At 29.5% G+C, this 46,667-nt stretch carries 45 protein-coding genes and 1 tRNA gene (1 of these 46 running past the window's edge); 34 read left to right on the top strand and 12 right to left on the bottom strand.

The window, feature by feature from the left end:
* Positions 1-356: 356 nt before the first annotated feature.
* From DIS07_RS07205 to DIS07_RS07195, 3 genes are all read left to right on the top strand, one after another.
* Entirely contained in the window at positions 357-1,031 is a 675-nt protein-coding gene (locus DIS07_RS07205; RefSeq protein WP_109404537.1) for a hypothetical protein, read from the top strand.
* Positions 1,032-1,193: 162 nt separating this feature from the next.
* Entirely contained in the window at positions 1,194-1,997 is an 804-nt protein-coding gene (locus DIS07_RS07200) for a DUF6896 domain-containing protein (protein WP_181374557.1), read from the top strand.
* Positions 1,998-2,155: 158 nt separating this feature from the next.
* Entirely contained in the window at positions 2,156-2,992 is an 837-nt protein-coding gene (locus DIS07_RS07195) for a toxin-antitoxin system YwqK family antitoxin (RefSeq protein ID WP_109404536.1), read from the top strand.
* Between the two features lie 425 nt (positions 2,993-3,417).
* Here DIS07_RS07195 and DIS07_RS07190 read toward each other — a convergent pair.
* Positions 3,418-3,490, bottom strand: a tRNA-Met gene (locus tag DIS07_RS07190).
* A gap of 110 nt (positions 3,491-3,600) precedes the next feature.
* On the opposite strand from DIS07_RS07190, the gene era reads away from it, so the two are divergent.
* Positions 3,601-4,485 (top strand): GTPase Era, encoded by an 885-nt coding sequence (gene era, locus DIS07_RS07185; RefSeq protein ID WP_109404535.1) that lies wholly within the window; start codon positions 3,601-3,603, stop codon positions 4,483-4,485.
* On the opposite strand, the gene DIS07_RS07180 is transcribed toward era, so the two are convergent.
* The gene (locus DIS07_RS07180) at positions 4,482-5,006 is read right to left on the bottom strand and encodes a GTP-binding protein (RefSeq protein WP_146190717.1); all 525 of its coding nucleotides are present in this window, start codon (positions 5,004-5,006) and stop codon (positions 4,482-4,484) included. The genes era and DIS07_RS07180 overlap by 4 nt on opposite strands.
* A gap of 79 nt (positions 5,007-5,085) precedes the next feature.
* On the opposite strand from DIS07_RS07180, the gene der reads away from it, so the two are divergent.
* Together der and DIS07_RS07170 are read left to right on the top strand one after the other, a co-directional pair.
* Positions 5,086-6,396, top strand: a complete 1,311-nt coding sequence (gene der, locus DIS07_RS07175; RefSeq protein WP_109404533.1) for a ribosome biogenesis GTPase Der — start codon at positions 5,086-5,088, stop codon at positions 6,394-6,396.
* 83 nt (positions 6,397-6,479) lie between these two features.
* Entirely contained in the window at positions 6,480-8,867 is a 2,388-nt protein-coding gene (locus DIS07_RS07170; RefSeq protein WP_109404532.1) for a GAF domain-containing protein, read from the top strand.
* A gap of 10 nt (positions 8,868-8,877) precedes the next feature.
* On the opposite strand, the gene DIS07_RS07165 is transcribed toward DIS07_RS07170, so the two are convergent.
* Positions 8,878-10,077, bottom strand: coding sequence for a Pycsar system effector family protein (locus DIS07_RS07165; RefSeq protein WP_109404531.1), 1,200 nt, complete (start codon positions 10,075-10,077; stop codon positions 8,878-8,880).
* A gap of 191 nt (positions 10,078-10,268) precedes the next feature.
* Between DIS07_RS07165 and msrB the strand changes: the two genes are divergently transcribed.
* Genes msrB through DIS07_RS07115 form a run of 10 tightly spaced genes read left to right on the top strand, consistent with a single transcriptional unit; the run spans position 10,269 to position 20,281 of the window.
* Entirely contained in the window at positions 10,269-10,727 is a 459-nt protein-coding gene (msrB, locus tag DIS07_RS07160) for a peptide-methionine (R)-S-oxide reductase MsrB (protein WP_109404530.1), read from the top strand.
* Positions 10,720-11,256 carry a peptide-methionine (S)-S-oxide reductase MsrA gene (gene msrA, locus DIS07_RS07155; RefSeq protein WP_109404529.1) on the top strand — a complete coding sequence of 179 codons (537 nt, stop codon included), beginning with the start codon at positions 10,720-10,722 and terminating at the stop codon, positions 11,254-11,256. Before msrB ends, msrA begins: the two co-directional genes overlap by 8 nt.
* A 1-nt stretch (position 11,257) precedes the next feature.
* Positions 11,258-11,497 carry a glutaredoxin family protein gene (locus DIS07_RS07150; protein ID WP_109404528.1) on the top strand — a complete coding sequence of 80 codons (240 nt, stop codon included), beginning with the start codon at positions 11,258-11,260 and terminating at the stop codon, positions 11,495-11,497.
* Positions 11,494-13,050, top strand: coding sequence for a protein adenylyltransferase SelO (locus DIS07_RS07145; protein ID WP_109404527.1), 1,557 nt, complete (start codon positions 11,494-11,496; stop codon positions 13,048-13,050). The genes DIS07_RS07150 and DIS07_RS07145 overlap by 4 nt, the downstream gene beginning before the upstream one ends.
* A gap of 45 nt (positions 13,051-13,095) precedes the next feature.
* Positions 13,096-14,040 carry an aldo/keto reductase gene (locus DIS07_RS07140; RefSeq protein WP_109404526.1) on the top strand — a complete coding sequence of 315 codons (945 nt, stop codon included), beginning with the start codon at positions 13,096-13,098 and terminating at the stop codon, positions 14,038-14,040.
* Positions 14,031-14,519, top strand: coding sequence for a peptide-methionine (S)-S-oxide reductase (locus DIS07_RS07135; RefSeq protein WP_109404525.1), 489 nt, complete (start codon positions 14,031-14,033; stop codon positions 14,517-14,519). The genes DIS07_RS07140 and DIS07_RS07135 overlap by 10 nt, the downstream gene beginning before the upstream one ends.
* A 44-nt stretch (positions 14,520-14,563) precedes the next feature.
* Positions 14,564-15,586 (top strand): XdhC family protein, encoded by a 1,023-nt coding sequence (locus DIS07_RS07130; RefSeq protein ID WP_109404524.1) that lies wholly within the window; start codon positions 14,564-14,566, stop codon positions 15,584-15,586.
* Positions 15,587-16,177 (top strand): nucleotidyltransferase family protein, encoded by a 591-nt coding sequence (locus tag DIS07_RS07125; protein ID WP_109404523.1) that lies wholly within the window; start codon positions 15,587-15,589, stop codon positions 16,175-16,177.
* A gap of 10 nt (positions 16,178-16,187) precedes the next feature.
* The gene (locus DIS07_RS07120; RefSeq protein WP_109404581.1) at positions 16,188-19,880 is read left to right on the top strand and encodes a metallophosphoesterase; all 3,693 of its coding nucleotides are present in this window, start codon (positions 16,188-16,190) and stop codon (positions 19,878-19,880) included.
* Between the two features lie 2 nt (positions 19,881-19,882).
* Positions 19,883-20,281: a DUF423 domain-containing protein gene (locus DIS07_RS07115; protein WP_109404522.1), complete on the top strand. Its 399-nt coding sequence runs from the start codon at positions 19,883-19,885 to the stop codon at positions 20,279-20,281.
* On the opposite strand, the gene DIS07_RS07110 is transcribed toward DIS07_RS07115, so the two are convergent.
* From DIS07_RS07110 to DIS07_RS07085, 6 genes are all read right to left on the bottom strand, one after another.
* Positions 20,267-21,112 (bottom strand): hypothetical protein, encoded by an 846-nt coding sequence (locus DIS07_RS07110; protein WP_235869104.1) that lies wholly within the window; start codon positions 21,110-21,112, stop codon positions 20,267-20,269. The genes DIS07_RS07115 and DIS07_RS07110 overlap by 15 nt on opposite strands.
* 6 nt (positions 21,113-21,118) lie before the next feature.
* Complete coding sequence (locus DIS07_RS07105; protein ID WP_109404521.1) at positions 21,119-21,967, bottom strand: TPM domain-containing protein; 849 nt, start codon at positions 21,965-21,967, stop codon at positions 21,119-21,121.
* Positions 21,964-22,401 carry a TPM domain-containing protein gene (locus DIS07_RS07100; protein WP_109404520.1) on the bottom strand — a complete coding sequence of 146 codons (438 nt, stop codon included), beginning with the start codon at positions 22,399-22,401 and terminating at the stop codon, positions 21,964-21,966. Before DIS07_RS07100 ends, DIS07_RS07105 begins: the two co-directional genes overlap by 4 nt.
* Positions 22,402-22,405: 4 nt before the next feature.
* Complete coding sequence (locus DIS07_RS07095) at positions 22,406-23,014, bottom strand: LemA family protein (protein ID WP_109404519.1); 609 nt, start codon at positions 23,012-23,014, stop codon at positions 22,406-22,408.
* Between the two features lie 116 nt (positions 23,015-23,130).
* Positions 23,131-23,460: a MerR family transcriptional regulator gene (locus DIS07_RS07090; protein WP_109404518.1), complete on the bottom strand. Its 330-nt coding sequence runs from the start codon at positions 23,458-23,460 to the stop codon at positions 23,131-23,133.
* Between the two features lie 10 nt (positions 23,461-23,470).
* Complete coding sequence (locus DIS07_RS07085) at positions 23,471-24,439, bottom strand: M23 family metallopeptidase (RefSeq protein WP_109404517.1); 969 nt, start codon at positions 24,437-24,439, stop codon at positions 23,471-23,473.
* A 160-nt stretch (positions 24,440-24,599) separates the two neighbouring features.
* Here DIS07_RS07085 and alaS point away from each other — a divergent pair, with 160 nt between their 5' ends.
* From alaS to DIS07_RS07025, 11 genes are all read left to right on the top strand, one after another.
* Positions 24,600-27,218 (top strand): alanine--tRNA ligase, encoded by a 2,619-nt coding sequence (gene alaS, locus DIS07_RS07080; protein WP_109404516.1) that lies wholly within the window; start codon positions 24,600-24,602, stop codon positions 27,216-27,218.
* Between the two features lie 125 nt (positions 27,219-27,343).
* Positions 27,344-28,966: a DUF1800 family protein gene (locus tag DIS07_RS07075; protein WP_109404515.1), complete on the top strand. Its 1,623-nt coding sequence runs from the start codon at positions 27,344-27,346 to the stop codon at positions 28,964-28,966.
* A gap of 2 nt (positions 28,967-28,968) precedes the next feature.
* Positions 28,969-30,546, top strand: a complete 1,578-nt coding sequence (locus tag DIS07_RS07070) for a DUF1501 domain-containing protein (RefSeq protein WP_181374556.1) — start codon at positions 28,969-28,971, stop codon at positions 30,544-30,546.
* A gap of 39 nt (positions 30,547-30,585) precedes the next feature.
* Positions 30,586-31,536, top strand: coding sequence for a GSCFA domain-containing protein (locus DIS07_RS07065; RefSeq protein ID WP_109404513.1), 951 nt, complete (start codon positions 30,586-30,588; stop codon positions 31,534-31,536).
* Between the two features lie 10 nt (positions 31,537-31,546).
* Positions 31,547-32,257 carry a DUF6498-containing protein gene (locus DIS07_RS07060; RefSeq protein WP_146190716.1) on the top strand — a complete coding sequence of 237 codons (711 nt, stop codon included), beginning with the start codon at positions 31,547-31,549 and terminating at the stop codon, positions 32,255-32,257.
* A gap of 59 nt (positions 32,258-32,316) precedes the next feature.
* Positions 32,317-32,820, top strand: a complete 504-nt coding sequence (locus tag DIS07_RS07055) for a hypothetical protein (RefSeq protein WP_109404511.1) — start codon at positions 32,317-32,319, stop codon at positions 32,818-32,820.
* A 4-nt stretch (positions 32,821-32,824) separates the two neighbouring features.
* On the top strand, positions 32,825-33,817 hold the full coding sequence (locus DIS07_RS07050; protein ID WP_109404510.1) for a hypothetical protein: 993 nt from the start codon (positions 32,825-32,827) through the stop codon (positions 33,815-33,817).
* A 181-nt stretch (positions 33,818-33,998) separates the two neighbouring features.
* Positions 33,999-35,309 carry an RHS repeat domain-containing protein gene (locus DIS07_RS07045; protein ID WP_109404509.1) on the top strand — a complete coding sequence of 437 codons (1,311 nt, stop codon included), beginning with the start codon at positions 33,999-34,001 and terminating at the stop codon, positions 35,307-35,309.
* Positions 35,310-35,751: 442 nt separating this feature from the next.
* A complete protein-coding gene (locus DIS07_RS07035; RefSeq protein WP_109404507.1) occupies positions 35,752-37,731 on the top strand; it encodes a tetratricopeptide repeat-containing sensor histidine kinase in 1,980 nt (659 codons plus the stop codon).
* Between the two features lie 47 nt (positions 37,732-37,778).
* Positions 37,779-38,432 carry a response regulator transcription factor gene (locus DIS07_RS07030; protein ID WP_109404506.1) on the top strand — a complete coding sequence of 218 codons (654 nt, stop codon included), beginning with the start codon at positions 37,779-37,781 and terminating at the stop codon, positions 38,430-38,432.
* 48 nt (positions 38,433-38,480) lie between these two features.
* Positions 38,481-38,855 (top strand): hypothetical protein, encoded by a 375-nt coding sequence (locus DIS07_RS07025; RefSeq protein WP_109404505.1) that lies wholly within the window; start codon positions 38,481-38,483, stop codon positions 38,853-38,855.
* On the opposite strand, the gene DIS07_RS07020 is transcribed toward DIS07_RS07025, so the two are convergent.
* Together DIS07_RS07020 and DIS07_RS07015 are read right to left on the bottom strand one after the other, a co-directional pair.
* Entirely contained in the window at positions 38,852-39,163 is a 312-nt protein-coding gene (locus DIS07_RS07020) for a rhodanese-like domain-containing protein (RefSeq protein ID WP_235869103.1), read from the bottom strand. The two genes, DIS07_RS07025 and DIS07_RS07020, sit on opposite strands and share 4 nt — an antisense overlap.
* Before the next feature lie 9 nt (positions 39,164-39,172).
* Positions 39,173-40,918 (bottom strand): aromatic amino acid hydroxylase, encoded by a 1,746-nt coding sequence (locus DIS07_RS07015; protein ID WP_109404504.1) that lies wholly within the window; start codon positions 40,916-40,918, stop codon positions 39,173-39,175.
* A gap of 115 nt (positions 40,919-41,033) precedes the next feature.
* On the opposite strand from DIS07_RS07015, the gene DIS07_RS07010 reads away from it, so the two are divergent.
* The 7 genes from DIS07_RS07010 (at position 41,034) to DIS07_RS06980 (ending at position 46,551) form a co-directional block, all read left to right on the top strand.
* Positions 41,034-41,810 carry a M48 family metalloprotease gene (locus DIS07_RS07010; RefSeq protein WP_109404503.1) on the top strand — a complete coding sequence of 259 codons (777 nt, stop codon included), beginning with the start codon at positions 41,034-41,036 and terminating at the stop codon, positions 41,808-41,810.
* Positions 41,811-41,865: 55 nt separating this feature from the next.
* Entirely contained in the window at positions 41,866-42,120 is a 255-nt protein-coding gene (locus DIS07_RS07005) for a hypothetical protein (protein ID WP_109404502.1), read from the top strand.
* Between the two features lie 332 nt (positions 42,121-42,452).
* On the top strand, positions 42,453-43,970 hold the full coding sequence (gpmI, locus tag DIS07_RS07000) for a 2,3-bisphosphoglycerate-independent phosphoglycerate mutase (protein ID WP_109404501.1): 1,518 nt from the start codon (positions 42,453-42,455) through the stop codon (positions 43,968-43,970).
* A gap of 12 nt (positions 43,971-43,982) precedes the next feature.
* On the top strand, positions 43,983-44,507 hold the full coding sequence (locus DIS07_RS06995; protein WP_109404500.1) for a thioredoxin family protein: 525 nt from the start codon (positions 43,983-43,985) through the stop codon (positions 44,505-44,507).
* On the top strand, positions 44,507-44,908 hold the full coding sequence (locus DIS07_RS06990; protein WP_109404499.1) for a BT0820 family HAD-type phosphatase: 402 nt from the start codon (positions 44,507-44,509) through the stop codon (positions 44,906-44,908). The genes DIS07_RS06995 and DIS07_RS06990 overlap by 1 nt, the downstream gene beginning before the upstream one ends.
* Before the next feature lie 57 nt (positions 44,909-44,965).
* Entirely contained in the window at positions 44,966-45,775 is an 810-nt protein-coding gene (gene map / locus DIS07_RS06985) for a type I methionyl aminopeptidase (protein ID WP_109404498.1), read from the top strand.
* Positions 45,776-45,777: 2 nt separating this feature from the next.
* Positions 45,778-46,551: a class I SAM-dependent methyltransferase gene (locus tag DIS07_RS06980; protein ID WP_181374563.1), complete on the top strand. Its 774-nt coding sequence runs from the start codon at positions 45,778-45,780 to the stop codon at positions 46,549-46,551.
* Here the strand turns inward: DIS07_RS06980 and DIS07_RS06975 are convergent, their stop codons facing one another.
* Positions 46,552-46,667: the end of a hypothetical protein gene (locus tag DIS07_RS06975; RefSeq protein WP_109404496.1), read on the bottom strand. Its footprint extends 1,168 nt past the window's final position; the window shows 116 of its 1,284 coding nt (coding positions 1,169-1,284); its start codon lies beyond the right edge, outside the window; the stop codon is at positions 46,552-46,554.

Raw genomic sequence — 46,667 nt, 5'->3', positions numbered from 1 at the left:
ATAAGAAATGATTTATGAAAGAATAAGCTACTTATAAGCACAACAACTTGAAATCGAGATCTAGGTCTCACAGAACTGAACGTGTTTAAAAGTAGAAAAGAGAGAGGATTACCAATGTTGTCGAAGTCTAAAGCTTCACCGTGTATATTAACCTTAATTCTCTCTTTTATTCTTTCTGATTATATATCAAAATTAGTAAAAGACAAACTTAAGACGTGTATAGCTCATTGCGACTGAATTCCTAATCGGAATTCATTGCAATTTGCTATCTTTCGGTTACGACGGAAAATCATAGCTGATTTTCCGCAACGAGCCATACACCAGACCGTTGTGCGTCATACCCAAACTGTACTCATATGAAAATAAACTTTATAATTATTTCACTTTTATTCTTAATCGGAATTTCTTGTAAAACGAATGAAAAAAAAGATATTTCTGAAAATAAAATAAAAATTGAGTGGGTCGAAAATCTAAATGGAGATTTCTCTTTTAAAGAGAAATGGAGTTATGGAGATGGTATTTACAAAAATCAAAATGGAGAATTAAGGCTAGATCCTGGAATGGTTCCTGAAGAAATTGGGGAGACTATAACAAGAAAGTATGACGAAAACAATAGAATATATAAAGACTCATTAGCTGAATACTATAAAATTGTTGATACGACTCATATATTTCACTCAATTAAATCCGTAGCGAATGTATATGAAAGTACTGTTTATAACCATTTTGAATTTAAAAGAATGGAAAATGGAGAGATTAAAGGGGAAACAATAAACAATGTTTCTGGATATAGTCATTTGCATATTAAATTAGATAATGATTATTGCTATGCTTGGAATGATTTTAACAGTTTCAAAGATTTAGGAAATCATATTTTTGATTTGAAAAACGGAAAAATTTTTATAGACAGACTTTTGCTCCAGAAAGGAATCATTAAAGCTGTATTTGATTTCAATTTTAATAACACTTTGGAGGAAAAGGAAAAATTATCTTGGAAAGGAAAGATTTATAGCAAAATAAAAGCTAAATAATGTACGAACGCACAACAATGTATAACCGCAATTACGGCGGATTCGACTACGTCCGAACCCACTCCCAATTGCTAATGTCTGTGATAAGCCGAAAATCATTAACTTTAATCCCGTAACTTCGGTTATACCTACCGTTGTGCGTCATTTACAAACCCGATAACATTGATTAGAAAGACTGACATAATTTCAATAAATTCAATTAAGGAATTACCTTCACTCGAACGAATTAAGTCAATTCCAAGAGAAAAGACTTTAAAACTTGTTTTTGAAAATGAGGTCAAAAGTAAAAGAGAAAAAATCGGAGAAAATCTAAAAAAAGAACTTTTAGGATTTCAAGTTGGAATTCATACTATCGAGCCTGAAATAAATATAGCAAAACTAATAACAGACGAGGAAATTGTAAGTAACCAAGACTTCTTCGAACAATGCGCAAAAGATTATAGAGAATTAGGAAAAGTATTACTTTTTAAACTAATTAATAAGCTTAATTTAAAATTAAATGAAGATTTTCCTTTAGGCACTTTTAACGCACTAAAATCTGGAAAAAAACAAATTGGAAAAGTAGAAAATTGGAAATACTTTGTACACGGATTTCATTGCGGATTTGAAAATAAAACGACAGGACAAACTATAGAAGTTCCGTTAGTTTTCGGTTTAGAATTTGGAGATTTAGACCCATATTTTTTTACAAAGTATATTAAATCAACACCTAACTATAAACCTTTACCTATTGAGATTTATGAAGATTATGCTGACGGAATTCGAATAAACGAGAAAATGATTTCACTCGGTAAATTTGAACGAATAAGCTCAAATATTGGAAACCATTTTGGAATTGTAGTAACTGATAGAGAAAAAGTAAATATTAAGTCTTGTGAAGAATTAGACGAACAGAACGAAAAACAAAATAAACAAGTGGGAAACTCGAAATTTAATATTTGGAAATTCCTTGGACTGAAAAAATAAAAAACGAACTTAAGCCGTGTAAAATCAATTGCTGGTTTTAGCCAATTTACGAAAGTTCTCGAGGACTTTCTATCTGTGATTTATTTGCTAACTTTAGTGCTTAAACCACAGCAACAAAGCTTATACAAACACGTTAGGCACAAGCTGAAACCAATTTTATGAAATACCAATTATTATTACTTCTTACCATTTTAGTTTCGAGTTTAATTAACTCGCAGACAGAATATGTTGAGAAATATGATAATGGACAAATCAAAATTCAAGGATTTTTAATCGATAGTATTTTAATTGGAAAATACACAGAATATTATAAAAACGGAAAGATTAAAACAATCGGAGAATTTAAGAATTGTGAATACGAAACAAATTATACAAAAATCTATGTTGGAGGTTGTGGAGTTGGAAATAATTCGACAATTAGGGAAGGAAAAAAACATGGAGAATGGAAAGATTATTATGAAAATGGAATTCTCGAATCTAAATACAACTATTTCTGTGGATTAAAACAAGGGAATTTTTTCAACTATCAAAAGGATGGAAAATTATATTGGATTGATTTTTATAGTGCCAACAAAAAAATGGGAACTCAAGAGTTCTATGAAAACGGACTTTTAGCAAAAACTTCTACTTTCTCTTATGAATATAGTAAACATGATGAACACGATTTAAAAAGAACTATAGAAAATGAATATTATAAAGATGGCTCATTAAAAATTCAAAGAGTAATCCAAGAATTAAAAGATGACATTGAAAAAGAGAGTTTTAAAGAATATTATAAAAACGGATTTTTAAAAAAGGAATCAGAAATTATTGACCTTGACAAAAACGGAATTTATCGTGAATTTTACGAAAATGGAAATACAAAATACGAGGGTATTTTTAAAAACGACAAACCAATTAACAAACAATATTTCTATAATTACAAAGGAGAAATGACAAAAATTGAGACTTGGAAAGATGGAAAAATAATAGAAACTGAATTAAAAAAAAGCTAATCACTAACTACCTCTATAATTGATTACTCAGAAATTTCTCTTACTTCTTAATAATAGGTTCAGTTTCGCTAGATTTTTGTAGGTTATTAAAAATTGTTCTAACTACAAACAACTATCTTTTTAAGATCATTATAATAATATCTCTCCCCTGAATATAAGCTTTCAGATTTCTTATAATTACTAAAACTTCATGGTAAGTTCTTTAAACCATCTTTAATTGGTGTTTTGTTTTTTTGTTTATTTATTAGCTTAGAACATTTAGATACATCAACCCCTTAAATGTAGATTCTTAACTCAGAATAATTCAATTTCATAGTAAAAACGTTTGCGGTAGCGTTTACGGTACGTAAAAGTAAGAAAGATATGGGCATAAAAAAACGAATTGTTCGTAAACAATTCGTTGATTCTATAAGCATTAAGTCTAGTAGCGGGAACTGGACTCGAACCAGTGACCTTCGGGTTATGAGCCCGACGAGCTACCTACTGCTCTATCCCGCGATTTGGACTGCAAATATACAACACAACCTAAGTATTTTCCAAACTTTATTTCATTTATTTTTTATCAGCTTATATTATAGTCGCTTAACAAAACAAACTATATTTGTATCATGATTCATAAAGCCGGTTTTGTAAATATTATTGGAAATCCTAATGTGGGAAAATCTACCTTGATGAATGCTTTGGTGGGCGAAAAATTATCCATCATAACACCAAAAGCGCAAACAACAAGACATCGAATTTTGGGTATTGTTAATCACGATGAATATCAAATTGTGTTTTCTGACACTCCTGGAATTATAAAACCTGCTTATGAGTTACAAACGTCTATGATGGATTTTGTGAAATCTGCTTTAGATGATGCCGATGTATTAATTTACATGGTTGAAGTTGGTGAAACTGCTTTAAAAAATGAGGCTTTCTTCAATAAAATTATTAATAGTAAAATCCCTGTGATTTTATTATTGAATAAAATTGACAAATCGAACAAAGAAGAAGTTGATAGAAAAATAGCCTATTGGAGACAAAAAGTACCAAATTCTTTTGTGTACGTAATTTCTGCTCTAGAAAAATTTAATGTGGATGCTGTTTTTTATAAAATTATAGAATTACTTCCAGAAGGACCACCTTTTTACCCAAAAGATCAATTAACAGATAAACCCGAACGCTTTTTTGTAAATGAGAAAATTCGTGAAAAAATCTTAACCCACTATAAAAAAGAGATTCCGTATTCTGTAGAAGTAGAAACAGAAAGCTTTATTGAAGAAGAAAATTTAGTAAGAATTCGTTCTATTATTATGGTAGAAAGAGATACTCAAAAAGGAATTATTATTGGACATAAAGGTTCTGCTATAAAACGTGTTGGAGCAGAAGCAAGAAAAGATTTAGAACGTTTTTTTCAAAAGAAAGTTTTTATAGAACTCTATGTAAAGGTCAATAAAAATTGGAGAAGCGATAAAAATCAATTAAAACGTTTTGGATACAATCAAAACTAATTATTAATTATACCAATCACTAAATCGTGCAGTTCTTTCATTTGATTTTTACCAGTATCTTTTCCAATTTTTCCTAAAAAATATAACAATATCCAAATTAGTGGTAATGCAACCAACATTGCAATTGGAAAAATTAAACTCTCATCCAAACGATACCTCACATAAGTCATTACTCCAAATCCTAAAAACATTGTAGTTACTACAAAATGAACAAACATAAAAAGTGTCCAAACCTGTGGTTTTGGCCCAAATAATCCTTTTATAGTTGATGAGTTTTCATCAACTTTTACAACTTCAAAATGCAATTGAGGTGACCAAAAATGACTTTTATTTTCAGGAATATCAATAAAAAAATGGCTATCTACTACTCTATGTTTATAAACACACTCTTCGCTTTTTAAATAATCTGTAATTCTTTGTAACAAGCTTTCTGAATTTTCTTGTAGATCAATCGAAAACCTTGGCCGCAGGTTAATTTCACTATTTCGTTTTTCAATTAATACATTACGATTATCATTCATACCATACTTTTTAAACTGTTTAAATTTACAATTATTTATCATATAGTAAATTGTATCTTTGCAAAAAATTTCAATTCAAATGAATAGCATAGTTGCCATAGTAGGAAGACCTAATGTTGGAAAGTCGACACTTTTTAATAGATTGGTACAGCGCAGAGAAGCAATTGTAGATTCTGTTAGCGGAGTTACAAGAGACAGACATTATGGAAAATCTGATTGGAATGGAAAGGAGTTTTCTGTAATAGACACAGGTGGTTATATTGTGGGTTCTGATGATATTTTTGAAGGTGAAATTAGAAAACAAGTGGCTCTGGCCATTGAAGAAGCTGATATTATTGTTTTTGTGGTAGATGTAGAAGAAGGAATTACACCAATGGATGCTGAAGTTGCTAAACTTTTACGAAAAGTAAAAAAACCAATTTTTATTGCCGTTAATAAAGTTGACAATGCAATGAGAGCTGCTGATGCTGTTGAATTTTATAATTTAGGTTTAGGGGATTATCATACAATTTCATCCATCAACGGAAGTGGAACTGGAGATTTATTAGATGCTTTAGCAGAAAAAATGCCAGAACCTGAAGAAGTTGATTTAGAAAAAGAAGAGTTACCAAGATTTGCTGTTGTTGGAAGACCAAATGCAGGAAAATCATCATTTATAAATGCTTTAATTGGTGAAGACAGAAATATTGTAACCAATATTGCTGGTACAACAAGAGACTCAATTGACACAAAATACAACCGTTTTGGTTTCGATTTTAATTTGGTTGATACAGCTGGAATCAGAAAAAAATCGAGAGTTAAAGAAGATTTAGAATTTTATTCAGTAATGCGTGCCGTACGTTCTATTGAGTATTCTGATGTAATTATTTTAGTGGTTGATGCTACTCGTGGTTTTGAAGGTCAAGATCAAAATATATTTTGGTTGGCAGAAAAAAATAGAAAAGGAATTGTTATACTAATTAATAAATGGGACTTAATTGAAAAAGAGACCAACACCATGCGCGATTTTGAAGCCATGGTTAGAAAACAAATAGAACCCTTTACTGATGTGCCTATAGTTTTTATTTCTGCACTTACAAAACAACGTTTATTTAAAGCAATTGAAACCGCTGTAGATGTTTTTAATAATAGAAAAAATAGAATTCCAACAAGTAAGTTTAATGACACTATGTTAGAGGTGGTAAAAAGTTATCCGCCTCCAGCAACAAAAGGAAAATTTGTAAAAATTAAATATTGTATGCAATTGCCTACTCCAACCCCGCAATTTGCATTTTTCTGTAATTTACCTCAATATGTAAAAGATCCTTACAAACGTTTTGTAGAAAACAAATTACGAGAGATTTACAACTTTACAGGAATACCAATAACCATTTATTTTAGACAGAAATAATCATTTATTTTTTTGTTTGTAACTTTTAACCCTATTTTTCGTCTAAAATAGGAACATATACCTATTCTTAAATTTATTGAACAATGAAAATCGTAGAGTCAAATAAAATTGAAGATGTTGAATTACCTCTTCAACTATATATTTCCTTTAAAAAGGTATTTGTATTGTTCGAAAAATATGCCCATCCAGAATTCGAAAAACACCCTTTTCATACTTCGGCTGTTAAAATGGTGGATTTATTTAAGAAACACCCTGAATTAAATGACGGGTTTTCTGATTACTCATTGTTAGAAAAATATAAAGAGCAAATTAATTTATTACTAAACCCTTTATTTCCAGAATCTTTACTTCTTAACGAAATTAAAGCTGCTAGTGTACCGTTTTCATTTACTTCTTTTAAATTTACTGATCGGTTTGAAAACATTCTTAAAAATGCAGGAGAAGATTACGAATTGACGGTTCGCAATTTTGAGGATGACAGTATGTATGTTATGGCCTGTACATTTATTTTAGGTTTTGTTTATGGCTATAATATTGATATTAAAAGACCTTTTTACTTTGATATTCCTGATCAAACTACGGGCACAATGAAGTATTATAGAGCTGCCTTTAATGGTGATTTCTCTGATATTACACCCACAGAAAATGCACCGAATTTAACTCAAGAAGATTTTAAAGAGCTTTTAAACAATTTTGAAAACATAGATTTATGGAAGGAAAAATTTCCGCCAAATAGTTATATTTTTAAAGGTTTTGGATTGGTTAATTTATTTGATGTTACTTCAGAAGAAATGTTGTCTTCTATCAAAGCAAACCTTTTAGCTGGTGGAGATGATTTAATTTTTAAACTTCAAAATAACTTAAGAGATTTTTACGCCATTAAAGATTTAAAACTAGGATATTCAATTTTTGACAATGTAAACCATAAAGTTTGTGAGGCAGCTATAAAAAAATCTAATAGTATTGTTTTAAATAAGAATTCTGAAATAGTTTGTGGAACAGGTTATTTTTGCAATAGAATAATACAAAAGGTTTTTAAAAATCACGAGACTTTTATTATTTCTGATATTGACGAATATGGCTCTCTAACTGGCAAAAATGATTTTTATCAAAGTTTATATGATTCAGGGATTAAAAGTATCATCTTAATTCCAATAAAAGCTACTAACAATGGTGACTTAGCTTTATTAGAAATTGCATCGCCTAGAGCTTATGAATTAAACTCTGTAAACATTAATAAACTTAAAGACATCATACCTGTTTTTGAAGCTGCTGTCAAAAGGGTTTCAGAAGAACGTCAGAATGTTTTAGAAGCCACAATTCAAGAAAATTATACTTCAATACATAATTCTGTAAAGTGGCGTTTTTATGAAGCTGCTGAAAAGTATCATTTTGAACATCAAACAGATGAGAATGCTGCATTAGATGAAATTGTTTTTAATGATGTTTATCCATTATTTGGCCAAAGCGATATAAAAGGATCTTCAACGGCAAGAAATATAGCAATTAAAGAAGACTTAACTACACAATTAACTTTAGCTATTTCTGTTCTTGAAAACGCTTGTGAAACTGAAAAATTGCCGATTTATAACGAATTAATGTTTCGTGTTTCGACCTATCTTAACGATGTCAAATCTGGTTTAAGTGCTGGTGATGAAGTAAGTATTTTAGAGTTTTTAAGCAGAGAAATTTATCCCGTTTTTAGTCATATCAAAGAAATTAGCAGCAAACATTCTAAAAAGGTTGATACTTATATGAATCGTTTAGATAAAAATTTAAATGTTGTCTACGAAAAAAGAAAAGAATACGAAGAGAGTGTTACTCTTTTGAATGATAAATTAGCAAGATTTATTGACAATAAACAAAAAGAAGCCCAAGAAATGTTTCCTCATTATTTTGAGCGATACAAAACTGATGGAGTAGAATACAATATGTACATTGGGCAGTCTATTACCAAAAATAAAACTTTTGATAAATTGTACTTGTACAATTTACGTTTGTGGCAACTACAAGTTACTTACGAAATGGAAAATGTAGCCTATTTTGAGCTTAGCAACATGAAAAATGATTTACGTGTTGCATCCTTAATTTTAGTCCATAGTAATGCCATGGCTATCAAGTTTAGGATGGATGAAAAACAATTTGATGTTGACGGTGCTTACAACATTCGTTATGAAATCATTAAAAAACGAATTGATAAAGCACACTTAAAAGGCTCGGAAGAAAGGTTAACTGTTCCTGGAAAAATTGCTATTGTATATTCTCAAGAAAAAGATGCTTTAGAATACACAAAATACATCAAGTACCTTCAATCTAAAAATCAATTGGGTAAATTAGAATATTTAGAGTTAGAAGACTTACAGGGTGTTTCAGGATTAAAAGCACTTCGAGTTGAAGTTATTTATCAAAAAGATTTTAAAGAAAAAAACACCTTTTCTTTTGATGATTTAATTAAAGAAATTGAAGCATAAATTATTTTTTTTAAACTATTCCTTGAAATGAAAAAGCAATAGCAAAAGCAATAACACTTAAAATAATACCAACCATAAACACCGTGTAGGTGTGTCTTAAAAGACTGTACTTTCTATTTAACACCAAGCCTAAGAAATACAAATCTTTAGTTAAAGAACTGTATAAATATTCTCTATCTTTCATCATTTCTTGAATTCCCCATTCAAAATCATTTAGTTTCATTTGATGAAAGTTTCCAAAGAATAATAGATTTACTTTTTTATTAGCCACATCTTCTTTACTAAATCTTCCTTGTGTTACATTTGGTCTTGTAGCTAGAATAGAGAGCACGATAGAAACTACGGTAAATAATACAAAAATAATTGATGGTATAATTAAATAATTATTAGAAGGATTGTCTAATTTTGGTATTAAAGTAGACAACGTCATAGAAATAATAATTGCATTGACAGACAATAAAATATTGGCTTTGGTATCGGCAATATCACTTAAGGTAATATGATTTCTGAGAGCAACTCTAAACATGGTTTCAATACCTCTTTCTGGTGCTTCAGTTTTATCTTTTTTGAGTTCTAATGCTTCTTGTTTCTGATTAAACTTTTTAATATCATTTTTTAATTCTTTAAGATTTTTCATCAATTTAGAAAGATTCTTCTCTTTCCTTTTTGTCCATTTTTTTAAGGCATATGTGGTATTAAAACGATGTTGAATTGTAAAAAAGTTAATATTTTCTTTTATCCATTTTTCATCAGAAATATTTTTCAAGCCTGTTAATTCCCACTCTTTTCTCAATAAAGAAGTATAATCGAAAAAATTTTTTGAAGCTAAATGCGCACAATCAGCATCCATTATTATTTTTTCTAAATTATCTTTTGGTTGATGATTCATTTTTGTAGCTAAAACTAATTTAGAAATAGCTTCAATTCTTTTATCAGAAATTTTCTTTCCTTTTAAAAAATCAGTTACAATTTTTACACTTTTCTCTTCATGGTTGTCAGCTCCATCTACAAATCCAGTATCATGAAACCAAGCAGCTACCTCTAAATTTTGGGCATCAGTTTGGGCGATTTTTAATTTTTCTGCGAGTTCTTTTGTTTTCTCTACAACGCGTTGTGTATGCGCTAAATTATGATACACATACTTTGTATCAAGCTCATTACTCAACAAGTTAAAAACAAATTTTTCAGTATCAACAATTAAAGTACTCATATAAGATTATTTTATAAAAGAATCGAAAGAACTTACAGTCTAACTTTTCCTTTTATTGATATTCGTCGTAAATTTATGTATTGCTTTCAAAGCCTACAAATTAAGAATTATTTGTAAGTTAACAAGTTATTTAACGTCTAATAAAATGGAAAGCATATCAATATTAATTTAGAAAAGAAAGGAAACAATATATGCTAACTTGGAAAGAAGTAATCAACTTCACAACAAAAGGAAACCCAACTCCAGATAAAAGAGTTGAGAAATCCGAAACAGAATGGAAGTCTCTTTTAACTGAAGAGCAATTTAGAATTACAAGACAAAAAGGAACAGAAAGACCACATAGTGGAGCCTTATGTAGTATTTATGATGAAGGTCAATACAATTGTATTTGTTGCAATACGCCTTTATTCGATTCTACCATAAAGTTCGATTCTAGTTCGGGATGGCCAAGTTTTACACAACCTATTAAAGAAAATGCCATAAAATACCATAAAGATATTTCTTTTGGTATGATTCGCGTAGAAGTAATGTGTAACAGTTGTGATGGGCATTTAGGACATGTTTTTCCTGATGGACCAGAACCTAGTGGATTGCGTTATTGTATTAATTCTGAATCTATGCAATTAGAGAAAGGAGAAAAAAATGAGTAAAGATTTACAATTAGCCACTTTAGGAGGTGGTTGTTTTTGGTGTACAGAAGCTGTATTCCAAGAAGTAAAAGGTGTAGAAAAAGTAATTTCAGGTTATGCAGGAGGTAATGCTCCTGGGAAACCAACCTATAGAGAAATTTGTTCAGGATTAACAGGACATGCAGAGGTAATTCAAATTACATTTGATGCAAATATCATTTCGTTTGAAGATATTTTAGTGATTTTTATGACAACTCACGACCCTACTACTTTAAACAGACAAGGTGCAGATAGAGGTACTCAATACAGATCTGTCATTTTTTATAACAATGAGAATCAGAAACTGATATCTGATGAAGTTTTAAAACAGATTCAGCCTTATTATGATGATAAAATTGTGACTGAAATTAGTCCTTTGCCAGTTTTTTATGAAGCAGAACAAGAACATCAAAACTATTACAGAGAAAACACGCAACAAGGATATTGTAGTTTTGTAATTGCTCCAAAATTATCAAAATTGAGAAAATTACACGCTGATAAATTAAAGTAAGATGATTAAATTATATGGTGCAGAAAGATGCCATAAAACTCAATACTATAAAACATTTTTAGAAACGCGTAACTTAGATTACGCGTTTTTAGATGTAGAACAAAATGAAGATTTTGCAGAAGAATTACGTAACTTGTATGAGAATCGGAAATTGAATTTTCCTACAATAACCATCAACCAAAAAAAGTTGAGAAATCCTTCTGATAAAGAGCTTCAAAAATGGATAGATAAACTACTATGAAACTAAACATAAAAGATACTTTTACTACAAAATTACCTGCAGACCCAATTCTTGAAAACTCAAGAAGACAAGTTACTGAAGCCGTATTTTCGCATGTAAATCCGAAAAAAACAAAAGAGCCAAAAGTGATTCACACTTCGCAAGAAATGGCTAATGAATTAGGTATTTCATCAGAAGAATTACAAACAGATTTTTTTAGAGATGTTGTAACTGGAAATGAAATTTACCCGAATACAAAACCCTATGCAATGTGTTATGCAGGGCATCAATTTGGTAATTGGGCAGGACAATTAGGTGATGGAAGAGCCATCAATTTATTCGAAGTTGAACATCACAACAAAAATTGGAAAGTACAATTAAAAGGTGCAGGAGAAACTCCGTATTCTAGAACAGCAGATGGTTTAGCTGTTTTGCGCTCGTCAATTAGAGAATATTTATGTGCAGAAGCTATGTTTCATTTGGGTGTGCCAACAACGAGATCTTTGTCTTTAAGTTTAACTGGCGATGATGTTTTAAGAGATGTTTTGTATAATGGCAATCCTGCTTACGAAAAAGGGGCAATCGTATCTAGAATTTCTCCATCATTTTTACGTTTTGGGAATTTTGAAATTTTTACAGCTAGAAAAGATGTAAAAAACCTTAAAATTTTGGTAGATTATACCATCAAACATCATTTTAATCATATAGGAAAACCATCTAAAGAAACCTATATCAACTTTTTCAAAGAAGTTTCTAAACGTACTTTAGAAATGATAATTCATTGGCAAAGGGTGGGTTTTGTTCACGGAGTTATGAATACGGATAATATGTCCATCTTAGGTTTAACCATCGATTATGGCCCATATGGTTGGTTAGAAGGGTTCGATTTTGGGTGGACACCAAACACTACTGACAGACAACACAAACGTTACAGATATGGAAATCAGCCAAATATTGGCTTGTGGAATTTGTTTCAATTAGCAAATGCACTGTATCCGTTAATTGAAGAAGTTGAACCTTTAGAAGCTATTTTGGCTGAATATAAAACAAATTTTGAGCAAAAATCGTTGACAATGATGAAATCAAAATTAGGTTTATTTGAAGATAATAAAAACGATTTAGGCATCATTCAGAATTTAGAAGATACTTTGCAATTGGTAGAAACTGATATGACTATTTTCTTTAGAAATTTAAGTAATTTTTCTGATGAAAATTCAAATTTAAAAGTGATTGAAGATGCATTTTATGATGCTGAAAATATTTCTGAAGAAGTAAAACAACTATGGAATACTTGGTTAAACACATATGCTGAAAGATTAAAAAAGGAGAAGCTTTCTAACAATGAAAGAAAAGCAAAAATGAATGCTGTAAATCCTAAATATGTTTTACGTAATTATATGGCACAATTGGCAATTGATGCAGCAGATCAAGGCGATTATACTTTAATTGATGAATTATTTCAACTCTTAAAAAAACCATATGATGAACAACCAAAAAATCAAAAATGGTTTACAAAACGTCCTGAATGGGCAAGACATAAAGTAGGTTGTTCAATGTTATCTTGTAGTTCTTAAAAGTATATAAACACAACTGAAAGGTTAGAAACAAAAATTTAAAAAATGAAAATAGGTTTAGGAACAGCTGCACTAGGGAGGCCACAATACATTAATGTGCGTATAGAAAATTGCGACAACTCGAATTTAAAACGATTTAGACAAGAAAGTTTTCAAGTTTTGGAAGATGCTTATAATCTTGGAATAAGATATTTTGATACAGCTCCAGGTTATGGTTTGGCTGAAGAATTACTGTTAGAATGGTTGCAAACCAAAGATGATGATTCAATTGAAGTTGCCACAAAATGGGGATATACCTACACTGCAAATTTTGATGCAAATGCCAAAGTCCACGAAGTAAAAGAACATAGTTTAGCTAAATTAAAAGAACAGTGGAAGTTCTCAAAACAACTGCTACCCTATTTTAAGGTGTATCAAATTCATTCTACAACTTTAGAAACGGGTGTTTTAGAAAATGAAGGCGTTTTAAATGAATTGGTTCGTTTAAAAAAAGAGCACAATCTTAAAATCGGAATTACCACAACAGGAACAAATCAAGTAGAAGTGATTAAAAAAGCGTTAACTGTTTTTGTTGATGGAGAGCCATTATTTGATGTTTTTCAAGTGACCTATAATTTTTTAGATCAAAGTTTATTAGAAATTATTGATGAATTACAGCAACAAAACAAATCAATTGTTATTAAAGAAGCATTAGCAAATGGTCGTGTTTTTAGCAATAAAAACTATCCTCACTATGAAAAAATGTATTCGACTTTAGAAAATTTAGCACAAAAACACAACGTTGGAGTGGATGCAATCTCATTAAAATACAGTTTACAAACAATTGCAAATGCTACGGTTTTAAGTGGCGCAAGTAATACCAATCAATTTTCAGAAAATCTAAAAGCGAATTATTTTATGCTTTCTGATGATGATATTGAGTTACTAAGTTCTTTTAAAGTTTCTCCAGATTTTTATTGGGACGAAAGAAAAAAACTAGAATGGAATTAAGCAAAATTGCTTTTGGAGGTGGGTGTCATTGGTGTACAGAAGCTGTTTTTCAATCGTTACTTGGAGTTGAGAAAGTGGAACAAGGTTGGGTATCTTCAACTGAAAAAAACAACACTTTTTCTGAAGCTGTTATAGTTCATTTTGATAGCTCAAAAATCAACTTAAAAACCCTAATTGAAATTCATTTAGTAACGCATAAAAGTACAAGTAATCATTCTATGCGTAGTAAATATCGTTCTGCGATTTATTATTTTACAAATCAACAAAAAGAAGAAAGTTTAAAAATAATTAATGAATTACAACTTCAATTTGACAACAAGATTATAACACAGATTTTAGAATTTAATCAATTTAAACCTTCATCTAAAGAATTTCAGAATTACTATCAATCGAATCCTGAAAAACCATTTTGTAAAAATTATATAAATCAAAAATTAACCTTGCTAAAAAAGAAATTTAAAGATAGCATCTACCAATAAATGTAATTTTAAAAGTTTTATATTCGTAGAGCATATTTCTAATAATGATACACGAACTCAAAGAAATTATAAATAAAGCTATCATCAACCAAGAAAAAGGATTGAAAAATGTGTTGGCATCTGTAGTTTTTTTAGAAGGTTCGTCATACAGAAAACCTGGAGTTAGAATGTTAATTGCTGAAGATTTATCTTCTGTTGGTGCAGTTTCTGGAGGTTGTGTAGAAAAGGAAATTATTAAACGAAGTGAATCTGTTTTTGTTGATGAAAAACCTAAAATAATTACTTATGATGGTAGATATAGATTGGGTTGTGAAGGAGTTCTTTACATATTAATTGAGCCTTTTTTTATTACAACTAAGTTTTTAAAAGAATTTTATAAAACAACCACAGCAAGAGAACCAATAAAAATTGAGAGTCATTTTATAAAACAAGATGAAGCTTATGGCAATTTTGGTTCTACAGTAACTTTTAAAAATCAACAACAATTTACTTTTTCTGATGCTTTTTCAATCAATTCAAAAGATGAAGTAGATACTATTACACAAGTTTTACAACCTGCGTTTAGATTGATTATTATTGGTGGTGAACACGATGCTGTAAAACTGTGTAGAATTGCAGCGAATCTTGGTTGGGAAATAGATGTCATTACTTCTGCTAAAGACAGCAAAAAGTTATCTGATTTCCCTGGAGCAAACTCTGTTGTTGGTGAAAGCCCAGAAACGATTCAATTTTCTGATATTACAGAAAACACTGCTATTGTAATTATGAATCATAGTTACGTACAAGATTTAAAATATGTTATAAAACTATCTGAATACAATCCCAAATACATAGGTATTTTAGGGACACCAAAAAGAAGAGAACGGCTGTTTAACGAGTTGTTTGAGTTTACCCCAAACATTTCTGATGAATTTTTAGACAACATATACACACCTGCTGGTTTACATATTGGCGCACAAACTCCAGAGGAAATTGCAGTTTCTATTATTGCAGAAATTTTAGCTGTAATTAGAAAAAAAGAACCTTTTTCACTTCGTAAAATTAACGGTAAAATTCATACGTCATAAATGGGTGATATTGTTGTTTTAGTTTTGGCTGCTGGGAGCTCATCAAGAATGAAATCTATAAAACAATTGGCTACAATTGATAACAAAACACTTTTGGAAATTACATTAGAAAAAGCAACTAAAATAACTTCAAAAAATACGTTTTGTGTTTTAGGTGCTAATCGTGAGAAAATAGAAAATCAAATTAATTTTAAAAACACACAAATTATCATAAATAAAAATTTTGAAGAGGGTTTAAGTTCAAGTATTTCTAAAGGTTTAGATTTCATAAAAAAAGCCCAACCAAATTTAAAAAGTGTACTAATTTTACTGGCTGATCAACCTGGAATTCAGTTATCTTATTTAAATGATATGATTAACTTATTTAAAGTCAATCCTTCAAAAATTATTGCCTCCAAATACAAAGAAACGTATGGAGTACCTGCTTTAATTCCATCCATTTATTTTGATGATTTACTAAAAATTAAAGGAAATAAAGGTGCTAAAACATTTCTAAACAAAAATTTAGATGCTGTTTTATCACCAAAAACCACTACTAATCTTACAGATATTGATACCCTAAAGCAATTAAAACAATTTATAAATGGTTAATTTTACAACCATGAGAATCCTAAGACTTTTTTTATTAATATCTATTGCAATTTTAATGTATGCCTGTGCAACGACAAAAATGCAGGTAATCGAAGACCATAACTTCAAAAAAAATAATGCAGAAATCTTACACTCATTTTATTTAATCGGTGATGCTGGTAACTCTGATTTAGGAAAAAAAGATGTAGCTCTAGCTTATTTAGAACAAGAAATAAAAAAAGCAAAAAATAATGCTACTCTTATTTTTTTAGGAGATAATGTCTATGAAAAAGGGATCCCAAAAAAAGGAAACAAGAACTATGAACTTGCAAAACATCGGTTAAAAGTTCAAACAGATATTGGAAAAAAATTTATTGGAAAGACTTTAATAATCCCTGGAAATCATGATTGGTACAATGGTCTTAAAGGGCTAAAAAGACAGGAAAAACTAGTAGAAAAGGCTTTAGGTAAAAATGCATTTCAACCAGAAAAAGGATGCCCGTTAGAAAAAATTGAAATTAATGATCAGATTAATATCATCGTTATAGATTCGCATTGGTATTTAACCAATTGGGATAAACATCCTGGAATTAATGATGGTTGTGAAATAAAAACAAGAACGAAATTTTTTGATGAGTTTGAAGGATTGGTAAAAAAATCTCAAGGAAAAACAACTATAATCGCTTTGCATCACCCATTGTTTACTAATGGTCCTCATGGAGGGTATTATTCTTTTAAAAGTCATTTAAAACCTGCTCCTATTTTAGGAACTATTCAAAATATTTTGCGTAAAACATCCGGTATTACTAATACAGATCAACAAAATTCTAAATACAATGAATTTAGAAAACGAATCATTACAATTGCCCAAGAAAATGAAAAAATCATTTTTGTTTCGGGTCATGAACATAGTTTACAATATATTATTAGAAATAATTTACCTCAAATTGTAAGTGGCTCTGGTTCTAAAAACACTGCTGTAAAAAATGTGAACGGAGGAATTTTTGGTTACGGAACTCAAGGTTTTGCTAGATTAGATGTTTATAAAGATGGTTCATCAACCGTTCATTTTTATACTGCTAAAGATCAAAAAATAGTTTTTGAGGCAAATGTATTTAAAAAAGATAGTATTATTGAATTCTCTAATTTTCCAAACGCCAAACTGAAAGAAAAGACGGCGTCTATTTATACAAATAAAGAAGTTTCTAAGACCAAATCTTACAAATTTTTATGGGGAGATCGTTACCGAAAATATTTTGGAACAAAAGTTACTGCACCAACAGTAAGTTTAGATACGCTTTATGGAGGTCTAAAACCTGTTAGAAGAGGCGGTGGACATCAATCAAAATCTTTACGGTTGGAAGATCAAAAAGGTAGGCAATATGTAATGAGAGCATTACGAAAAAATGCTGTTCAATATTTACAAGCAGTTGTTTTTAAAGATCAATACGTAGAGGAACATTTTGATAAAACTTTAACTCAAAATTTATTAATGGATGTCTTTACTGGTTCTCATCCATATGCCCCTTTTACCATTGATAAATTAGCAGAAGCTATAAATATTTACCATACAAAACCCATATTATTCTATGTTCCTAAACAAAAAAGTTTAGGAAAATTTAACTTAGATTATGGAGATGAATTGTATATGATTGAAGAAAGAACTGATGAAGGCCATGGAGATAAAAAAAACTTTGGTTATTCAGATAACTTGATTAGCACTGACGATTTAAGGAAAAATATTGTAAAGGATGAGAAGTATAGTATAGACGAAGAAGCTTACATTAGAGCTCGTCTTTTTGATATGTTAATTGGAGATTGGGATAGACATCAAGATCAGTGGAGATGGGCAGAATTTAAAAGTGATAACACAATAGTTTACAGACCTGTACCTAGAGATCGAGACCAAGCTTTTTCAATTTTTGGTGATGGTTTTTTATTGGGTTTTTTAACCAATTCAATACCTGCTTTAAAAGGAATGCGTTCTTATTCAGAAGATTTAACGAACCCTAAATGGTTTAGCTACTCAGCTTATCCATTAGATATGACATTAATTTCAAAATCTAAAAAAGATGTTTGGGATAAGCAAGTAGCAAGAATTCAAACTCAAATAACAGATGATGTTATTGAAAAGGCAATGGCAAAATTTCCAAAAGAAGTAAGAGATGAAACAATCAATGATATTAAAAAGAAATTAAAAGGTAGAAGAAAAAATCTTCAAAAAATCGCTGATCGTTATTTTAACTATTTAAATAAATTTCAAATCATAAAAGGAACAAATAAAGATGATTGGTTTGATATTAAACGATCTACAAATGGTGATACAGAAATTACTGTTTATAGAATTAAGAATGGTAAAAAAGGAAAAATTATATTACAAAGAAGATATAGCTATGATATCACAAAAGAAATTTGGTTATTTGGTTTAGATGATAATGATGTATTTACTCTAAATGGTGCTACAGGTAAAAATTCAATCAAACTTAAAATTGTTGGAGGATTAAACAATGACACTTACGAAATAAACACAAAACATAACGTTAAGATTTATGATCAAAAAACCAAAAAGAACACTTTTAAAACTCTTAACATTCATAAAAAACTCACAGACGATTACAAAACCAATACCTATAATTATACTAAATTAAAAAATTCATCAAATTTGGTTTCCCCTGCTATTGGTTTCAATCCTGATGACGGAATCAAAATTGGTATAAAAAACACTATTCTTGTCAATAATTTTGAAAGAAATCCGTTTACTTCAAAACAAATTATTTCTGGTTTTTACTATTTTGCCACCAATGGTTTTGAATTAGATTACTCAGGAGAATTTGCTAATATTTTTCATAAATGGAATTTAGGTATTGAAGCAAGTTTTAACAGTCCAAATTTTGCAAGAAACTTTTTTGGTTTTGGAAATGGATCACTAAACCCTGAGACTCAGAAAAAGAGTCAAAATTTAGATTATAATAGAGTTAGAATAGGACAATTTAATCTGGGGTCATTTGTAAAATGGAGAGGTGACTTAGGTGCTGAAATTAAAACTAGTATTAAATTGCAAAGTTTTAATGTAGCAAGAACTGAAACAAGATATATAGAAAAAAGTTTTAATGAAGCTAACAGAATTTTTTCTAATCAAAACTTTTTAAATTTAGAGGCAGGTTATCATTATAAACATTCAGACAATACTACTTTTCCTACTTTAGGAATTGAGTTTGATACAAAATTTGGGTTCACAAATAATTTAAATGAACATAGAAGTTTTAGTTACAACATTACATCACTGGCCATAACACATAAAGTAACTCCAAATGGAAAATTGGTTTTAGCTTCTAAAATGAAAGGTCATTTTAATTTTGGTGAAGATTTTGAATTTTACCAAGCTGCAAATATTGGGGCTAATGAAGGTTTAAGAGGTTTTAGAAACGAACGTTTTAATGGTAAAAATGCTTTTGTTCAGACTACAGACTTAAGATGGAAAATTAATAAAATCAAAACAGGGTTAATTCCTTTAAATCTTGGGGTTTATGCTGGATTCGACTATGGTAGGGTTTGGGGTTCTCCCAATACCATAAGTACTCTACCAGCAGAAATTTTCAAGCTGCATACTTCATATGGTAGTGGCTTCTTCTTTAATGCTGCAAATATGTTTGGGGGTAGTATTGGTTATTTTAAAAGTGTAGATGGATCGCGTTTTGAATTAAGTTTAGGTTTTGATTTTTAGGTATGAATGAAATTGGATTAATTTTCGGCGCTTTCTTTGGGTTAATATCGGTTATTCTCGGTGCATTTGGAGCTCATTTATTGAAGAAAAAGATAACTTCAGATCAATTGCAAAGTTTTGAAACAGGCATAAAACATCAAATGTATCACGCAATTGTTTTACTAGTTTTGGGATTTCAATTCAGTTCTGACGTTGTTTTTTATAATTATATCATATATGCTTTTATCATTGGTACTTTCTTATTTTCTTTTTCTATTTATGGATTAGTCATTTCTTCAGCAAAAAATAAGAAACTTAAATTTTTAGGACCAATTACTCCTTTGGGAGGATTGTTACTTGCTATAGGTTGGGGATTATTAATCTACATTTTCGTGTATGATAGCTTTTTAATTCAAGCTTAATTGATACAAATTACCACCCACTCCATTCGCTTTTTCATCAGTAATTAAAAGTGTGTTGTTATCTTTAAAACACACACCTTCTTTTTGAGAACGATGTGTTAATTCTATTTTTTTGACTTTTCCAGATAAAAAATTTTCATTTTTAAAATCAGAAAAAAGAAGAATATTTTTTTGTGAAAGTAATACAACTGTTTTTCCATCTGCAGAAATATCAGCAGACGTAATCCAACATTCTAAATCGCTGCAATTATCAAACTCACCAATTAATTCAGCAACATACTCTCCTTTTTTTGCTGGTACTTTATACATAAAAGTTTTACCGTATTTCTTTTTAACTCTACTTTTTGTAAAAATATATAGACAATTATTAAAGTAAAAAAAAGCTTCGGCATCAAAATATAAATTCTTCTTTTTTGGTGGAAATTTATATTGATTCGGATATCTAAACTTAATTTTTTCTACTTCTGCATTCTTTTTATTTAAGTGCTTTTTATCGACTTTTAAAATCGTTAAATTCTTTCTTTTGTTTTGGTTATTTCCAAAATCGCCAATATACAGATTGCCTTCAACATCAGACGTCAAATCTTCCCAATCTCTATTTTTAGCTTTGATATAAATTTCTTTTTTAATCTTTCCTTTTTTAGAAACTGCGTATAATTTTGATTGATTTCCACCATCATTTAACATCCAAATAATATCTGAATTCGGTATTACTTCTGTTCCAGATACTTCTTTTAAATTATTTGGTAAATCAGCAAGGATTTTGAGTTGTCCAGAACTCTGACAACTTAAAAATAACAAAAAACTGAAAAATATAAATAGCTTTTTCATTGTATTTTACCAACCTCCAGAGGCTCCACCTCCGCCAAAACTTCCTCCACCAAAGCCGCCTCCAAAGCCACCGCCTCCAAAACTTCCTCCTCCTGAAGATCCTCCAAAACCACCGCCAAAGCTACCTCCACCTCTACCAGCATTACTCAAAATAATAGTTTCGAAAATATCTTCGGCTACAGAACGTCTTCTATAACGTCTACCCCCACCTCTATTATTTTTATTTCCTCTAGAAATTAAAATAAAAATGATGATGATAAAAATGATGAAAATGATAATTCCAGAATCAAAACCTTCTTTATCATTTTGTCTAGTTCCTTTAAATTGTCCATTTAAGGTCATAAAGATATAATCTGAACCTTTGTCTAAACCAGTATAATAATCTCCTTTTTTAAACTCAGGGATAATCACCCTTTCAATGATTCTTTTAGATTGAAAATCAGTCAATAAATGCTCTACACCTCTACCATTTTGAATCGCTATCTTTCTATCATCTTTTGCAAGTAAAATTAGAATTCCATTATCTTTTTCTTCATCTCCAATTCCCCATTTCTCTCCCCAATTTGCTGCTAAATAATTAATATCTTCTCCTTTAGTTGATGGAATAATAATCACTACAATCTGTGTGGAAGTTGTGTCTGAATATTTTACTAGCTTATTTTCTAAATTAGTTTTTTGAAAATCAGTAAGAAGCTGAGGCTTCATAAAATCATAAACACTCGTTTGAAATTTAGGCTTATCTGGAATTTTGTATCCTTGTGAAAAGAGGTTTAATGAAAATAATAGTGTAAGTAGAAAAAGACTTTTTCTACTGAAAACTAAATACTGAATACTGAAGACTTTATCTAGAATCATCCTTTAGAAATCTCATTAGAAAGTTCGTTTTCATCATCAATTTGCCAAGGAAAATGAGCTTTTAATTCAGAACCTGCTGTTAAAATTCCATCAACAATCCCTTGTTTAAAATCTCCTTTTTTAAAGTGATTTAGTATTACGTTTTTAGTAGTATCCCAAAAATCTTTAGGAACCACATTATTGATGCCTTTATCTCCATAAATCACAAATTTTTTGTCATTTACAGCCACATAAATCAATACCGCATTTTCGTCTTTGGTATTGTTCATTTTTAGCAAATGAAATACTTCTAGCGCACGTTCTGAGTGTTCTAACTTAGAAGTAGCCTCAATATGTACACGTATTTCTCCAGAAGTATTTTTCTCTGCAATTCTAATAGCAGAAATAATTTCTTGTTCTTCATCAGCAGTAAGAAACGCTTCTACCTTAGACATCTTATTACTTTTTCTTGTTAAAATCGAAATTTACATCTGGTGCATTTTCAGAACCGGGGTTTGATTTGTAACGATCCATTTCATCAAAATTAAATACCCCAGCTAACAAAGAGTTTGGAAATACTTTTATGTGCTTATTATATTTGTTAACACCTTCATTAAATCTATCTCTAGCTACATTTATTCTGTTTTCTGTTCCTTCTAATTGGCTTTGTAATTCTAAAAAGTTTTTGTTCGCTTTTAAATCTGGATAACGTTCAACCACTAATAATAATTTTGATAACGCGCCACTTAATCCAGCTTGAGCTTGTTGAAACTGAGCCATTTTTTCAGGTGTTAAATTATTAGCATTTATAGTTGTAGATGTAGCTTTAGCTCTAGCCTCAATAACTTGTGTTAAAGTGCTTTTTTCAAAATCTGCAGCACCTTGAACTGTTTTTACTAAATTTCCAATTAAATCATTTCTACGTTGGTAGGCACTCTCTACATTAGACCATGTAGTTTTTGCGTCTTCTTGTAAGACAACGGCTTCATTATTAAAACCTACTGCCCATTTATAGATTCCGAAAACAATAACAGCAATAACAATTACCGGAATTAACCATTTTTTCATAATTTCTAAATTTAAATTTTTGTTGATTTTTTGTATTACAATATTATCGAATATTCTTGAGATTATAAAGAATATTGAGTTCTATCATAAAATTAGACACACAAATAAAAGATTTGTTACAGTTGATTTTTAATTTTAATCAATTCTGCTTTTACACCTTCTAGTCTTGTAATAATTTCTTGATTGTCAAAAAGAATATCTGGGTTCTTTTTTAATTTTTGTTTTGCCCCCTCTAATGTAAAACCTCTTTCTTTTACTAAATTAAAAATTAGTTGAAAATTTTTAATATCATCCTGAGTAAACAAACGGTTTCCTTTGGCATTTTTTTTAGGTTTGATGATATCAAACTCTTTTTCCCAAAAACGAATTAGCGATGTATTTACATGAAAAGCTTTGGCAACTTCTCCTATTTTGTAGTAACGTTTTTCTGGTAACTCTACGTACATAAAAACTTCTTTAATCGTAAGATTGACCTTCTTCTTCTGCAGCTTTTTGCATTGCAGCAAACTCTTCTGGAGTTAAATCACCGTAATAAAAGTTGATTGGATTTAAAGCTCTATCATTTTTATGAACTTCGTAATGTAAATGAGAAGATACTGAACGCCCAGTGTTGCCTACGTAACCTATTAGATCTCCTCGTTTTACCTTTTGCCCTTTTCTAGCTTTCATTTTACTCATGTGTGCATAAATAGTTTTATACCCGTAGCCATGGTCTATATATACTACTTTTCCGAATGTTGCACTCCTTTGAGCTCTAATTACTATTCCATTTCCAGAAGCATAAATTGGAGTACCTGTTGGCGCTGTAAAATCCATTCCTTTATGGAATTTTCTTATTTTTAATATAGGATGCATTCTCCATTTATAACCTGAAGCCATTCTTGTCATATCTTCAAGCTTTACAGGCAAAATTGCTGGTATAGAAGCTAACATTTTTTCCTTTTCTTTTGCTAAAGAAACGATTTCATCTAAAGATTTAGATTGAACTGCTAATTGTTTGGAAAGCACATCAATATCTTTAGTTAGTTTTTTAATCATTTTAGAATTATCAAACCCTTCTAAGTTTTTATAACGATTGACACCACCAAAACTTGCTTTTCTTTGCTCATCAGGTATTGGATTTGCCTCAAAATACGTTCTATAAATGTTGTTATCCCTTTCTTGTAATTGTGCTAAAATTGACGAGCTTTCTTCCATTCTTTTTGAAAGTAATTCGTAATGTAATTTTAAGTTTTCTAACTCTCTTTTTTGAGCTCTCTCATTAGGAGACATTATAAATTGACTTAAAACAATAAAACCGGCAAAAGCAATTAATAAAACACCTAAAATTCCGAAAATAGTTTTCTTATAATAATCACTTTTCTTAACCGTTATTTTTCGGTAAGAAAGTGTATCAGAATCGTAATAATATTTTACTTTCGCCATAATAGGATTTATACTATTTTTGTGCTTTAAACATCTTTTAAATTATTAAAACCTGTTTATAAGAACTCACAAATTTACAAAATGTTTTACAACTGCTATTTTTAGGTAGTTTTTTTAAAAATAAATTAACAAAATCCAACTTATTGGAAACTTCTTTTTTATGAAATCACAAGAAATTCGTGCTACTTTTTTAAACTTTTTCCAAGAAAAAAAACACTTAGTAGTTCCTTCTGCACCAATGGTTACAAAGGATGACCCAACATTAATGTTTGTAAATTCTGGAATGGCACCTTTTAAAGAATTTTTTTTAGGAAATGGAACTCCAAAAAAGAACAGAATTGCAGACTCACAAAAGTGTTTGCGTGTTTCTGGTAAGCATAATGATTTAGAAGAAGTGGGTTATGACACCTACCATCATACTTTATTTGAGATGTTAGGCAACTGGAGTTTTGGGGATTATTTTAAGAAAGAAGCTATTGCTTGGGCTTGGGAATTATTAACTGAAGTTTATAAAATTGACAAAGATATTTTATATGTAACCGTTTTTGAAGGAAGCGATGATGCTGATAACTTAAAAATGGATACAGAAGCTTACGATATTTGGAAGCAATATATATCTGAAGACCGAATTTTAAAAGGAAACAAAAAAGATAATTTCTGGGAAATGGGTGAGCAAGGACCTTGTGGACCTTGTTCTGAAATTCATGTTGATATCCGTTCTTCTGAAGAAAAAGCAAAAGTAGATGGTAAAAGTTTGGTAAATGAAGATCATCCCCATGTGGTAGAAATCTGGAACTTAGTTTTTATGCAATACAATAGAAAAGCTAATGGTTCCTTAGAAGAATTACCAAACAAACACATTGATACAGGGATGGGTTTTGAACGTTTGTGCATGGTTTTACAAGATGTTCAATCGAATTATGATACTGATGTTTTTACTCCAATAATCAGAGAAATAGAAACTATTACCAATACCAAATACGGTAAAAATGAAAAACAAGATATTGCTACTCGCGTAATTTCAGATCATGTTAGAGCTGTTGCATTTTCTATTGCTGATGGTCAACTACCAAGCAATACTGGAGCAGGATATGTAATAAGAAGAATTTTAAGACGCGCTGTTCGTTACGGTTTTACTTTTTTAAATAAAAAAGAGCCTTTTATTTATAGATTAGTAGATGTTTTAACCAAAAAAATGGGAGAAGCTTTTCCTGAACTAAGAGCTCAAAAACAACTCATTGAGAATGTAATAAAAGAAGAAGAAACTTCTTTTTTAAGAACATTAGATCAAGGTCTGATATTGTTAGATGGAATTATAGCATCATCAAAAACAAACAAAATATCTGGAGAAAAAGCTTTTGAATTATATGACACCTATGGGTTTCCAATCGATTTAACAGCTTTAATTTTATCTGAAAAAGGATTAACATTAGACGAAAAAGGATTTGAAGTCGAATTACAAAAACAAAAAAATCGTTCTAGAGCTGCTAGCGAAATATCTACAGATGATTGGACCGTTTTAGTAGAAGATACAGAAGAAGAATTTATAGGTTATGATTCTTTAGAAGCCAAGGTAAAAATTACAAGATACAGAAAAGTAACTTCTAAAAAAGATGGAGAAATGTATCAATTGGTATTTAATTTAACTCCTTTTTATCCAGAAGGTGGCGGTCAAGTAGGCGATAAAGGTTATTTAGAAGACGCACATGGAGATGTACTCTATATTTTAGACACTAAAAAAGAGAATAATGTAATTATTCATTACACTAAAAATCTTCCTAAACATATCAACGAAACTTTTAGAGCTGTTGTAGATTCTAAACAACGTTATAGAACAGAGTGTAATCATACTGCTACGCATCTATTACATCAAGCGCTAAGAGAGATTCTAGGAACTCATGTAGAACAAAAAGGTTCTGCTGTTCATTCTAAATATTTACGTTTTGATTTTTCACATTTCTCAAAATTAACAGTAGATGAATTACGTGAGATAGAAAACTTTGTTAATAGAAGAATTGCGGGTAAACTGCCATTAGAAGAAAGTAGAAACATACCCATGGAACAAGCTATTGCAAATGGCGCAATGGCATTATTTGGAGAGAAATATGGAGATACTGTTAGAGCTATAAAATTTGGAAAATCTATAGAACTTTGTGGTGGAACCCACGTGAAAAATACAGGTGACATTTGGCATTTTAAAATTAAATCTGAAGGAGCTGTAGCTGCTGGTATTAGAAGAATAGAAGCTATAACAAATGATGCTGTTAAAGATTTTTACTTTGAAAATAATAGAGCATTGTACGAAATTAGAGATTTATTAAATAACACCAAAGAACCTGTAAAAGCAGTTAAAGTTTTACAAGATGAAAACACAGCTTTAAAAAAACAAATTGAACAATTATTAAAAGATAAAGCACAAAATTTATCCGGAGAAATAAAAAATCAATTGCAAGAAATTAACGGTGTACAGTTTTTAGCGACAAAGGTTGATTTAGATACCAACGGGATTAAGAATTTAGCTTTTGGCTTAGGTAAGGAGTATCAAAACTTATTTTTGTTATTTGCCTCATCCCCAGCAAAAGATAAAGCTTTGTTAACCTGTTATATTTCTAAAGAATTAGCAAATGAACGTGGTTACAATGCTGGTCAAGTTGTTCGAGAACTAGGAAAACTAATTCATGGTGGTGGTGGTGGTCAAAATTTCTTTGCAACTGCAGGAGGTAAAAATCCTGGTGGAATTCCAAAAGTTTTAGAAAAAGCAAAAGATTATTTGGTTTAACCCTTTTAAACTTTTTTAATTTTATAAGGTCTTAGTTTAATAGAAGTTAATATTAAGAATGTTTCAAAAAAAAACTTAAATTTGAAACAACTCAAAATAATAGTTTCTTCACCTTAAACTAATCTATGCCTCATTTAGATAAATATTCTGGTAATTGGTCTGCTAAAGAAGCAAGACATTTATTAAAGAGAACCTCCTTTGGAGTAACAGAAACAATGGTTTCTGAAGCTGTTACTTTAGGTTTAACAGCAACGATAACTAAACTATTCGAAGAAAAACCGTTACCGCCTCCACCTTTAAAATACGAACCTGATGGAACCGGAAGAGGTGAAATAAATGACCCAGATGTAAATTATGGAGAGACCTGGGTAACTGCACCAATTTATCCAGATTTACCAACATCTCAAGAAAGAAATAGTGTTTATAGAGCTAGAAATAGATCATTATATGCATGGTCTTTTCTACAAATGCAAAATGCGAATATTTCTATAAGAGAAAAATTGACCTTGTTTTGGCATAACCATTTTGTATCTGAAAACTCAAATCCTCATAGAGAGTTTTACTATATGAATATTCTAAGAAAAAATGCACTTGGAAATTTTAAAGAACTCACAAAACAAATTACCATTGACCAAAATATGCTCATCTATTTAAGTGGTAATGAAAATAACAACTCTTCTCCCAATGAAAATTATTCTAGAGAATTGTTAGAACTATTTACCATTGGTAAAGGTGTAGCAGTAGGAAATGGAGATTATACAAATTATACTGAAGAAGATGTTGTTCAGATTGCGAAAGTTCTCACAGGATGGAGAGCTAGATGGATAAGACATGCTGATCCCTTAAATGCTTATTTTACAAACAGCAGACATACAAAAGGGAACAAAAAATTATCTCATAGGTTTAATAATGCAGAAATTTCAGAAAATGGAGATCAAGAATATAAAGATGTAATTGATGTTATTTTTAAACAAGATGAATGCTCGCGTTTTATTATGCGTCAATTTTATATTTGGTTTGTAAATTCAGAAATTACATCAGAAATTGAAACTAATATCATAGAACCTTTAGCTAAAATTACAAGAGATAACAATTACGAAATTACACCTGCATTAAAAGTACTATTAGCCTCAGATCATTTTTTTGAAAATGTATTTTGTATGATTAAAAGTCCTTTGGATTTAATGATTTCTGCTACTAAATCTTTACTAACAGTTGCACCATCATCATCAGTAAAAGAAGAATATGAATTTGCATATATAATGTATTTAGCTTGTTCAGATTTAGGACAATCTATATTTCATCACCCAGATGTTGCTGGATGGAAAGCTTATTATCAAGAACCTTTATTTTACAAAACTTGGGTAAATAATTTTTTCTTACCCAAAAGATTAGAATACTGTAAAATTTTAGTGGCTGGTGGTGATTTACTAATAAACAAGAAAAAATACAAAGTACCTCCTTTAGTACCTGTTTTAGCTATTGCAAGAGATATTACAAATGCCACTGACCCTAATATTTTAGTAAAAGAATTAGCTAATCGCTTATTCAATTATGAAATAACGGATGGACAAACAGATAGTTTAAAAGCAGTTTTAATTGATGGGTTACCCGATTTTGAATGGACTGTAGAATACGGAGATTACTTAGCTAACCCTTCAGATTCTACTTTAGCGATATCTGTAGACAAAAAACTACGCAACTTGGTTGCTGTTATGGTACAAATGTCTGAATTTCAAATAATGTAATGATGAAAAAGACAAAACAACTAAATAGAAGAGATTTTATAAAACTGAGCACAGTTGCTTCTGCATCATTACCAATTGCTTTAAGTGGTTTTCCTTTATTTGCTAACGACAAACCTAAGAATTATCAATTTTCGCAAGACAATGATAATGTTCTGGTCTTAATTCAACTTCAAGGAGGAAATGATGGACTGAACACTATTTTTGGAATGAGCCAATATGACAATTTACAAAGCGTACGTTCTAACATTATAATTCCTGACTCACAACTACTTGGTATTGATGACAATATTCGTTTTCATCCAAATATGACAGGTATGAAAAATATTTGGAATAAAGAAAAATTAGCAATTGTACAGAATGTGGGTTACCCAAATCAAAATAGATCTCATTTTAGATCATCAGACATTTGGAATTCTGCTTCAGATGCTAACGAGTATATTTCAAGTGGTTGGGTTGGTCGTTTTTTTGAAACCAATCATAACACCTTTCCAGAAAACTATCCTAATACAGAAAATCCAGATCCTTTTGCTATTACTATAGGCAAGATAGTTTCTGAAACTTGTCAAGGAAATATTGCCAACTTTTCTATGGCTTTAGAAGACCCAGAAAATCCAGGAACAGCTTTAGCATCAAATACAGGTGACATTCCGGATAACTGTTATGGGAATGCATTGAATTTTGTTAATAATACCATAGCACAAACCAATGCTTATGCAGCTGTTATTAAAACTGCTTCAAGTTCCGGAAATAATTTATCGCAAAAATATAATGATTCTGAATTATCAGAAAAACTCAAACATGTAGCTAAATTAATTTCTGGAGGAATAAAAACTAAAGTTTTTGTTGTTCAATTAGGTGGATTTGATAATCATGACAATCAAGTTGTAGAAGGCGAAACAAAAACAGGTAAACATGCAGAACTTTTAAAAGAATTGTCTGACGCGATAGAAGCATTCCAAGACGATTTAGAATTGCTAAATATTGATAAAAGAGTAATTGGAATGACATATTCTGAGTTTGGAAGAAGAATTCGTTCTAATGGAGGTTTAGGTACAGATCACGGAACTGCAGCCCCATTGTTTGTATTTGGTACTTGTGCAAATAACACCATTTTAGGTGATACCCCTGAAATTGACACTGCAGTAGATATCAAAGAAGGTGTGCAAATGCAATATGATTTTAGAAATGTATATAGCACTATTTTAACAGATTGGTTAGGGGCTTCTAAATCTGATGCCTCGAATGTACTTTTTGAAGAATTTGATGCTTTGCCTTTATTTAAGTCTGGATGCTCTGCAGCATTATCTACTAATGATTTTTTACAGAAAAAATTAGAAATTGAAGTCTATCCAAATCCAGTTATAAATTTTATAAATATTAAATTCTATGGAAATAACGAAAAGGTAAAAATTGTCTTATTTAATAGTATTGGAGCTGTCATAAAAAATATTACCAATCAAAAATACAATGCTACCCAACATACTTTAAATGTTGATGTACAAAACTTGCCTAAAGGAAATTATTATATGTATTACCAAACTAAAAGTGTTTCTAAGACTAAAAAATTGTTGAAATATTAAAATTGTCCTAAATTTACATTAGACTTTTATAACCTTCTAATGAATCTTCAAACAAAAATTAAACTTAAGAAAGAATCTAAAAATCTTATAGATTATCACTCTAAAGTTTTGTTGTTAGGTTCATGTTTTTCTGAAAATATTGGAAATAAATTTGACTATTTTAAATTTGAATCTATACAAAATCCTTTCGGAATTTTATTTCATCCTATTGCTATAGAAAATTTAATTAACAATGCTATTAACTGCAAAAAATATTCAGATGATGAAATTATTTTTCAAAACGAAAGGTGGCATAGTTTTGATGCACATTCTAACTTAAGTGATGAAAATAAAAATCAGCTTTTAGAAACTTTAAACACAAAGACATCTCTAACCCATCAAACTTTAAAAGAAACAACTCATCTTATAATTACTCTAGGTACTTCATGGGTTTACAGATATATTGAAAGTGATTCGATTGTAGCAAATTGCCATAAAATTCCTCAAAAAAAATTCTTAAAAGAATTACTTACTGTAGATAATGTTTCTGCAAGTTTAGACAAATGTATTGCTTTAGTAAAATCTATAAACACTAAAATAAATATAGTATTTACAGTATCTCCTGTTCGGCATTTAAAAGATGGTTTTATCGAAAATACGCTCAGTAAATCGCACTTAATTAATGCCATACATAATTTAGTTGATAATAGAAAAAACATACACTATTTTCCATCTTATGAAATTATGATGGACGAATTACGCGATTATCGTTTTTATGCTGAGGATATGATTCACCCAAACAAAACGGCTATTAATTATATTTGGGAAAAATTTATCGAAACTTGGTTTTCTGAAGATTCAAAGCAAATTATGAAAGAAGTTGATGTTATCCAAAAAGGATTAAAACATAAACCTTTTAATGAGAACTCTGAAAAACATCATCAATTTTTAAAAAATTTAGAACAGCAAAAAAGAATTTTAAAGTCAAAGTTTAGATTTATGAATTTCTAAAATATCAGAAATGCTGAAAAACATTTTTTATCCAAACCATCAGAACAGATATATCTGGTTAAGCTCTATATACCTTCTTTTTATATTGTATTTGGGTAAAATATCTCCAATTACTGTCTTGTTTGCTTATTTTTTAGAAACCATTATAATTGGGTTTTTTAATGCGTTAAAAATGTTTTGGAGCATTCGGTTTGGTGGTCACAAAACTGGTGGATATTTTCTAATTCTCTTTTTTCTGTTTCATTATGGTTTTTTTGTCGGAGTACAATCTGTTTTTGGATTTTCACTTTTTGAAATGGATTCAAATTCAATTTTTAGAGAACCATTTCAAGTGCTTAAAAACTACCAAATTATTCTAGGCCTAGAAGAAATGAAATATGCTTTTCCAGCAATTATATTTACTCACTTAGGTAAATTCTTTAGCGATTTTATCAAAAATGAAAAGTATAAAAAATTCTTACCTACAGAAATTATGTTTAAGCCTTATGTTCGAATTTTTATTCAACAATTTGTGGTAATACTTTCCTTTTTTTTTATGGTTTTAGGTAAAGCCGGAATTATAGCTGCCATTTTATTAATTCTTTTTAGACTTTTTATTGATTTATTCTTTGAAGCAATAAAAGAAAATTCTTTACTTTTAGATACAATGTCTAAAAAATTAGCGAATGAGAAAGTTTCTAAAGAAGAAATAAAAAAACAATTAATGCATTTTACAGAGTAATTTTAAAATACGGCATTTGACGTATTGATTTCTAATTTGATTTTTTAGACTTTTGAAATGTGGAATTAACTAAAGAAGAATCATTATTAGCAGAATGGAGCTATTCTGAAAAAGACTGGAATGAATTTGTTGATGTTGAAAAATCAAACAAAAAAGAAGACAATCTTTATTTTGGAATTGGAATCTTAATTCTGGGTACTTTTGGTTTGATGGTTTTAAGACAAACAAGTTTTTTAGGTGGTTTGGTTTTTGCTGTTCCAATAGCGGTTCTTATTCCTTGGCTAAGGATGAAGTTTAGTTACCCACATTTAAAAAAAGGAATTTCAAATCCTTTAGTAAAAATTTATTCGAATTATATACTAATTAATGGTAAAAAAATTCAACTCAATGGAAATCAAAAAAGAATAAAAAGCATAACCATAATAGATACAAGAAAGAAGAAAAAACTTATTGAGTTTAATATTCAATGGTTAACAAGAAAAGGCCCTACAAACGATGAATTTAGAATTTTAATTCCATCAGATAAAATACAAGAAGCCAAAGATTTAGTCCAATCATTTTAAAAATATGAAAAAATATATATACTTAATTAGCTTACTAATTCTTACTTCTGTTTTTATTTCAAATTCAGCACAACCTGGAGTTTGGAATGCTGGTGGTAGTGGGAGTTTTACACTTTTATATCCCGAAGATACAATAGCTTATAAAAAAATACAGATGAAATCTGAAGATATTTTTATGCAGCTATACAAAGGTTTTGCAACCGTAAAAGGCAATTACTATTTTAAAAACACATCAACAGATACATTAAAAATTAAAGTTGGTTACCCTGTAAACAATGTTTTCGAAAATGTAGATTTTCACCATCAAGTTAATGAAGTTAGAGTTGACGGGCTCTATAAAATTAAAGGACTTGTTAACGATAGTGATATAACTGTGTATCAGAAACCTAGTTCTAAAAATGACAATTGGTATGTTTGGGAAATCACTTTTCCGCCAAATGAAATTACTAAATTTACAGTCTATTTTTTAGTAAACACCAACAATGCAAAAATTACAGAAGGCTATGATTCCGATAAAAAAAACGCCTTCATTTACTTAATAGAAACAGGTTCTCTTTGGAAATCACCTATCGAAAAAGGGAATTTTTACACCCAACTCATGGATAATATTTCTATTGATAACATAAAAACAAGTTCTCCTAGTACTTTATTTTTTGATAAAGAGAATACTACTTTAAAATTCTCTTTATCAAATTACGGTAAAAAGCCTGACCCAAATTTTGTGATTACATATGCAGAAACTTTAAAAGATTTTGATTTTAAAAAAATTACAAATAACAGTTCCGAATATTTTAATGAAATTGATAATTTTTCAAAAAAAGAATTTAATACAATTCTTTTTGAAGAAATTAATTTACCTAATGCTTATAAAGTAGGTGGTATTTCTAATGAAGCAGTAGGAGTGCTTTTTTATCTATCTCTTTATGGAATTCCGTTTTTTGTTAGCTTAATTGTTATTATTTTATTAATTATTCTTTACAAAAAGATTAAAAAGTAATAAGTAATAAAGTAAAAAATACGGCATCTGCCGTATTTTTTTTGTAGTTTTATTACTAGACATTTGTATTCTATAAAATATTAAGATTGTTTTTTAGGGTTACAGATGGTTGGCAATTTCTAGAACATAACGTCAACCATCTCCTTTAAAACAGAAACTATTAACCTTAAAAACACAAAAAATGAAAAAACTATCCATTTTACTTTTCTTTTTTACTGCTTTTCATTTTAATGGATTCAGTCAAACAGAAGACTACAATCTAGAATCTCAAAATTTACACAAGAATGTTCGTAAAACTATAAATCACTATTATTCATATGATAAAAACAGTGGTGGTTTTGTAAAAAGATCTGTTAGCATTAAGCGTTATAATGATGAGGGGAATTTAATAGAAACATATTATTTATATAATAGTACGTATTCTGAATCTACTCCTACCAAAAAGCTATATATTTATAATAATGATGGTGTAATGACTGGCACAAAAGACATCAGCGATTCTAGGGGGAAATATTCTACCGAATATGTTTTTACTTATAATAAAAAAGGCCATTTAATTAAAAAAGAGTCCGTTTATAAAGATGGTAGTAAATACTATACTGAGTATGACAACGATAGAAGAGGAAGAGTTATTAGTTCTAAAGAAATTTCTAAAAGCGGAAAACTATCTGCAGAAACTAGCTATAAATATAAAGGCAGTAAAAAAATTAAAACTAGAACAAGTTATAGCAGTAAAGATGGTAGTATCGTTGGCACTTATACAACTGTATATAATGATGGTATAAAGAATTCCTATAAATCTGAAGGAAAATATGGAAAATCTACTTCAGATTATGAATATGATAAAAATGGAAACTTAATAAGAACAAACTATAAAGGAAAATCTAACTCTACTACAACATACAATTATGTTTACGACAAAAAAGACAATTGGGTAAAGAAACATTATAGATCTGGTAAATATCAATACTTCTATTTTAGAGAAATCTACTTTAAAAATGGTGATGTATCTGGAAGTTCTGAATTTGATAGAACTTTTGTAAACAGACATGGAAATTTTGATAATGTAGCTGTTGTACCTCTTAAAAAGAAAAGTTACAAAAAGAAAAAAACAACTACTAATTCGGGTATGCCTTCTTTTAGTTATAAAAATTGGAAATATACTTTTGTAAACATGAAAGATAAAGTTACTGATGTTTCTGGAAAAGTTAATCTAAATGTTACAAGTGGATCAAATTTATCTAATGGTAATACAGTAAAATTTAAAGTAGAAATTAACGGTGCCGACACTAAATACCTAACCTATAAAGTAAGCAGTTATTATTACGATAAAGATAAAAAAAGGCACTTTTGGAGCTTAAAATCTACGGCTAATGCATCTAAAGGAACTTTGTGTGTTTTTAAAGAATCTCAAAGACTTAGAGGTGTAGATTTAGTCGGTTTATTAATGGTGGGTAAAGAAGATAGTAAAATTAGTTTTTACCTTCAATAATTATAAAAAAATAAATGCTATTTATATTTGAAAATGTTTTTTTATTAGTTTTTCTACTATTCGTTGTATTAGTTTTGATAATATCATTGTCTATAAATTACAAAAAACATCGAATAGTTGAAACTAATAAACTATTACTTTTATATAAGCAAATTGAGTCTGAAAAAAGAGTTTCTAAAGGTTTAAAAAAAACATCTTTAGAAATAGATTTATTATCTGAAAAAACGCAACAAAAACTTCAAAAAATGAAAGTTGATGTTTTAGAAACTCATTTTTCTTTGAGTGAAATTTTTTAAACATCCTTTATCTACTTATAATGTAAAGTAAACATACTGATAATCTTTGATAGTCTCATTTTTTTGAATTCTTTTACTTAAATATAAAGAACCTGAAATCAGAATTATTGTGTAAATTGAAGACTATTATTTATTTCAAGTTTATTATGCTTCTACAATCCAAAAAAAAGAGTGCTTTATTTCTATTAATTACAATAGCTTCATCATTAATATTTTCTCAACAAAAGCAAATTAATGCACTAAAAGCAAAGCTAAAAGACTCTTCTCTTAACGATTCTATTCGAATTAAATACCTTGGTGATTTAGGTTGGTATTATGGAAATGTAAGCATAGATTCTGCTTTTTTTTACACAAAAAAAGGGTTAAACCTATCTATAAAAAGTAACAATCTAAAAGGTATTGGACAGTCTTACAATGACTTAGGAATAATACACTATAGAACTTCTAAATATGATTCTGCTCGATATTACTATCGAAAATCATTAACAATTAGAACTAAAATAAATGACTCTATAGGTCTGGCCGGGTTATATTCTAAAATTGGGATTTCTTTTCAACAGAATTCAATTTTAGACTCTGCTTTATATTTTAACAATAAGTCCTTGAGAATGTATGAAGCTTTAGGAATGAAAAGGCATGTAATTATAAATCAAAATAACATTGCTAATATTTATCAAAATTTAAATCAATTTGATAAGGCTTTAAAAATACACCTTTCCGTTTTAGCTACAAGAGAAAAAACAAAAATCCCAGCAGAATTGGCAGAATCTTATGTAAATATTGGAAATGTTTATCAGAGATTAAATGAATTAGAGAAATCTAAAAACTACTACGATAAAGCTATTGCTATTTCTGAAAAACATAACTTAATTAGAAATCTATCTATCGTTTATAATAATTATGGAAATATTTATAAAGAAGAGTCAAAGATGGATCTTGCATTAGATTTTTATAAAAAAGCATATACTATTAGAAAAAATTTAAAAGATTCTTATGGGTTAGCTAGTGTAACAGGTAATCTTGGAGTTTTATATTTTGAAGCAGCTAAATTTAAAACGGCAGAACCATATTTACACGAATCATTATTACTTTCAAAAAAACTCAAAGCTAAAGAATTAGAACTAAGTGCTTATAAGGTTCTTTTAATGCTTAAAGCCTACTTAAAACAACCAGACAGCACAATTTTTTATCAAAAAAAATATGATGATTTAAACAATATTATTAGAAACGAAAATGTAACCAAACAAGTTTTAGAGATAGAAACAAAATATCAAACTGAAAAAATAGAAAAAGAAAATGCCATCCAAAAAGAGCAACTCTTAACTCAAGAATTAGCAATAAAAAACAAAACGTTATTTACTATCTTGTTAGCATCTGCTTTAATAATTTTAGGAATTATCTTTTTTGCTGTTTACAAAAAAAATCAACTAAAGAGAAAACAACTTAAAAAAGAAATTGATTTAAAAGATGCATTAGCAACCATAAAAACTCAAAACAGATTACAAGAGCAACGCTTAAGAATCTCTAGAGATTTACATGACAACATTGGTTCTCAACTTACATTTATTATTTCTTCCATTGATAATTTAAAATATATTTCTAAAGATGCAAATAAAAAATTAAAAGACAAATTAACAAGTATTAGTGGTTTTACTTCAGATACTATACATCAATTACGTGATACCATTTGGGCTATGAATAAATCAGAAATCACAGTCGAAGATTTACACACAAGAATTTTGTCTTATGTAGAAAAAGCAAAAGTAGCTTCTCCAAACATCACTTTTAAAGTAGAATATAATATAGACTTAAATATGGTTTTTACTTCTTTAATCGGTATGAATATTTTTAGAGTGATTCAAGAAGCTATAAATAACTCTATTAAATATTCAGAAGCTAATCAACTTGAAATTCTTTTACGTAAAAAAGATAATTTGTTTGAAGCTATCGTAAAAGATAATGGTAATGGATTTGATATAAAGTCTGTTGATTTAGGTAATGGTTTGAGTAATATGGAGAAAAGAATGAGTGAAGTTGGAGGAAAAGTAAAGATTATATCAGAAAAAGAAAAAGGTACAGAAATTATAGTTGCAGTTGCTTTAAAAAATACGTCAAATGACGTATAATTTAGTTCTTTTTAAAGTATTAATTTAGAAATAAACTAACCAAACTGATGAATTTAAAAATTTGTATAGCAGAAGACAATTATTTTTTAGTAAAAGCGATCAAGGAAAAACTCTCTTTTTTTGATGATATTTCTGTAAAATTCCATGCTAACAATGGGGCTGAGTTAATAGGGAAACTAGAAGAAAATCATAATATTGATGTTATCCTTATGGATATTCAAATGCCAGAAATGGATGGAATTAAAGCTACAGAATTAATTAAAAACAAGTATCCTCAGGTTAAAATCATTATGCTAACTGTTTTAGATGATGACAACTATGTTTTTCAAGCAATAAAAGCAGGAGCTAATGGCTATTTATTAAAAGAAATTGATGCCGAGAACTTACATAAAAGCATTTTAGAAGTCACAGAAGGAGGTGCGCCTATGACACCAAGTATAGCTCTTAAAACTCTAAACCTCTTAAGAAACCCAGGTGCTCTTAACCTTAAACCTAGAGAATCTGAAGAAATAAAACTTTCTAAAAGAGAAACAGAAATTTTAACTCAGTTAAGTAAAGGTTTAAATTATAATGTTATTTCTGAAAACCTAATAATTTCTCCCTCAACTGTTCGAAAACACATAGAAAACATCTATAAGAAGTTACAAGTGCACAGTAAGATGGAAGCTGTTATGAAAGCTCAAAAAAGAAATTTGATATAAGTAAAATAAAAATTGTAATTTTAGAGGGTATAATTTCCCTTCTGTAAAATGATTCAAAAAATTTTTATTGGAATATTGTTTGGAACTTTAATCGGTATGTTTATTACCTCTCTATTTCTATTTCATCAAACTAATATTATAGACCTTTTTCTAACAAAAATTACAGCAACATCAATTGTTACTGGAGTTTTTTGTGGTATCTATGCTCACTTATCAAAATCTAAATTACAAGTATTTTTAATTTCAATAATTATTGGTTCAATTGTATTTTACACAAAATATCTTATTACAGGTCATCATTTCGACCCATTAACCATGGGCATTTTTGTAGGTGCTATGTTGGGTGGTACTTTTGCAATCATTAAAAAAGTACAAAGTCGTTATAGAACTTACAAAAGATTTAAAAGATTAAGAAAATCTTAAGCCACCAGTTCATCTACATTTTGCCAAGGTCCACCGTTAATTACATCAACTCCATTTTGAGTTAAAAACTGTGTTGCTTGTCCACTTCTTGCACCACTTCTACAAACTGCAATAATAGGTTTGTTCCAAGATTTTATTTTTTCTATTTGTGATGGTATAGTATTTAAAACAATATGTTTTGCGCCATTTGTATGCCCTTCATCCCATTCTATTTGTGTTCTAACATCTAAAATAACCGCTCCTTTTTCTAAATATTCTTTAATTTCTAAACTCATATCTCTTCTCTTAAACAAGTTAAATATCCCCATAATCTGTTGTTAATTATGGCACAAAGCTAATCCATTTTCTATTAGTTTTGTGTAGCTTTTGTTACATTTTAATTTTTCTAAATTTTCTAAAACATCTTTTTTTATAGAAAAATTATGTTGCAAACATAATTCATAAAGTTCTAATTGCAATAACCAATCTTTTGGAAACTTAGTTTTTAACTGATTAAATATTTTTGTTATTTTTTCTTCGTAGACTACTTTACTTGCTCTGATTTTTCTGACTTTATCATACAATTTATACAATTCCTTTTGAGAAGCAGTATATCGTATTTTATGTGTTTTTGTTTCTGATACTTTTCCTACATTATAAAAAGAATTTGCATCTGCAGGTCCAGAATATGCAGCAACTACTTCTTTGCCAATAGCCATATCATATATGCCCCATGCTGGATTAAATAAAATGTTGTCAAAATGTTTAACAGTACAATTTATTAAAGTAATAAGTTGTATTCTACCTCTTAAATCTCTTGTTCCTGTAATTACATCACCTTGTACTTTTATTCCGCCTTCAAATTCTAATATAATCTGTTTGCCTTCATATATTTGATAAGCTTCTAAATCTCTTGGACTCATATTTTCAATAGGGATATTAATTCCTTTTAGTTTTCCAATAGGGCTTCCAAAACCATCCTTATGATTTTCGATTCCATGACCAATTAATTCTTTATCTCTATTTGCCAAAGCGGTTTCTCCAATAGTTTGAAAATAAATTGGTTTTCCGTTTTCATCAGCAATTACCTTTGTAAAAACACCTGAAATCTGCAATCCAGTACTTAATTCAATTGTCCCCAAGTTTTTTGAGTTAATTAACTTTTTTATTCCTTTTAATCCCCCTTTTCGTAATGCCATTTTATTAGCAAATTGTTCTAAAACCAAACTTAAATGCGCAAAATCTGGTGTAACAAATAACTGAGGTTGTGGTTTGGTAATATCAAAATTTATATTAGCTGCCTCTATAGTATAAGGTACTTTTTTCACTTCTTCTTGCATACACCACTTACTCTCTCCTATTGATGATAATAAACCTGCACCATATATTTTAGGATCTTGTAATGTCCCTATTAATCCATATTCTACTGTCCACCAATGCAAATTTCTAATTTGAGCCATTTCAGATAATTCGCTCATATTATTTTGCAGATAAGTTACCATTTCTTCAGCTTTTTGAATTTCTTTTTTAGAAGAGTTTGGATCTTCTTTTAAAATTGACAACAATCTAATGGCTTCATACATTTCATAATCTTTTGCTGATGAAATTGCTTTACTGCCTATTTCTCCAAATCTTCTTAAATATTCTGCATATTCTGGATTTGCTATTATTGGCGCATGACCTGCAGCTTCGTGAATAATATCAGGTGCTGGTGTATATTCGATATGATCTATAGTTCTCATATCGGAAGCAATTACCAAAACATTATACGCTTGAAACTCCATGAATGCATTTGGAGGAATAAAACCATCTACAGAAACAGCGGCCCAACCAATCTCTTTTAAAATTCGGTTCATTCCTTCCATATGAGGAATATTCTCTATCGAAATCCCAGTCTTACTTAACCCTTTTATATACGATTTATGGGCAACTTTTTTTAAGTAATCTACATTCATGCGCATTACATATCTCCAGACTGCCTGATTTTGTGCTGTATATTCCTCATAAGGCTGTTTTAAAACAAATTTATGTAAATGTTTTGGCAGCTTTTTTGTGACATCGTTTAATTCAAAGTTAGTTTTCATAAAATAATTGAATTATTCTTACAAAATTACACATTTAAATATTGATTTCACATTTTCATATTGTTAAAACTTCTGTTTTTGTATCTTTATAGCAATCAACAAAAAATCATAATTAATGAGATTAGGAAGAAGAAGTGGAAGCTTTAAAATTCGCTTATTTATTGGTATTGCAATAGTTGTCTTTGCTTATCTAAGAAAATGTAGTCAAAGTGAAATTAATCCTTATACAGGAAAATCACAAGCAATTAGTTTATCAACTCAACAAGAAATTGCTATTGGCCTAAAACAAGCTCCAATGATGGCACAACAGCATGGTGGGCTTTATCCTAATCAACAATTACAGGATTTTGTAGATAGAGTTGGTAAAAAACTAGTCGATAATACTGTTGCAAAAAAATCAGGATATCGGTATGAGTTTCACCTTTTAAAAGATGAGAGAACCATTAATGCTTTTGCATTACCTGGCGGACAGATTTTTATCACCTATGCGCTATTTTCTAAATTAAAAAATGAAGATCAATTAGCAGGGGTTTTAGGTCATGAAATAGGACATGTTTTAGGAAAACACTCTAACGAAAGAATAACAGATGCAAATTTCTGGAAATTATTAACTATGGGTGCTTCTGTTGGAGCAGATTTAGGAGAGTTGGCCAACGGAATTGGACAACAAACTTTATTAAAAAATGGACGAGGTGACGAGTTAGAAAGCGATGAGTTAGGTGTAAAACTAATGATTAACGCTGGTTATAATCCGGAAAGTTTAATTGGAGTTATGCAAATTTTAAAAGCTGCAGCTGGCCCAAATAGAATTCCTGAATTTCAGAGTACACATCCTGACCCAGAGAATAGAATTGCTAAAATTAAGCTAGCTATTAGAAAATACAGAAGGTAAGTTTGTAACATTTGTAGACTTTTTTGCACTTATAATTAAATAAAAATTATAAGCTATGGCAGGAGAAGGTTTTGTGGCACATATGATTGCAAGTTTAAAAAGTAATAAAAGAAATCGTGTTTCTACTTTTGATAAAATCAAAGACTTTAAAAAAAGTAAAAAATCTGAACTTTATTTTAAAAAAAAAGCATCACCACTAGAGTTAAAAAAGATTAAAGAAAAGATTTTACAAGAAAACGAAAGAAATTTTAGAAGAAAAATATTTATTCTTATAGTAAGCATTATTGTACTATTGTTCTTATTAAATTAAAATAGAGACCATCTTTTTAAAAAAGACAATCTCTATTTTTCCTTTAGATAATCAATTCAAATAGTTGCTCTAAAGTTAGAGCATCAAAATAAAGACAAAGTATTTGATGCTTTCTAATTTATAGACTACCAAAAACAAAAAATGTTTCAGTATTAAACTTTAACTAACAACTATTTAACAACATCTTTAAAATTGTTAAAAAATTAACAATTATATGTTGTTTTTATTAGAAAAACATTACGTTTTTACACTTAAAATCTACGGTATCGGTTTCGTAAAAAAATTAAAATAAGCTAAAAAACTTTCTTATTTTTACTGTTCAATTTAAGAAAATGAACAAGAAAGTTATACTTATGATTTTGGATGGTTGGGGAATTACACAAGACCCAAAGGTATCCGCGATTTACAATGCAAAAACATCATATATTGATAGTTTATATAATAATTACCCTAATGCAGAATTAAGAACTGACGGAGAACATGTTGGTTTACCAGAGGGGCAAATGGGTAATTCTGAAGTTGGGCATATGAATTTAGGTGCTGGTAGAATCGTATATCAAAATTTAGCAAGAATAAATAAAGCAGTTAAAGAGAAAACTTTAGGAAAAGAAAAAGTATTGTTAGACACTTTAAACCATGCTAAAGAAAACAATAAAGATGTTCATTTATTAGGATTGGTTTCTAATGGTGGAATTCATGCACATATTGATCATTTAAAAGGAATTATAGATGTTGCTAAAGAAAATAGTTTAGAAAATTTGTATTTACATGCATTTACAGATGGTAGAGATTGTGATCCAAAATCTGGAACCTATTTTATTAACAACGTTCAAGAATATATGAATGAAAATGGTGGTGAACTAGCATCAGTAACGGGTCGTTATTACGCAATGGATAGAGATAATCGTTGGGAACGTGTTAAGGAAGCTTACGATGGTGTTGTTAATGGTATTGGAACAAAAACTACAGATGCTATTGCAACAATGAACAAAAATTATGAAGATGGTATTACTGATGAATTTCACAAACCTATTATAGTTACCAATAAAAATGGATTACCAAAGGCACAAATTAAAGAAGGTGATGTAGTTATTTTCTTTAACTACAGAACAGATAGGGGGCGAGAATTAACCAATGCTTTATCCCAAAAAGATTTTCCGGAGTACAATATGAAAAAGTTAGACCTGTATTACACTACTATGACTTTATATGACGATACTTTTGAAGGAATTAATGTAATTTATACCAATGAAAATATTAAAAAAACACTTGGAGAAGTATTAGCTAATGCCGGTAAAAAGCAAATTCGAATTGCAGAAACCGAAAAATATCCGCACGTAACTTTTTTCTTTTCTGGAGGTCAAGAAGAACCTTTTAAAGGTGAAAAAAGAATTTTAAGAAATTCTCCAAAAGTAGCTACATATGATTTGCAACCAGAAATGTCTGCTTACGAATTAAGGGATGCATTGTGCGAAGATTTAGAAAAAGGTGACACAGATTTTGTTTGTTTAAACTTTGCAAACGGAGATATGGTTGGTCATACTGGAGATATGAAAGCAGCCATAAAAGCTTGCGAAGCTGTAGACGAATGTGCAAAAGATGTAATAGAAACTGGATTAAAAAATAATTACTCTATTTTATTAATTGCAGACCATGGAAATTGTGAAACTATGATGAACCCTGATGGCTCTCCTCATACAGCTCATACTACAAATCCTGTTCCTTTCATATTAATTGATAAAGAAATAAAATCAATAAAAAGTGGTATCTTGGGCGATATTGCTCCGACAATCTTAGATTTAATGGGAGTTAACCAACCAAAAGAAATGACACGACACTCATTACTGTAAACTAATTTTAATATGAAAAACCTTTTTTTATTCGTTTTTGTTTCTTTATTAATTTCTTGTATTACTCAAAAAAAAATTACAGCACAAAAAAATGAAAGAGGAGATTTAGTGGGGTTTGCAGATAAAGAGTCTTTTAATCAAGCTCCCTATAAAACTTGGTTTGATGAAAAATATAACACATACAAACCAGATGCAACTACAATTTCTTTACTTAAAAAAAAGATAAAAGGTTTTAAAATTAAAGGTTTTATGGGAACCTGGTGTGGAGATAGTAAACGAGAAACCCCTCGTTTTTACAAAATCTTAGAACTGACTAATTTTAATTTAAACGATTTAGAATTAATTACAGTGAATAGGAATAAAAAAACTCCAGATAATTTACAAGAAGGATTAAATATTAAAAGAGTTCCAACTTTTATTTTCTACAAAAACGGAAAAGAAATTGGACGTTATGTAGAATATGCTCGTGAAACTTTAGAAAAAGATATACTTAAAATTGTTTCTGAAGAAGCTTACAAACACTCTTACGACAACTAATGTTACCTAAAAACCCTTTAATTATTGCTGTTGATTTTGATGGCACTATTGTAGAAGACGCCTATCCAAAAATAGGTAAAGAAATGATATTTGCTTTTGATACCTTAAAAAAATTACAATCTCAAGGACATCGTTTAATTCTTTGGACCTACAGAAGTGGAAAAAAATTAGATGAAGCTGTTGATTTTTGCAAAGAAAACGGATTAGAATTTTACGCAGTAAATAAAAATTTCCCTGAAGAAAATTACGACGAAAAATACAGTCGTAAAATTCATGCAGACTTATTTATTGATGATAGAAATATTGGTGGTTTTTTAGGTTGGACAGCTATTTATAAACTTATCTTTAATCACGAGCCTCCTACTAAAAAGAAAAAAGGATTATTTTCCTTTTTCAAATAATTACTCGCTTACTTTAATAATTTAAATGTAGTAACTTTGCGGTTCAATTTTTTTAATATGATTAAAATTAAAACCAGAGAAGAAATAGAAATTATGCGCGAAAGTGCATTAATAGTTTCAAGAACTTTAGGTATGCTTGCAAAAGAAGTAAAACCTGGAGTTTCTACTTTGTATTTAGATAAACTCGCAGAAGATTTTATTAGAGCAGAAGGTGCTATTCCTGGTTTTTTAGGTTTGTATGACTTCCCTAATACTCTTTGCATGAGTCCAAACTCTCAAGTTGTTCACGGTATCCCAAATAAAGAACCTTTAAAAGAAGGAGATATTATTTCTATAGATTGTGGGGCTAAAAAGAATGGCTTTTATGGTGACCATGCTTATACATTTGCCGTAGGAGAAATTAAAGCAGAAACCCAAAAACTTTTAGACATTACAAAAGAAAGTTTATATGTGGGTATTAGAGAATTTAAAGTTGGTAATAGAGTTGGTGATGTTGGTTTTGCAATCCAAAATTTCACAGAAAAACATGGTTATGGTGTTGTAAGAGAATTGGTTGGTCATGGATTAGGAAAAGAAATGCACGAAGATCCAGAAATGCCAAACTACGGAAGAAGAGGTAGAGGAAAAAAATTTGTAGAAGGAATGGTCGTTGCAATAGAACCTATGACTAATTTAGGTACGCATAAAATTAGACAACATAATGACGGTTGGACAATTACCACTTTAGACAATAAACCTTCTGCCCACTTTGAACACGATGTTGCCATAGTAAATGGCAAACCAGAATTACTTTCTACATTTAAATATATAAATGATGCTTTGGGTATAGAAACAAATGAAGAAGATGAATTTAGAGCAAATTCATAATAATTGTGTCTATATTTAAATCGATTTTAAACACTATCCCTAGACCTTGGTTAATAAAGGTTAGTTATTTCGTAAGACCTATTATTGCTTTTTATTTAAAAGGCAATAAATTTACCGATCCAATAGATGGAAAAAGTTTTCGAAAATTTTTACCTTATGGATATGGAAAACAACGAGAAAATGCTTTATCGCCATCAACATTATCATTAGAAAGACACCGATTAATGTGGTTGTTTTTAAAAGATGAAACGAACTTTTTTACATCAACAAAGAGATTAAAGACTTTACATATTGCTCCTGAACAATGCTTTTTAGATATATTTAGAAAGCAAACAAACTTAAATTATATAACTTCTGATTTAGAATCTCCTATTGCAGATGTTAAAGCTGATATTTGCGATTTACCCTTTGATGATAATTCTTTTGATGTTATTTTTTGCAACCATGTATTAGAACACATTGCTGATGATACCAAAGCAATGCAAGAATTGTTTAGAGTTATGAAAAAAGGTGGATTTGGCATTTTTCAAATTCCGCAAGATTTATCAAGAGCTATAACTTTCGAAGATGATACTATTACAGATAAGAAAGAACGAGCAGAAGTTTTTGGACAATATGACCATGTTCGTATTTACGGAAGAGATTATTTTAACAAACTACGTTCTGTAGGTTTTAAAGTTGATGAAATTGACTATACAAAAAAAATCGCTCTAGAAAAACTAGAACGATTTTGCTTGATGAAGAATGAGATTCTTCCAGTATGCTATAAAATCTAATTATTTAGAATTACTTCTTAAAAAATCAGCTAATTTTTCTAATTTCTCTTTACCTAGAACTATAAAATCATTTTGCATAATATGATAAACTCCTGGAGCAATTTTAACTACTTTAC

Source organism: Polaribacter aquimarinus (genome assembly GCF_003129485.1).
Classification (GTDB): Bacteria; Bacteroidota; Bacteroidia; order Flavobacteriales; family Flavobacteriaceae; genus Polaribacter; species Polaribacter aquimarinus.
Note: the sequence above shows the minus strand (reverse complement) of the source record. Positions and strands in the feature narration are given on the sequence as shown.

What these genes read in the sequence shown, in the direction of transcription:
- DIS07_RS07030 (WP_109404506.1), top strand. Translation starts at nt 37,779, where the DNA reads ATGAATTTAAAAATTTGTATAGCAGAAGACAATTATTTTTTAGTAAAA.
- DIS07_RS07075 (WP_109404515.1), top strand. Translation starts at nt 27,344, where the DNA reads ATGCCTCATTTAGATAAATATTCTGGTAATTGGTCTGCTAAAGAAGCA.
- DIS07_RS07090 (WP_109404518.1), bottom strand. Translation starts at nt 23,460, where the DNA reads ATGTACGTAGAGTTACCAGAAAAACGTTACTACAAAATAGGAGAAGTT.
- msrB (WP_109404530.1), top strand. Translation starts at nt 10,269, where the DNA reads ATGCTAACTTGGAAAGAAGTAATCAACTTCACAACAAAAGGAAACCCA.
- DIS07_RS07180 (WP_146190717.1), bottom strand. Translation starts at nt 5,006, where the DNA reads ATGAATGATAATCGTAATGTATTAATTGAAAAACGAAATAGTGAAATT.
- DIS07_RS07105 (WP_109404521.1), bottom strand. Translation starts at nt 21,967, where the DNA reads ATGATTCTAGATAAAGTCTTCAGTATTCAGTATTTAGTTTTCAGTAGA.
- DIS07_RS07065 (WP_109404513.1), top strand. Translation starts at nt 30,586, where the DNA reads ATGAATCTTCAAACAAAAATTAAACTTAAGAAAGAATCTAAAAATCTT.
- DIS07_RS07070 (WP_181374556.1), top strand. Translation starts at nt 28,969, where the DNA reads ATGAAAAAGACAAAACAACTAAATAGAAGAGATTTTATAAAACTGAGC.
- map (WP_109404498.1), top strand. Translation starts at nt 44,966, where the DNA reads ATGATTAAAATTAAAACCAGAGAAGAAATAGAAATTATGCGCGAAAGT.
- DIS07_RS07170 (WP_109404532.1), top strand. Translation starts at nt 6,480, where the DNA reads ATGAAAATCGTAGAGTCAAATAAAATTGAAGATGTTGAATTACCTCTT.
- der (WP_109404533.1), top strand. Translation starts at nt 5,086, where the DNA reads ATGAATAGCATAGTTGCCATAGTAGGAAGACCTAATGTTGGAAAGTCG.
- DIS07_RS07165 (WP_109404531.1), bottom strand. Translation starts at nt 10,077, where the DNA reads ATGAGTACTTTAATTGTTGATACTGAAAAATTTGTTTTTAACTTGTTG.
- DIS07_RS07140 (WP_109404526.1), top strand. Translation starts at nt 13,096, where the DNA reads ATGAAAATAGGTTTAGGAACAGCTGCACTAGGGAGGCCACAATACATT.
- DIS07_RS07150 (WP_109404528.1), top strand. Translation starts at nt 11,258, where the DNA reads ATGATTAAATTATATGGTGCAGAAAGATGCCATAAAACTCAATACTAT.
- DIS07_RS07050 (WP_109404510.1), top strand. Translation starts at nt 32,825, where the DNA reads ATGAAAAAATATATATACTTAATTAGCTTACTAATTCTTACTTCTGTT.
- msrA (WP_109404529.1), top strand. Translation starts at nt 10,720, where the DNA reads ATGAGTAAAGATTTACAATTAGCCACTTTAGGAGGTGGTTGTTTTTGG.
- DIS07_RS07060 (WP_146190716.1), top strand. Translation starts at nt 31,547, where the DNA reads ATGCTGAAAAACATTTTTTATCCAAACCATCAGAACAGATATATCTGG.
- DIS07_RS07115 (WP_109404522.1), top strand. Translation starts at nt 19,883, where the DNA reads ATGAATGAAATTGGATTAATTTTCGGCGCTTTCTTTGGGTTAATATCG.
- alaS (WP_109404516.1), top strand. Translation starts at nt 24,600, where the DNA reads ATGAAATCACAAGAAATTCGTGCTACTTTTTTAAACTTTTTCCAAGAA.
- DIS07_RS07085 (WP_109404517.1), bottom strand. Translation starts at nt 24,439, where the DNA reads ATGGCGAAAGTAAAATATTATTACGATTCTGATACACTTTCTTACCGA.
- DIS07_RS07015 (WP_109404504.1), bottom strand. Translation starts at nt 40,918, where the DNA reads ATGAAAACTAACTTTGAATTAAACGATGTCACAAAAAAGCTGCCAAAA.
- DIS07_RS07195 (WP_109404536.1), top strand. Translation starts at nt 2,156, where the DNA reads ATGAAATACCAATTATTATTACTTCTTACCATTTTAGTTTCGAGTTTA.
- DIS07_RS06995 (WP_109404500.1), top strand. Translation starts at nt 43,983, where the DNA reads ATGAAAAACCTTTTTTTATTCGTTTTTGTTTCTTTATTAATTTCTTGT.
- DIS07_RS07095 (WP_109404519.1), bottom strand. Translation starts at nt 23,014, where the DNA reads ATGAAAAAATGGTTAATTCCGGTAATTGTTATTGCTGTTATTGTTTTC.
- DIS07_RS07025 (WP_109404505.1), top strand. Translation starts at nt 38,481, where the DNA reads ATGATTCAAAAAATTTTTATTGGAATATTGTTTGGAACTTTAATCGGT.
- DIS07_RS07035 (WP_109404507.1), top strand. Translation starts at nt 35,752, where the DNA reads ATGCTTCTACAATCCAAAAAAAAGAGTGCTTTATTTCTATTAATTACA.
- DIS07_RS07130 (WP_109404524.1), top strand. Translation starts at nt 14,564, where the DNA reads ATGATACACGAACTCAAAGAAATTATAAATAAAGCTATCATCAACCAA.
- DIS07_RS07020 (WP_235869103.1), bottom strand. Translation starts at nt 39,163, where the DNA reads ATGGGGATATTTAACTTGTTTAAGAGAAGAGATATGAGTTTAGAAATT.
- DIS07_RS07045 (WP_109404509.1), top strand. Translation starts at nt 33,999, where the DNA reads ATGAAAAAACTATCCATTTTACTTTTCTTTTTTACTGCTTTTCATTTT.
- DIS07_RS07010 (WP_109404503.1), top strand. Translation starts at nt 41,034, where the DNA reads ATGAGATTAGGAAGAAGAAGTGGAAGCTTTAAAATTCGCTTATTTATT.
- DIS07_RS07205 (WP_109404537.1), top strand. Translation starts at nt 357, where the DNA reads ATGAAAATAAACTTTATAATTATTTCACTTTTATTCTTAATCGGAATT.
- DIS07_RS07145 (WP_109404527.1), top strand. Translation starts at nt 11,494, where the DNA reads ATGAAACTAAACATAAAAGATACTTTTACTACAAAATTACCTGCAGAC.
- DIS07_RS07125 (WP_109404523.1), top strand. Translation starts at nt 15,587, where the DNA reads ATGGGTGATATTGTTGTTTTAGTTTTGGCTGCTGGGAGCTCATCAAGA.
- DIS07_RS07135 (WP_109404525.1), top strand. Translation starts at nt 14,031, where the DNA reads ATGGAATTAAGCAAAATTGCTTTTGGAGGTGGGTGTCATTGGTGTACA.
- era (WP_109404535.1), top strand. Translation starts at nt 3,601, where the DNA reads ATGATTCATAAAGCCGGTTTTGTAAATATTATTGGAAATCCTAATGTG.
- DIS07_RS07005 (WP_109404502.1), top strand. Translation starts at nt 41,866, where the DNA reads ATGGCAGGAGAAGGTTTTGTGGCACATATGATTGCAAGTTTAAAAAGT.
- DIS07_RS07100 (WP_109404520.1), bottom strand. Translation starts at nt 22,401, where the DNA reads ATGTCTAAGGTAGAAGCGTTTCTTACTGCTGATGAAGAACAAGAAATT.
- gpmI (WP_109404501.1), top strand. Translation starts at nt 42,453, where the DNA reads ATGAACAAGAAAGTTATACTTATGATTTTGGATGGTTGGGGAATTACA.
- DIS07_RS07120 (WP_109404581.1), top strand. Translation starts at nt 16,188, where the DNA reads ATGAGAATCCTAAGACTTTTTTTATTAATATCTATTGCAATTTTAATG.
- DIS07_RS06990 (WP_109404499.1), top strand. Translation starts at nt 44,507, where the DNA reads ATGTTACCTAAAAACCCTTTAATTATTGCTGTTGATTTTGATGGCACT.
- DIS07_RS07110 (WP_235869104.1), bottom strand. Translation starts at nt 21,112, where the DNA reads ATGAAAAAGCTATTTATATTTTTCAGTTTTTTGTTATTTTTAAGTTGT.